We start from the raw sequence: 57671 nt of genomic DNA on the forward strand, positions 1-57671 counted from the left end.
CCGCTGATCCAGGACAAGCTCGGCGTTCGCGTCAGCGGCTATTATCGCCGCGACGGCGGCTGGATCGACCGGGTCCGCTTCGAAGACAAGGGCGTGGTCACCGACGACGCCAACTATCAGAACAGCTATGTCGGCCGCATCGCCTTCGTCTGGGAGCCGACGCCCGAGCTGAAGATCACGCCGTCGATCGCCTATCAGAAGGTCTATAACAACGACAGCACCGATAGCTGGGACAATGTCCGCACCTCGCTGGCCACGCCGGATGCGCAGTTCTCCAACTATGACAAGGGCGAGTTCCTCAACGGCAACCGAGTGCCGGAATCGGGCCGCGACCGCTTCTACCTGCCGACGCTCAACATCCAATATGCGTTCGGCCCGGTCGACCTGACCGCGATCGCCTCCTATTTCGACCGCAAGCAGAACTTCCAGTCGGACTACACCACGTTCGACCAGAGCCTGTTCACCGGCATCACCCTGCCGCTCTTCGCCAACCAGCGGGCGTTCAGCGCGTTCGAGAACACCCAGAAGGTGACGACGGGCGAACTTCGCCTCGCCTCCACGGACCGCGACGCGATGCTCACCTGGCAGGTCGGCGGCTTCTACCAGAAGGCCAAGCAGACCTCGATCCAGCAGGTCGACGATCCGTTCATCTTCCAATATGCGCCCGCGCTGCAGGCGGTATTCCCGCCGCTGGTCAACGGCCGGCTGATCTACGACCAGTCGACCAGTTCGAAGGACGAGCAGATCGCGGCTTTCGGCCAGGTCAACTTCAAGCCGGTCGACCGGCTGACGCTGACCGTCGGCCTGCGCTACGGCCAGACCAAGTTCACCATCAACTCCTTCGCGCAGGGCCCCGTCGTCGGCCCGTCGGTGACCGACGTCGGCCGCCAGAAGGAGAAGCCGTTCACGCCGAAGTTCGGCGCCGAGTTCCAGGTGACGCCGAGCACGCTGGTCTACGCCTCGGCCTCGAAGGGCTTCCGTCCGGGCGGCTACAACCCGCAGGTCGGCGTCCCCTGTCAGGCGAGCAACCTCAACGCGCTCGGCTATCCGAACGGCCGTCCGCAGACCTATAATTCGGACTCGGTGTGGAGCTACGAGCTCGGCCTGAAGACCCGCACCAGCCGCTTCAGCGCGCAGGGCAGCGTCTACCAGATCGACTGGAAGAACATCCAGCAGGTCGTCGGCCTCGGCGCTTGCGGCTTCCAGTTCACCTCCAACCTGGGTTCGGCGCGCAGCCGCGGCCTCGACCTTCAGCTCGACTATCGCCTGACCGACGATTTCACCCTGCAGGCGGAGATCGGCTACACCGACGCCAAGTTCCTCGACACCGTGTTCGGCGGCCCGCTCGCCACGGTGCCGCTGGTGACCAAGGGCAACCATGTGGTGTCGCCGCCGTGGACGGTGTCGCTACACGGCCAGTATGAGCTGTCGCTGCGCGACCATCATGACTCGTACATCCGCGCCGACTTCGACTATCGCTCGCACCAGTCGGACCTGATCCCGGGGATCGATCCGCGCAACGGCGGCTCGGACCCGACGCTGAGCACCGCGCCGGCGCTCAAGGCGCTGTCGATGCGCATCGGCCACCGGATCGACGGCATCGACATGTCGCTGTTCGTCAACAACCTGCTCGATCAGGCTGTCTGGCAGGGCTACCGCGCCCGCGACAACAACCGGGGCGCGGTCTATCGCTCCTATGTGGTGCGGCCGCGCACCTTCGGCGCGACGATCGGCTACCGCTTCTGATCGAAAGCGGCAGGGGAAGGACGCCGCCACGGCATCCTTCCCTCAACCCATGATCCGATCCGGAGGAGGACGGCGATGAACAAGGCACGATATAAGGCGACCCTGATCATGGCCGCCCTCCTCTCAGCATCGGCGCTTCAGGCAGCGGATCGCACCGCAGACCTGATCCTGACCAATGGCGAGGTCTATACGCCGCAGGGCTGGGCTGCCGGCGTCGCCGTCAAGGACGGCGCAATCCTGGCGGTCGGCGATGCGGCCGCACTCGGCGCCTATCGCGCGCCCTCCACGAAGATGATCGACCTCGGCGGCAAGACCGTGCTGCCCGGCCTTTACGACATGCATGTTCATCCGCTCGGGGCGGGGCTGGCGATGTTCGAATGCCGCTTCGAATATGGCGCGGCGCCCCAACATATCCTCGACGCCGTCGCGGCCTGCGTGAAGGCGGCGAAGCCCGGCGAATGGATCACCGGCGGCCGCTGGCAAGCCGTCTCCTTCGGCGACACCCCGCCGACCCGCGAGATGCTGGACCGGATCGCCCCGAACAATCCGGTGGCGCTGACCGACATCAGCGGACACAGCATGTGGACCAACAGCCTGGCGCTCAAGCTCGCCGGCATCACCCGCGACACGCCCGATCCGGAAGGCGGCATCATCGAGCGCGACGCACGCGGCGAGGCCACCGGCCTGCTCCGCGAGAGCGGACGCGACCGGGTAAGGCGAGCGATCCCCGCTCCTTCGCTCGAAAAGAACGTCAAGGCGCTCGACGCCGCGCTCGACACCATGTTGTCGCACGGCATAACCGGACTGGTCGATGCCCGTGTGCCGCGCGCCGGCCTGGAAACCTATGCCGCCCTCGCCGACCGGGGTCTGCTGAAGCAGCGCGTGGTCGGGTGCATCCACTATAGCGGCGACAAGGAGTTCGAGGACCTGCTCCTCAACCGTCGCAGCTATGAGCGCGCGCGCTTCCGCACCGACTGCGTCAAGATGTACGAGGACGGCGTCCCGACCGAGAGCCACACGGCGGCGATGATCGATCCCTACGAGCCCGGCGCGGACGGCCATCTCCACGAGCCGGCGCGCGGGATGCTGCTCGTCGGGCCGGCGACGCTCGATCCGCTGCTGACCCGCCTCGACAAGATGGGGATCACGGTCAAGTTCCACGCGGCCGGCGACCAGGCCTCGCGCACCGCGCTCGACGCCATCGCGGCGGCGCGCAAGGCCAATGGCCCGGACGGCCCGATGCATGAGGTCGGCCACCTGACCTTCGTCAACCCGGCCGACCTGGCGCGCGCCAAGGCCATTCGGGCGACGCTCGAATTCTCGCCCTATCTCTGGTTCCCGTCACCGATCAACGACGACATCATCAAGGCCATCGGGGAAGAACGCATCAAGCGCGTCTGGCCGGTGCGCGAAGGCATCGATTCAGGCGCCTTGGTGATCGCCGGATCCGACTGGTCGGTGGTTCCCTCGGCCAATCCCTGGATCGGCATCGAGACGCTGGTGACGCGCCGCGCGCCCGACAATCAGCGCCCGGGCGAGGTATACGGCCCGGCCGAGGCGATCACGCTCAAGGAGGCGATCGACCTCTTCACGATCAACGCCGCGAGGCAGCTCGGCATGGCCGACAAGCTGGGGACGATCGAACCGGGCAAGATCGCCGATCTGATCGTGCTCGATCGCAATCCCTTCAAGATCCCGGCGACCGATGTCCACAACGTCGTCGTCACCGACGTGATCATCGACGGCAAGACCGCCTACCAGCGTCCGTGACGCAGCCCGGTTCGGCGGCCGGACGTGACCGGCCGCCGAACCGGAACAAATTGCTTTTCATTGAAAAGTCACACAATCTGCGGCCGGTCCGAGCGTGAGGAGCGATCGCGTCATGTCGGCAAAGGCGGGCTTCGACTGGTATGGGGACCTGCCCGCGGGGGTTGAATGCCTGCGGCGCTGCTATAGCGAGTCGCGGCGGTCGGTCAGCTATTTCATCCACCGGCTCGACCGCGAGACCGCGACGATCAAGGATCAGTCGAACGATCCGGTGATCAGCCTTTCGATCAACCCGAACGGAGTCGTCGACCGCGCGGTCGAAGGACAATGGGAACGGGCGGAGCTGTTGCAGGCGTCGCTCACCCTCACCCCCGCCTTCCTGCGTTGCGATTGGCGCTGGACCGGCGAGCCTCTCGACATCTTCGACGTCTATCTGCCCTATGAGCTGATGCAGGCGGCCTGGGCCGAGCATTTCAAGGGCGATCCCGCGCGCGTCAACCTGCAGGCGAAGCTGGTCTTCGACGACCCGAGCATATTGCTGCTGATGCAGTCGATATTGTCGACGATCCTGTCGCCGCGCCCGATCTCCGCCTTCCTGATGGAGACGATCACCAGCCATCTGATCTCGAGCCTGCTCTGCTCGGAAAACGGCGCGATCGTGGTCCGGCCGGCGGCACGATCGGTGTTGTCGAGCCCGGTGCTGCAACGGGTGAAGGACTATGTCGAGGCGCATATCGCCGAGGACATCTCGCTCGACATGCTGGCGCGCGAGGCAGGCGTCAGCCGCTTCCACTTCATCCGCCTGTTCAAGGACAGTGTCGGCATGACCCCGCACGCCTATCTGATCGAGCGGCGCATGGTCCGCGCATGCAACCTGCTGATGCATACCAAGCAATCGATAGGTGAGATTTCCGTCAATTGCGGATTCGAGGACCCATCCTATTTCGCCGCCCGTTTTCGGCGACTCTACCGCATGTGCCCACGCGAATTCCGCAAACGGCTATAGTTTTTTTCTTCAATTCCCAAGCGATCGCCCTGTAACAGCCCCCGAATGGCGGTATCAGGGAGCATTCTGTGGCCATTATGGACTGCTCATTACCATAAATGGCTTGCCGACGGCGTCCCCGGACGGGCTAAGTGCCGGCAACGCAGGCAAGGAACGGTGCGAGGGGATTGATCGATGGCGACCGGACATGATTTCGATCGACGGGGCGTCGACGCCATCATGACGCGGCTCGACGCGATGGGCCTCCCCCGGATGATCGAGGAGAGCGAGGCGATGACCCTCGCCGTGCACGGGCCGATCGTCACCTATTCGCGCAAGGTGTTCATCCCGCTCACCCGACTGTGCCGCGACGTCTGCCATTATTGCACCTTCGCCACGACGCCGCGCCAGGCCGGCCCCGCCTATCTGAGCCGCGACGAAGTGCTGGCGATCGCCCGCGCCGGTGAGGCCGCCGGGTGCCGCGAGGCGCTGTTCACCCTCGGCGACCGGCCCGAGGACCGCTATGCCGCGGCGCGCGAGGCGCTGGCGGCGAGTGGCCATGCCAGCACCCTCGCCTATCTGCGCGACATGGCGCGGGCGGTGCTCGACGAGACGGGCCTGCTGCCGCACCTCAATCCCGGGCTGATGGACGCCGACGACTATGCCGCACTGCGCCCGGTGTCGGCCTCGATGGGGATCATGCTCGAAAGCGCGTCGGATCGGCTATGCGAGCCGGGCGGACCGCATTTCGGATCGCCCGACAAGCGCCCCGCCGCGCGCATCGCGACGATCGAGGCGGCCGGGCGCGCCGGCGTGCCCTTCACCACCGGCCTGCTGATCGGCATCGGCGAGACCCGCGCCGAGCGGATCGAGGCGCTTGTCGCCATCCGCGACCTGCACGCGCGATACGGCCATATCCAGGAAGTCATCGTCCAGAACTTCCGCGCCAAGCCCGACACGCGCATGGCCGATCATGCCGAGCCCTCGCTCGACGAGCATCTCTGGACGATCGCGGCCGCCCGGCTGGTGCTCGGCCCCGACATGACGATCCAGGCGCCACCCAACCTCCATGACCGCGCCGAGCTGACCGCGTTGCTGCGCGCCGGGGTCAACGACTGGGGCGGCGTGTCACCGGTCACCCCCGACCATGTGAACCCCGAGGCCCCCTGGCCGCATTTGGAAGTGCTCGCGGAGGCGACCGCCGAAGCGGGGCGTACCCTGCTCCAGCGGCTCGCCATCGGTCCGGCTCATGCCCGCGCGGTCGATCGCTGGGTCGATCCGGCGCTCGCTCCCCGTATCCGCCGCCTCGTCGACGGACGCGGCCTGCCCAAGACCGACGACTGGGCAGCGGGCGAAGGCGGGGCGGTGCCTGCGATCGGGCTCGACGCCGGAAAGGCGACCGCCGGGATCGCCGCGATCCTCGCTAAGGCGGGATCGGGCGCAACGCTGGACGAAAGCGATGTGGTCACGCTGTTCCGGGCCGAGGGCGGCGATCTCGCCGCGATCGCGCGCACCGCCGACGAACTGCGGCGACAGGTCAATGGCGACCGCGTCAGCTATGTCGTCAACCGCAACATCAACTACACCAACATATGTCTATACAAATGCGGCTTCTGCGCCTTTTCCAAGGGATCGACCAAGGCCGAGCGCGGCCCCGCCTATCGGCTGGACCTCGATGAGGTCGGCCGCCGCGCCGCCGAGGCGGCCGAGCGCGGCGCGACCGAAGTGTGCCTGCAGGGCGGCATCCATCCGAGCTTCGACGGCAATACCTATCTCGATATCGTCGCCGCCGTCCGCGGCGCCGCGCCGTCGATCCACATCCATGCCTTCTCGCCGCTCGAGATCAGCCACGGTGCGCAGACGCTGGGGCTTCCGCTCGAGGATTATCTGGCGCGGCTGAAGGCGGCGGGCCTCTCGACCCTTCCCGGCACCGCCGCCGAGATCCTCGACCCCGAGGTCCGCGCGATCCTCTGCCCCGACAAGCTGAGCGCCGACGAATGGATCGAGGTGATGCGGGTCGCGCACGGCGTCGGGCTGCGCAGCACCGCGACGATCATGTTCGGCCATGTCGACGGCTATGAGCATTGGGCCCGCCACCTGCTCAGGGTCCGCGCGCTGCAGACCGAGACCGGCGGCTTCACCGAGTTCGTCCCCCTGCCCTTCGTCCATATGGAAGCGCCGCTGTGGCGCAAGGGCCAGGCGCGCTCGGGCCCCAGCTATCGCGAGGCCGTGCTGATGCACGCGGTCGCGCGGATCGTGCTTCACCCGGTGATCGCCAACATCCAGACGAGCTGGGTGAAGATGGGCCCCGACGGCGCGCGCGCCATCCTCAACGCGGGCGCCAACGACCTGGGCGGCGTGCTGATGGACGAATCGATCACCCGATCGGCGGGCGGGCGGAACGGCCAATGCTTCGATCGCGCGCAGATGATCGCGCTCGCCGCCAGTGCCGGCCGCGCCGCCTATCAGCGCACGACGCTTTACCAGCCGGTCGATCCGCGGCCGGCCCCCCTCCTGGAGCCTCTCGCATGACCATCACCCAGAAAATCGCCGTGATCGGCGGCACCGGCAAGCTCGGCGCGGCGCTCGCCCGGCGCCTGGCGCGCGCCGGGGCCGCGGTGACGCTCGGCTCACGCGATCCCGATCGCGCCCGCGCGGCCGCCGAAGAGCTCGGCCACGGCATCGCGGCGGCGGGCTATGGCGAGGCGGCGGCGGGCGCGGACCTGGTGATCGTCGCGGTCCCCTTCGCCGCGCAGGAGGGCGCGCTCGCCGAGATCGCGCCGCATGTCGCGGGCAAGATCGTCGTCGACACGACGGTGCCGCTCGTCCCGCCCAAGGTGATGCGCGTGTCGCTTCCCGCCGAAGGCAGCGCCGCCGTGCGCGCGGCGCAGCTGCTCGGCGAGGGCGTCACCGTCGTCTCGGGCTTCCACAACGTCGCCGCGCACAAGCTGGCGACCGACGAGGATATCGGCTGCGACGTGTTGGTGTTCGGCGACGACAAGGCCGCGCGCGAGCAGGTGGTGGCGCTGGCCGACGCGATCGGCCTGCGCGGCATCCATGGCGGCGCGCTCGCCAATTCGGCGGCGGCCGAGGCGCTGACCTCGATCCTGATCTTCCTCAACAAGACCTACCAGGTCGACGGCGCCGGCATCCGCATCACCGGCACCCTGATCGATCCGGCCAGCGGCAAGGCGCTATAAAATAGCATGAAATAGCCCCATCCGCTCATCCTGAGGAGGCACTGAGCTTGGCGAAGTGGCATCTCGAAGGATCCTTCGAGATGGGCCTTCACCTTCGTTCAGTCCCTCCTCAGGATGAGCGGATCATGATCCGACCTATTCACCTCAGTCGACCATCGCCCGCCCGGCCGACTGGTAATGGCTGGGCGCGACCCCGGCGAGCCGCTTGAACATCGTCGTGAAGGCGGCCGGGCTCTCATAGCCGAGGTCGAGCGCGATCGTCGTCACCGCTTCCCCGGCCGCAAGCCGGGGCAGCGCGATCAGCAGGCAGGCCTGCTGCCGCCAGGCGCCGAAGCTGAGACCCGTCTGCTGCCGAAAGAGGCGCGTGAAGGCGCGCCGCCCCATGCCGAGGTCGGCGCTCCACATGTCGATCGTGTCGTGCGGGCTCGGCGCGTCGAGGAACATCTGGCACTTGCGCGCGATCTCGGCCTTCTTCGGGAAGGGTACGGCGAGCGACACGCTGGGCGCGCGGGCGAGTTCGGCGAGCAGCAGCGCCATCACCATCCCGTCGCGCCCGGCGACGTCATATTCGGGCTCGATCTCGCAAGCCGCCGCGAGCAGGCTGCGCAGCAGCGGGGAAACCTGGATCACCTTGTTGGCATCGCCCAGCGATCCATGGACGCCGGGCTCGATCAGCACGCCCCGGGTGCTGACCGCGCCGACCATCCGCACCGCATGGCTGACACCACCGGGCGTCCACACCGCGCGCTCGGGCGGTGCCACCCAGACGCCCTGCGCGGTGCTGACCACCACCACCCCGCGTGCGGCATAAATGAGCTGGCCGCGCCGGTGGCGATGCCAGTCCAGCTCGAAAGCCGGCGGATATTCGTTGCCGACCGCCACGATCGGACGGTCGACATCCTCGACAAGGGCTGGATCGGACCACGGCACCGGATTGTCCCACTCGCGAAAGTGAAAGACCCATATAGGAATGCGGGCCAGGAAGGGAGACCTTATGGCGACCGGAACCCTTCGGCCGACGAGTCAGGACCATGAACGCCACCAAAGCCGCCCCGCCCCGTGTCGAGACCGACGGCACCGTGTTCGGCATCATCGCCGCGATCAGCCTGTGCCATCTGCTCAACGACATGATGCAGTCGCTGCTGCCGTCGATCTATCCCAATCTGAAGGCGGAGCTCGGCCTGTCGTTCAGCCAGGTCGGGCTGGTGACGCTGGTCTATCAGATGACGGCGTCGATCCTGCAGCCGATGATCGGGCTCTATGCCGACAAGCGGCCGACACCGCTCGCCCTGCCCGGCGGCACGCTGTTCTCGCTGGCCGGCCTGCTGCTGCTGTCGGTCGCGCACAGCTACTGGCTGCTGCTGGTCGGCGCAGCACTGCTGGGGATGGGGTCGTCGGTGTTCCACCCCGAATCCTCACGCGTCGCGCGGATGGCGGCGGGCCCCCGCCCCGGCCTCGCCCAGTCGATGTTCCAGGTCGGCGGCAATGCCGGATCGGCGCTCGGCCCGCTCGCGGCGGCGATCGTGGTGGTGCGCTGGGGCCAGTCGAGCCTCGCCTTCTTCGCGATGCTGGCGCTGCTGTCCTGCGCGATCCTGTGGAACGTCAGCCAATGGTATCGCCATCACGGCCTCGCCCGCCTGTCGCGCGGCCATGCCGGCCGGCAGTCCGCCGCGCCGCTGCCGCGCGGCAAGGCGCTGACCGGCATCGCCATCCTGCTCGCGCTGATCTTCTCGAAATATTTCTACCTGGCGAGCATCACCAGCTATTTCACCTTCTACCTGATCCACCGCTTCGGCGTCAGCGTCGAGGTCGCGCAGATTCACCTGTTCGTCTTCCTCGGCGCGGTCGCGGTGGGGACCATCGCCGGCGGTCCGCTCGGCGACCGGTTCGGGCGCAAATATGTGATCTGGTTCTCGATCCTCGGCGCGCTGCCCTTCACGCTGCTGCTACCGCATGCCAGCCTGTTCTGGACCGGGCCGCTGACCGTGATCATCGGCCTGATCCTCGCCTCGGCCTTCCCGGCGATCGTGGTCTTCGCGCAGGAACTGGTGCCGGGCAAGCCGGGGATGATCTCCGGCCTGTTCTTCGGCTTCTCCTTCGGCATGGCCGGCCTGGGCGCGGCGATACTCGGCGAGGTCGCCGACCTGTCGGGGATCGACATGGTCTATGCGATCTGCGCCTTCCTGCCGGTGATCGGCCTGCTCGCCATATTCCTCCCCGATCCCGAACGCGACCGGGGCTGAGCCCCGGTCGCCTGCCACTCTCACGGCATCTTGGGATCGGCTTTCAGGTCGTTGGCGCGCTTGATGACATAGGCGCGGATCGCCTCGACCTCGTCGGGCTTCAGGTCCTTCGAGAAACTGGGCATGCCAAGCGGCTCGGCCGCCCCTTCGAGGACGAAGCCGCGGAAGGCCGCGGCGTCCGCGATCACCATCGAGCGGCGCAGGTCCGGAACCCCGCCATGGTTCACGACGGTGTCGCCATGACACATCCAGCAACGGACATGGTAGAGCACCCGCCCCTGCTCTATCGTCGCGGCGGACGCGGTCGAGGGCGGCGGGGCGAGCGGCGCCTCGGCCTCCCTGGGCGGTAGCGGCAGCGGCGCCTTGCCGCCAAGACGGAAGGTCACCACGCGGTTGACCTTGGGCTTCACCGAGGCCTGGAGCGCCTCACCCATGTTGAGCGGCAGGATGCCGCCCCAGCCGACCGCGACCGAGACATATTGGACGCCCGCGACCGAATAGGTGATCGGCGGCGCGACGATCCCCGATCCCATCGGCATCGCCCAGAGCTTCTTGCCGCTGGTCGCGTCATAGGCGGCGAAATCGCCGGTGCCATTGCCCTGGAAGACCAGGCCCGACGCGGTCGACAGCACGCCGCCGTTCCACGGCATCGGCATCGGCACCGACCAGACCCGCTTGCGCGCCTTCGGATCCCAGGCAACCAGCGCACCGCCCATCATCCCGCGAATCTGCCGCCGGATCGCCGGATCCTCGGGCATCGCGGTCTTGCCCGGGTCCTGCCCGGTGTTCCAGCCGCGCGGATCGAAGCGGAAGTCCTCCGTCTTGCCGGAGATATAGCCGTAGGGAATCTCCGCCGTCGGCAGATAGACGAGACCGGTCTTGGGGTTGTAGCTCATCGGCTGCCAACCATGACCGCCCGCCGGCGACGGCATGCCGAGGAAGGGCTTGCCGGTGCCGCTGTAACGCGCCTCGGGCACGATGTCCGGACGGCCGGTCTTGGGATCGAGGCCCTTCGCCCAGGTGACCGGAACATAGGGTGTGCCCGAGATGAAGGCGCCGTTGGTGCGGTCGAGCACGTAGAAGAAGCCGTTCTTCGGCGCCTGCATCAGCACCTTGCGCGGCTTGCCGTCGATCTCGAGGTCGGCGAGGATCATGTGCTGGGTGGCGGTATAGTCCCATTCGTCGCCGGGCACCTCCTGGAAGTGCCAGACATATTCGCCGGTCGAGGGGCGCACCGCGACGATCGACGACAGGAACAGGTTGTCGCCCTTGCCGGCGCTACGCACGGCGCGATCCCAGGGGCCCCCATTGCCGACGCCTATGTAGAGCAGGTCGAGCTCGGGATCATAGACCATCGAATCCCAGGCGGTCCCGCCGCCGCCATATTTCCACCACTCCCCGCTCCAGCTTTTCGCCGCCATCGCCATGGCGTCGTTCTCGAAGCCCTTCCTGGGATCGCCGGGGATGGTGTAGAAGCGCCACGCCTGCTTGCCGGTCGCGACGTCATAGGCGGTGACATAGCCGCGCACGCCATATTCGGCGCCTCCATTGCCGATCACCACCTTGTCCTTGACGATGCGCGGCGCGCCGGTGACCGTGTAGGACTTGGTCGTGTCGGTGGTCTGCACCGTCCAGACCGGCTTGCCGGTCTTCGCATCGAGCGCGACCAACCGGCCGTCCAGGACACCTACGAACACCTTGCCGTCGGCATAGGCGACGCCGCGATTGACCACGTCGCAGCAGGCGCGCCGCGCGATCGCGCCGTCGAACTGCGGATCATATTCCCACAGCTTCTTGCCGCTCTGCGCGTCGAGCGCGATCACCTTGCTCCAGGGCCCCGAGGCGTACATCACCCCGTCGACGACCAGCGGTGTCCCCTCGACCCCACGCAGCGAGCGTGCGTCGAAATCGGCATACCAGGCGACACCCAGCTGGCCGACATTGGCCGGCGTGATCTCGCCGAGCTCGCTGAACCGCTTTTCGCCCGCGTCGTGGCCATGGAGCGCCCAATCGACATTGGCCGCTTTCCGCGGGGCGCACGACGCCAGCGCGACCACCAGCATGGCCGCTGAAACCGCCTTGAATTTCACGCTTCTCGCTCCTGATAGCCTGGATCGGACAAAGGACATCCCGCCCTTATCGATCGCGAGGCGAATGCCGACTAGGTCATCGGCGTCGTCATTGTACGCGTTGCGCAACCTTGGCCCCGACCATCGCGCGCAACGCCGTCGCCCGCGCGCGGCCGAGCGTCGCCGAAGGCGGCTCGCCATAGATTTCGCGATACATGTTGGCGAAGCGGCCGCCATGGCCGATCCAATATTGGTTGGCGAGCGCAGTCACCGAGATCTCGCCGTCGCTGGCGATGATGTCTGCGCGCGCGCTTTCCAGCCGCCGCAGCCGCAACCAGCGCATCGGGCTGTGCCCCATGAAGCGTTCGAACCCATGATAAAGGGTCCGCGCCGGGACGCCCGCCGCCTCGACGATGTCGCTGAGCCGGATGTCGTCCTTGAGGTGCTGGGCGATGAACTGCTCGGCGCGCCGGACGAAGACCGGCAGCACCGCCGCCTGGCGCACCGGCGCCTCGCGATCGAACAGGGCAGCCCGCATCATCGCCAGGAAGCTGTTCTCGTTGGCGGCGACAACCTCCTGCAATCCGAAGATCGGCGATCCGCGATGCAGTTCGGTGCAGAGATATTCGATGAAGCCCAGCAGGCTGGCGGCGCCGCCATTGGGGGCATCCGCCGCTCGTTCCACCACATTGTGGACCGCTTCATAGGGACGGCCGCTGCCGATCAGACGGTTGCACGGGATGCCGATCGCCAGGTGGGTATGATCCTGCCCCATCTGAAAGCTGTAGCGGACGTTGGGCGACAGGAGCACGCAGTCGCCGCTCCTGAACGACCAGCTTTGCTGGTTGAACTCGACCACCGCCTCGCCGCTCAACGCCACCACAAAGACGAAATGGGTCCGTTGCAATTCGGTGATCAGCACGTCGACATCGGCACCATAGGCGATCTGGTTCAGGCTGATGTCGCCGAACGAGGCCGAGCAATGGTTGAAGTCGAGATGCTTGTCGCTGCTGCGGACGACGACCTCGTGTGGAAAGAATACGCGGGTGACGCTGTCCAGCGCGTCGGCCGGGCGCAAGCTGGCGAAGCTGTGCCGGTGGACGCTCTCAAACGCCGGAGCGGCCCCGTTCGCCAGGAAGCGCTGGTCGACGGCCATTTCCCGCAAGACCGGTCCAAATCCAAGCATGGCGTGCTCCCGTCGCGCTGACCGCCCCCGTTGGGGCCTGCAAGGTGCCTTCGGCGTCCTCCGTCGTTCGAAGATCATCCCAATCGTCATGCGAGTCCAGCCGGAACGCGCAATATTCTACTTGGCGGTCGGCAGCGCGGCCAAATCGAGCGGCAGCACCCCGAACGCCTTGATCATCGCCACATAGTCCCAGCAGTCGATATTGTGGGCGATGCGGCCGTCGCGGAAGACATAGGAGGACAGGCCATGAAACTCGATCGGATGCCCGGTCCGGTCGATACCTTCGAACGGGCCGTTCCAATGCGCGCTGATCGTCCAATGGCTCGATCCGCGTTCGGGAGTCACCAGCCGCACCGGGAAGCGCAGGGTGAAATCGGGCATCGTCGCGAACACGCCCTCGGCGAACTCGCGCACCCCGGCATGGCCCTCGTGGCGGGCGCCCAGCGCCAGGTCCTCATAGAGGCAGTCGGGCGTGAACAGCGACACCAGCCGGTCGATGTCCTTGTCGCTCCAGGCCTGTTCCAGATCGTCGAAAATGGCTTCGGTCAGCATGCGTCTACTCCCGATGGCGCGTCAGCGGCCTTGCCGCTTGCGGAAATGCGGCAGGATCTTCTCGCCGATCAGGCGCAGCGATGCGGCCGGATCGGGACCGAGCGGCGGTCCGAAGGCGATATGGTCGGCCCCGCCCGCGATCATCGCCTCGATCTGGCCGATCACGTCGCCGGGCGTGCCGGTCAGGCTGAACGCCTTGACCGCCTTGTCGGTGACGAGCGCCTTCGCCTTCTCGACCTCGCCCGCGGTGAAGGCGTTGTAGGAGGCATCGATCTCCTCCTGGCTGATTCCCGCCGCGAAGGTCATGGGCGCGAGGAAGGGCTGGAGCAGCGCGAGCATGCCGCGGATATTGTCCTCGGCCGCCGCGCGATCCTCGTCGATAGAGGCAAGCGGGCCGGCGATGATCTCGATATTCCCCGTGTCGCGCCCGGCCGCCTCGGCACCGGCGATGAACTGGCGACGCAGCTCGGCGATATGATCGGGGCTGGCGGTGCAGTCGATCTTGATGCCGGGCGCGATCGAGCCCGCCATCTTCGCCATCTGCGGCCCCCAGGTGCCGATGAACAGCGGGATCGGCCGGGCGACGTCGAACTGGAAGTAGAGATCGGCGGTCGCCTTGAAGAACTCGCCGTCGAACGGTTCCCGGTCGCCCTGGAGCATCCGGGTCATCAGCAGCCACGCCTCCTTGAGCATCTTCACCGGCTTGACCGGGTTAGTGATGCCGAGCAGCGGGTTGAAGCCCCCCCGCCCCACGCCGCACACCATCCGCCCGCCGCTCAGCTCGTCGAGCGCGGCGAGGTTGGCGGCGTGGTAGACCGGATTGGCGACCTGCGGCGTCACGATGAACGGGCCGAGCTGGAGACGGCCGGTGTTCATCGCGATCATCGTCAGGATCGGCCAGGCCGGACGGAAGACGAGGTCGTCGGCGATGTGCATCTGGTCGAAGCCATAGGCCTCCACCTGCTGCGCGAGCGGGACATAGTCCTTCATCGGCAGCGCCCCGGTGACCATGATGCTGAAACGTGTCGACATGACCATCCTGTGTCTGGTGTTGGTGAAGCTGCGGGCCGCGCCCGTCAGAGCCGGTAGCGAGCGCGGACGAACCACTCGCGCGGCCGCGAGACGGTCGCCTGGGTATAGCCGATGCCGGTGTTGGAGACGCCGCTGACGATATAGGTCTTGTCGGTGATGTTGGTGGCGCCGGCCGACAGCTCGATATGGTCGCCGGGCAGCTTGTAGGTCAGGCTGGCGTTGAGCAGCCCGAAGCCCTTCTGGAACAGCGTCGGATCGTTGCTGAACTCCTTGAACTGGCTGCTGCGGTACGCATAGTCGACGCGGATCAGCGCGCTGCCCTTGTCGTCGCTGTCGAACAGCGTCGCGGTGCCGCCGATGTTCGCCGTCCATTTGGGCGTGTTCGGCACCCGGAAACTGCCCGCCGTCGGATAGTTGGCCAGCGCCTGGGGCGAGAAGCCCTTATAGTCGGCATCGGTATAGCCGAGGCTGCCGTCGAGCCGCAGCCAGTCGGCGAGCCGGGCCGACGCCTCGACCTCGACACCCTTGATCTTCGCCGAGGCGGCGTTGGCGAGCACCGGCACGAAATTGCCGATCGGGCCGGGGCCGTCCGGGTCGATATTGTAGGTGACCTGGATGTCCTTATAGTCGGTGTAGAAGGCCGCGACGTTGAAGCGCAGGCGGCGGTCGAACAGCTCGGTCTTCAGACCCACCTCATAGGAGGTCGCCTTTTCCGGGCCGGCATAGGAGACGATGTCGTTCGGGTCGGTGCCCGGCGCCGGGATGACCGGCGGGAAGTAGCGCATCGTGAAACCGCCGCCCTTGAAGCCCTTCGAGAAGCTCGCATAGGCCATGACGTCGCGGTTGAACTTGTAGTTGGCCGAGATCATCGGCGTCGTCGACTTCGACCCGCGTGAATACCAGCCGGCCGGGAACAGCCGCGTGCCGGCCGGGCCGACCGCACCCGCGAACAGGTTGACGAAGCCCGGCACGTCGGTCTGCGCGGCATAGCCCTGGAGGACCTGCACACCCGGGTTGAAGCGCCGCGTCTCGTCCGAATAGCGCAGGCCGCCGGTGATCGAGAACTGGTCGGTCAGGTCGTAGGTGACCTGGCCGAAGCCGGCATAGCTGTCGTTCTTGATCTTGCCGCCCGACAGGAACTGGACGAGCGTGAGCTGCACCGGGAAGAGCTGGGTGCCGCTCTCGTGCAGGTAATAGAGGCCGAGCACATAGTGCAGCTTATCGTCGGCGAGATCACCCAGGAGCTGGAACTCCTGGCTGAACTGCTCGGTCTTGATATGCTGCTCGATGAAGTTGAGATAGTGCGGCGAGGCGGTGATGTCCTGCGCGATGTCGACCTTCACCTTGCGCCAGGCGGTGATCGACTTGAGCGTCGCGCCGCCGACCTTCCATTCGAGGTTCAGCCCCGCGCCATAGACGTCGGTGTCGGCATAGTTGGGGCCGCTGTTGGTGGTCTCCAGCGACTTGAGCGGGCGGACCCACTGGCTGTTGTAGCAATAGGGATTGGCGAAGCGCGCCGCCCCCGCGCCCGGCAGGCAGACACCGCCCGGCACGCCGGCATTATAGGCGCCCGAGAAGGCCGCGCCCTCGTCAGCCTTGACCAGTATCTGGCCCGGCGACTGCTCGCGGATGCGGGTGCCGTCGAAGGTCAGCGTCGCGGTCAGGTTGGAGGTCAGGTCGGCCTCGACCGCGAGGCGGCCGCTCAGCCGGTCGACATTGCCCTGGCGGTCGCCGGTGTCCTGGCCGGTCTCGGTGACGCGCCTCACGAAGCCGTGGCGGCTCTGATAGGCGCCCGACAGGCGCGCGCGGACGGTGTCGCTGAGCGGGCCCGAGATCGCGCCCTTCGCATCGAAGCGGCTGTAGCTGCCGCTGGTCAGTTCGCCATAGCCTTCGAGCGTGTCGGTCGGCCGCTTCGAGATGAGCTGGATCGCGCCGCCGATCGTGTTCTTACCGAACAGCGTCCCCTGCGGTCCGCGCAGCACCTCCAGCCGGTCGATGTCGACGGCATCCAGCAGCGAACCCATCGACTTGCCGATATAGACGCCGTCCAGATAGACGCCGACCGCCGGCTCGACCGTCAGCACATAGTCGGTCTGGCCGATGCCGCGGATCGATATCTGGCTCGATGCGCCGCCGCCGGCTTCGCTCGCCGCGCTGTCGAACTGCACGTTCGGCACGAAGCTGGTGATGTCGGACGAGCTCTGGACGTTGCGTTCCTCGAGCGCGGCGCTGCTGAACGCGGAGACCGAGAGCGGCGCCGACTGGATATTCTCCTCGCGCCGGCGGGCGGTGACGGTGATCTCCTCGAGGCCGCTGGCGACCACCGGGCCCGCCGCGTCCTGCGCATGGCCGGCGCCCGGCGTGAAGACGGCCACGGTGGCGGCCGAAGCCATGAGAATCCCAATTCCCCTTTTCATCGTCATACCCCTGACATCTGGATTTCTTATGGGGCCGATGGTGCCGGGGTCCTGTCGATGCACCAAGACGCCCCCTGCAAGGCAGAGCCGCTTTTTGCCACCGAATGCGTGGGGCCCGCCGCTTAGACGCACCTTCTCCTCAAAGGCTGACTCAAAAGTCCCCGCTCGCCCTGAGGAAGCATTGAGCGTAGTCGAAATGCTGTCTCGAAGGGGCGTTCGAGGCTGGAAATATCCTTCGATATGGGCCTTCGCCAAAGCTCAGTCCCTCCTCAGGATGAGCGGTAAGGCACTTTCCGGTCAGACTCTCGGGAGGAGCGGTAAGATAGGACCTAAGGGATGACGATCGCCGTGTCGGCCTTGACCCTGTCGAGCGCGACCAGGGTGCGGAAGCGTTCGACGCAGTCGTTCTCGGAGAAGAGGCGGCGCGTCAGCGCATCATAGGCGCGCATGTCGGGGGTGACGATGATCAGCACGAAGCTCGTGCCCCCGGTCGTATAATAGCATTGCTGGACCTCGGGCTCGGCGCGGAACAGCGCCTTGGCCTCGTCGACGGTCGCGGCCCGCTCGTCGCGGAGGTGGACCTCGACGATCGCGGTGATCGCCAGCCGGACAGCATCGGGATCGACGATCGCGACGTTGCGGGTGATGACCCCGGCCGCCTCCATCGCCGCGATGCGCCGCTGCACCGCCGCGGTCGAGAGGTTGACCGCCTCGGCGATCGTCCGCTGCGGCAGCTTGTTGTCGCGCTGGACGATACGGAGGATCGCCAGGTCGAAGGCGTCGAGCACGCGCGCTGGCGAAATGATCTGCCGGCCATGCAGCGAGTAATTGTTGCATTCGATAGGCCAATCAAGAGCAAATTTATCACCTCTTCGATGATATAACTCGCCCGCCCTTCCCGCCTGCCTGTGGACCGAAATTGCCGTGAACCGGATAGCCCAGACCAACCCGACCCTCGCCGGCGTCGCCTGCGGCATGGCGGCCGGCGCCTTGTGGGGGCTGGTGTTCCTGGCGCCCGAGCTGGCGGGCGCGTTCAGCCCGCTCCAGCTCACCATCGGCCGCTATCTCGCCTATGGCGCGATCTCGGCGGTGCTGATCGCGCCGCGCTGGCGCGCCGCCGTCGCCGGGATCGGCCGCCGCGAATGGCTGGCGCTGGCCTGGCTCGCGCTGGCCGGCAACACGCTCTACTATATCCTGCTGTCGAGCGCGGTGCAGACCGGCGGCATCGCGATGACCTCGCTCGTCATCGGCTTCCTGCCGGTCGCGGTGACGATCATCGGCAGCCGTCACCGCGACGCGGTGCCGCTATCGCGGCTCGCGCCCTCATTGCTGCTGTGCGCGGCGGGCGCGGTCTGCATCGGCTGGCAGGCGGTGGCCATGCCGGCGTCGGGATCGGTCGCGGCGCAGGTGACCGGCCTGCTCTGCGCGGTCGGCGCGCTGGCCTCGTGGACGGCCTACGCGGTCGGCAACAGCCATATGCTCGGCCGCCTCCACACCGTCTCGGTCCACGACTGGAATCTGCTGACCGGGATCGTCACCGGGGCGCAGAGCGTCGTGCTGATCCCGCTCGCGCTGCTGATCGGCTCGGCACGCCACGACGGCCTCGCCTGGGCGCAATTCGCGGGTGTGTCGGTCGGCGTCGCGGTGCTGGCGTCGATCGTCGGCAACGCCTTCTGGAACCGGATGAGCCGGCTGCTGCCGCTGGCGCTGGTCGGCCAGATGATCCTGTTCGAGACGCTGTTCGCGCTGGTCTACGGCTTCCTGTGGGAACGCCGCCTGCCGACCCTGCTCGAAAGCGCCGCCTTCGCGCTGGTGGTGCTGAGCGTGCTGTCGTGCGTCGCCGCGCATCGCAGGCCGGCGGCCGGGGCGGTCCCGGCCGCCGCCTGAGCGATCAGAGCCGGCCCGCCCGTATCTCGCCGTCGATATGCTCGGCCTGGCGCAGGGCGAGCGCGACGATCGTCAGCGTCGGGTTGCAGCCCGCCGCGGTCGGGAACAGGCTGCCGTCCGAGACGAACAGATTCGCGACGTCGTGGGTGCGGCCATAGGGGGTGCAGACGCTGGCCTTGGCATCGGTGCCCATCCGTGCCGTGCCCATATTGTGGGTGGCGGGGATGAAGTCGCCCATCTCGACGATCTTCTCGGCGCCCAGCGCCTCGTAGATCCTGCGGCCGACCTTCCACGCATAGGTCTTCATCGCGATCGTGTTGGGGTGGTCCTCATAATGGACCACCGGCACCGGCAGGCCGTAGCCGTCGCGCTCGGTCGGATGGAGGGTGATGCCGTTCGAGAGCTGCGGCGGGTCCTCGCCGGTCAGCAGCAGGCCGGCGAGATGGTCATATTTGTCGAGCACCGAGGTCAGGTCCTCGCCCCAGCCGCCGATCATCATGTTCTTCGCCAGTATCTCCGGCGTGAAGGGAACGGTGCTGATCAGGAAGCCGCCCACGAAACCCCGCTCGGGCTTGTGGATCCGTTCGTCGCGGACGACGCCGGCGAGGTGGGTCTGGCGGTGGAAGTTCACCTTGCCCGGCATCACCCCCATCACCTGGATGGTGAAGTGGCGCATATAGTTGCGGCCGACGAGGCCGCTGCTGTTGGCGAGGCCGTTGGGGAAGCGCTCGCTGCGGTTGTTGAGCAGCAGGCGGGTCGTCTCGACGACGTTGCCGGCGACCGAGACGGCGCGGCACTTCTGGGTGACGCTCCGGCCCTTGCTCAGATAGGTGACGCTCTCGACCCGGCCGTCGGCGCCGAGGTTGACCCCGGTGACCATAGATTCCGGGCGCAGCTCGAACCGGCCGGTCGCCTCGGCCTTCGGGATCTCGGTATAGAGGGTCGACCATTTGGCGCCGACCGCGCAGCCCGAGGTGCAGAAGCCGAGCTGCTGGCACGGCGGCCGGTCGTCGCGCGGGACCGAGTTGATCGCCATGTTGTGCGTGTCGATGTCGGTATAGCCGCACATCCGCGCGCCCGCCTCGAGCACCTTGGTGTTGTTGCCCGCCGGCAGGAAGGGCAGCCCGTGCTTGCCGGTCACGCCCATGCGGACCTCGGCCTTGTCGTACCAGGGCGCGATCTCTTCCGGCGTCACCGGCCAGTCGACCAGCGTCGTGTCCGGCAGCGGGCCGTAGGTCGACAGCGCCCGCATTTCATAAGGCTCGATGCGCGGGCAGGCGCCGGTCCAGTGCATGGTGGTGCCGCCCACCGTCTTGCAGTTCCAGACCGGGAAATTGGGATCGGGCTTGCCGGTCGCCATGCGGCGGTCGAGCCAGGTGAGCTTCTCGAACATCACAGCCTCGTCGTTGACCACGTCGGTCAGCGACAGGCGCGGGCCCGCCTCCAGGCAGACGACCTTGTGGCCCTTCTGCGCCAGCTCGTTCGACAGCGTGCCGCCGCCGGCGCCCGATCCGATGACGACGAAGACCGAGGAGTCGTTCAGGTTGAAGCGCGCGGTCATGCCCGCGCCCCCGCCCTGGGCAGCCAATCGATGTCGTCGAAGCCGCGATCGTGATAGCCGCCATATTCGAGCGACGAGCCCTCATAGCCGACCATCTTCCAGACCGATCGGTCGCGGTAGATCAGCTCCGCGCCGCGCCAGAGGATCGCCTTGAAGAAGGGTTCCTGGTCGATCTTCTCGACCAGGCCCTTCTGGATCACCGCCGGCAGGTCGGCGAAGGGGGCGATGTGGCTGCCGTCGAGCAGCGCCAGGCCCCGGTCGTGCTCGGCGATCGCGGCGGGCTTCGCCGCGACCTCCTTGAGATAGGTTTCCGCGACGCCCCGGTAGAAGTCCGGCGTCAGCCGGCCATGCGGAAAGGCGACCCGCAGCAGCGCGGCGGTGGCAGCCGCGCCCCTGTCGACCGCCGCCACGGTGGCCCCGATCGCCCTGCCGCAGGCGAACGGGATGGTGGCCGCAAGGGCGATGCTGCGCACCGCCCCCCGCCGCGTCATGGAAACGCTGGTCATCGTCAGTTCCCGGTCGATCAGAGGGAGAAGCCGGCCTTCACATAATATTGCCGGCCGCGATCATAGGCCTGCATGAAGAAGCCGAAGGACGGCTGGTAATCGCCGAACGTGCGGAACTTCTTGTCGGCGATGTTGTCGACGCCGAAGGTCAGCGAGAAGGTCTTGCTGTCGCTCTGCCAGCGGACGTTGCCGTTGAAGACGCTGTAGCCCGGCTGGTAGAGTTCGGGGTTGTTGATGCCGTTGGCGTTGGTGAAGAAGCCCGACCGGTACGACCAGTCGACATGCGGCGTGAGCGAGCCGTTGTCGCCCAGGCCGATCTCCTTCTCGCCCGACGCGCTGACCGTCCATTTCGAGACGTAGACGAACTTGGAGTCGAGGGTCAGCCCCTGGACGCCGGCGTCGAGCTGCTTGAACTTGGCGTCGGTCAGGCCGACCGCCGCGTTCAGCCGCCAGCCGTCGCCCGGCGCGAAGTTGGTCTCCAGCTCGAAGCCCTGGATGCGCGCCTTGCCGGCATTGGTGATGAACGGCCCGACCCGCGTCGCGTCCGCCACCAGAAGCTGCATGTCCTTGTAATCGGTGTAGAAGGCGGCACCATTCAGGCGCAGGCGATTGTCGAGCGCCATCAGCTTGAAGCCGGCTTCGTAGGAGTCGACCGTCTCGGGCTTGAAGCTCGGCAGGCTCGGCTCGGGCGGGAAGATGCGCTGGGTGTAGCCGCCGCTCTTGAAGCCCTGCGAATAGGTCGCATAGAGCATGAAGTCGCGGGTCGCCTGGTAGGACAGGTTGACCATCGGCGTCCATTTGTTGACGTCGGCCTTGACCGTCTGGAGCGGCACGATGCGGGTGCCCGGCGGGATCACCAGGAACGGCGCCAGCGTCGACTTCACGAACTGGTCGGGCAGATAGTCCTTGCGGTCCTGCGTGTAGCGCAGGCCGCCGGTCAGGGTCAGCTTGTCGGTGAGCTTGTAGCCGAGCTGCGCGAAGGCCGCCCAGTTCTTGTAGTCGTAGTAGCCGCCCGATTCCGCCGACACGACGAGGAAGTCGATCGAGTTGAGGTCCTTGCCCTTCTCCTTGAAGAAGTAGAGGCCGGTGACCCAGTTGAGCCGGTCGTCGAGCGCCTTGCCGGTGAACTGGAATTCCTGGCTGAACTGCTTCTGGGTGAAGTCGTCATAGACATGGTTGATCGGCAGGTTCGATCCGTCGCGGTCCTGCGCGAAGGTGCCGTTGATGCGGCGGATCGCGGTGATCGACTTGATCTGCATCTCGTCGGTCAGGTCGTAGGACGCGGTGAGCGACGCCGACCACAGCTCGAGGTCCGAGAAGGTCCGCCCCGTCGAATAGTTGCTGTCCTTCGAATAGAGGCGCTGGTTGTAGCATTGCGTGTTCCCGACCGCCGCCGCGGTCAGGCAGTCGGCCGGATTGCCGAAACCGCTCGCGATGAAGTTCTGCAGCGTCACGAAGCTGCCGGTCGCGGTCGGATCGATGCCCGAGATGGTGACCGGGGCGCCGTTGCTCTTGTCGCGGGTATAGTCGCCGGCGATCGTCGCCTCGAACCGGCTGTCGATCGGCGCGATGCGCAGCGCGCCGCGGATCATCTTGGTATCCTGGTTGCCCAGCTTCTTGCCGAGCCCCGGCGCGTTGACATAGCCGTCCTGCGAGAAGAGGCCGCCGCTGACCTTCGCGTAGATGCCCTCCGCGATCGGGCCGCTGACCATGCCGCGGACGTTGATCCGGTCGTCGGTGCCATATTTGATGTCGGCCTTCAGCTTGAACTCGTCGCTCGGCTGGACCGTGGTCAGGTTGATCGCACCGCCGATCGTGTTGCGGCCGAACAGCGTGCCCTGCGGGCCGCGCAACACCTCGACCGAGTTGACGTCGATCAGGTCGAACACGCCGCCGGCGGTGCGGCCGAGATAGACGCCGTCGATATAGATGCCGACGCCCGGTTCGACGGTCGGCGCGAAGTCGTTCTGGCCGATGCCGCGGATGTAGACGGCCGCGTTCGACGCGATGCCGCTGTTCGACGGGATGTTGGCGAAGGTCAGGTTCGGGGTGAAGTCCTGGATGCGGTTGACCTGGGTGATGCCCTGGGCCTCGAGCCGGTCGCCCGAGAAGGCGGTGATCGAGATCGGCGTGCTCTGCAGGTTCTCGGTCTGGCGGCGGGCGGTGACGGTGATCACCTCCAGCTCATTCTCGCCCTCGGTCGAGGCACCCTGCGCGAGCGCCTCCTGGCTGACGCCGCACAGCGCGGCGGCGATCATCGCCGAGGACAGGAGGCGGCGCTTGATCCAAGCTGTAGAAATCATGACATTCCCCTTTCGCAATTGACGGGCCCTGCGAACTCGCGCCGGTCTATGCCGGGCTACGATGGGGAAGGTCTCAATTCGGGCGGCCGCCGACTATCCAGTATCCGCAGCCGATGTGCGTCATTGGTACGAAACGGTTGGCGAGAAATGGATGACCGGAGGGTGTGACATTTCCGCCGATGACGGTTTCATCCGACGTCATGCCGGCGAGGCCGGCATCCCGGGCGTCTCCTGCCTCGACCTGACCTCCCTATCTCCCAAGATCCCGGCCTCCGCCGGGATGACCTGTCTGGGGGACGGGAATCAGCCCACCAACAACGACCGGGCGAAGGCGAGCAGTGCCGCATCGGCGTGGCGCGCGCCGGTCAGCATCATGCCGATCGGCATCCCCTGCCCGTCCGTGCCCGACGGCAGGCTGATCGACGGCAGGCCGGCCATGCTGTCGGGCCGGGTGAAGCGGGTGATGGTCGGGAAGGTCGGCGCCGGCCGGCCGTTGAGCGACAGCTCGGGCCCGGTATCGATCGCCGGCGCGACCAGCGGCGCGGTCGGCAGCAGGATATGATCGACGCCGCCGGCGAAGATCGCGGCATAGGCGGCGCGCAGTGCCGGCCAGTCATGGCCGATCGCCTGCGCATAATGCGCGGCAGTGACGGTCGCGCCGTCCGACGCGAGCCCGAGCAGATGCGCGACGTCGGGGCTGGCGACCGCCGCGACCAGCTCCTCGAACGAGCGACCGGCGAGATCGGGCGCGATCGCGCGCAGCGTCTCGTGCGTCTGGTAGAGCGCGATCGGGAAGCCGCAAGCCTCGTCGAGCGCGTTGACCTGCGCGAGGTCGACGGTGACGACGCGATGCCCGGCCGCCTCGATCCGCGCCATCATCGCGCCATAGGCATCGGCGACAGCCGGCTCCAGCTCGCCCAGGTCGTCGTCCGAGGCGATGCCGATGGTGCGCCGGCCGACCGCCGCATCGGCGGGGATTCCGCCCGCGAGCATCGCGTCGGCCCATACTATCCAGCGCAGCTCGCGCGCCATCAGGCCGATCGTGTCGCGGCTTGGCGACAGGCCGATCAGCCCGTCCGAGGGATAGCGGCCCATCGAAGGGCGGAAGCCGATCACGCCGCAGAAGCTTGCCGGAATCCGCGCCGAGCCGCCGGTGTCGGTGACCAGCGAGAGATCGCCGAGGCCGACCGCCAGCGCCGCGGCCGACCCGCCGCTCGATCCGCCCGCCGCGCGCGCCGGATCGTGCGGATTGGCGATCGCACCGGTCCAGCCATTGGCGCCGGTGACGCCGAAGGCGAGCTCGTGGAGCGTCGTCTTGATCGGCAGGACCGCCCCCCTCTCGCGCAGCAGCCGCACGGCGGTCGCGTCGCGATCCGCGCGGACGTCGGCGAAACCCGGCGAACCGGCCGTCCATTGCAGACCGGCGACGGCGATATTGTCCTTCACGAGCACCAGGGGCGCGCTCCCTTCCGGAAGCGCGCCCCTGGCCGCGATGGCGTCGCGATCGACCGCGGCGAGGGCGTTGAGCGCCGTCGCCCGGTCGATCAGACGTTCGAGTGTCGCTTGGTCGACGATGGCTCTTACCCCAGTGCGATGGTGACCGACTTGCTCTCGGTGTAGAGGTCGCGCGCGACATGGCCAAGCTCGCGGCCATAGCCCGACATCTTGTAGCCGCCGAACGGCACCGCCGGATCGAGAAGGTTGTGGCAGTTCACCCAGACGGTTCCGGCCTTGAGCTTGCGGACCATGCGGTTGGCGAGCGAGAGGTTGTTGGTCCAGACGCTGGCGCCGAGGCCGTAGCTGCTATCGTTCGCCATCGCGGTCGCGGCCTCGAGGTCGTCGAACGGCGTCGCGGCGAGCACCGGGCCGAAAATCTCCTCGCGGTAGATCGTCATGTCGGGGCGGACGTCGGCGAACACCGCCGGACGGAAGAAGAAGCCCGCGCCGTCGACCGCCTTGCCGCCCGCGATCAGACGACCGCCCTGTTCCTGGCCGAGGTCGAGGAAGCCCTGGACCCGCTCACGCTGCTTGGCCGAGACCAGCGGACCCATCTGCGACGACGGATCGAAACCCGATCCGAGGGTGAAGCCTTCGGCGACCTGCGCGAGGCCCTCCATCACCGCATCGTAGATCGGGCGCTCGACGAACAGGCGCGAACCGGCAGTGCAGACCTGGCCATGGTTGAAGAACACCGCCTGCGCGGCGCCCTGGACGGCCATGCCGATATCGGCGTCCTTGAGGATCACGACCGGCGACTTGCCGCCCAGTTCGAGCGAGATGCGCTTCATCGAGTCGGCCGCGCGGCGCTGGATGATCTGGCCGACCTCGGTCGATCCGGTGAAGGCGATCTTGTCGACATCGGGATGATCGACGAGCGCCGCGCCCGGCTCGGCATCGCCGGTGACGATGTTCACGACGCCATCGGGGAAGCCCGCCTCGCAGATCAGCTGGCCGAGGCGCAGCGCGGTCAGCGGGGTGTCCTCGGCCGGCTTGAGCACGACGGTGCAGCCCGCCGCGATCGCCGGGGCGATCTTCCACACCGCCATCACCAGCGGGAAGTTCCACGGGATGATCTGTCCGACCACGCCGACCGGCTCGCGCAGCGTCTGCGACGTGAACTGCATGTCGGGGATATAGGCGAAGGACGGGTTGATCGTGGTACCCTCGATCTTCGTCGCCCAGCCCGCCATGTAGCGCAGCGAGTCGATCGCGATGTTGAGGTCGCCATGGCGCGCCATCATCAGCAGCTTGCCGTTGTCGATCGTCTCCAGCTCGGCGAACTCGTCGGCATGCTGTTCCAGCAGATCGGCGAGCTTGAGCAGCAGCCGCTCGCGCTGGACCGGGCGGAACGCCGCCCAGCTGCCCTCGAACGCCCGGCGCGCGGCCTTGACGGCGCGATCGACGTCACCCGCGGTGCCGGCGGGGACAGTGGTGACGGGAAGGCCGGTCGCAGGATCGGTGACGGTGATCGTACGGCCCGACTCGGACCCGACCCACTGGCCGTCGATCAGCATCTGTCCCGGCGCCGAAACGAAGGCGCGGGCGCCCGCCCCGAGCTTGCCCTTCTGGTCGATGACGTCCGACATTTCCACTCCTCAAGCCTTGCAAAAAGATGCCGCAGCTAAGCGTCGAGGCGGACGAGCCGCTATCCGCAATGCGAAGCAGCCATCCGCATCTCGCACCCTAACAAAAGGGGGCCGGGGCCACCGCTTGACATTTCAACTAATTTGGATTGTCCTTTCCGTCCCGGCCGGCCTAGCCTCAGAACCGGCCTGAGCCGGCCACTGCCCGTACGGTGGGAGGAGGTGCGATATGCTGACCCTGGCACGAGACGACCCTCATACGGCGACGCGTGATTTCCAGTCGAACGATCCGGGCGAGATCATCGACTATGTCGGCAAGACGCTGGCCCCGCACCGGATGGACATGGGCGATCCGTCGCGCATGTCGGCGAAGCTGAGCTGCATCGGAGTTGCGCCGACCCAGATCGTCGACATCCAGTACGGCACCGACGTCTGGATCGACCCCGGCGAACTCGACGCGCATTTCCTGGTCCATGCATCGATCGAGGGGACGAGCGAGGTCTGGGCCGGCGGATCGGAAGGGTCGATCCGCCCCGACAACCTGCATATCAGCTCGCCCGGCGCGCCGATCCGCATTCACATGACGCCGGCCTGCCGGCACCTGACCGTGCGGATCGCCCGGTCGGCCTTCGAGGAGTATCTGACGCGGGTCATGAACATCCCGGCGAACCGGCCGCTGGTATTCTATCCGGGCCGCGAATGCGGACGCGAGCTGCCGGTCGTATGGCGAAACCTGCTCAACCATCTGATCGACCAGACGACGCACGGTCCGATGCTGATGTCGAACAACCGGACGCAGCGTCAATATTCCATGCTGATGATCGAACTGCTGCTGAGCAACTATTGCAACAGCTATTCGGACCAGATCGCGCTTTACGGCAACGATATCTCTCCCTGGCACGTCCGCCGCGCCCGCGACATCATCCACGCCTCGTTCGACGACAGCATCTCGGTCACCGATCTCGCCAACCAGGTGGGAGTGAGCGTCCGCAGCCTGCAGAACGGCTTTCGCCAGTTCCTGGGGCTGACGCCGGTCGAATATGTCCGCCGGCACCGGCTGGAGAAGCTCCACAGCGCGCTGATGGACGCCAGTCCCGAGGCGAGCGTGACCGAGCTGATGCTCGAATGCGGCATCGTCAATTTCGGCCGCTACGCGCAATATTACCGGCACCAATATGGCTCCCGCCCGTCGGAGACGCTGCGCAGCAGAAGGCCGTGCTGATCTAATTCCTCCCTATGCGCAGCATGGGGAGGGGGACCATGCGTAGCATGGTGGAGGGGGTTGGCGCGCAGCGCCAGCTTCGCTGTCGCACCCCTCCACCGCCTACGGCGGTCCCCCTCCCCATCTGCGATGGGGAGGATTTGCCGGTTAGAACACCCGCCCCCGGTTCAATATCCCCTTGGGGTCGAGCGCCGCTCTGATCGTCCGCATCATCGCGATCTCCGCGACGCTGCGGCTGTGGCCGAGCCAGGCGCGCTTCAGGATGCCGATGCCGTGTTCGGCCGACACCGACCCACCGGCCGCGCGCACCGCGTCGTAGACGATCGCCTCCGCCACCGGCCGCTGCGCCTCCTCGGCCAGTTCGAGCGCGAGGTGAAGGTTGCCGTCGGCGATATGGCCGAAGCAGATCGGCCGGCTGCCCGGCACCTCCCTGGCCAGCCGCGCGCGCAGCTCGGTGACGAGGCCGCCAATCGCGCCGATCGGTGCGCTGACGTCGAAGGGCTCGACGATCGCCATCGCCCCGACCAGTTCGCCGACCGCGTCGCGGAAGCGCCAGAAGCGCTGATGGTCGCGCTCCGACCGGGCGACCAGCGCGTCGCGCACCGTACCGTCGGCGAAGCTCTCCTCCAGTGCCACCGGCAGCGCCTCGTCGTCGCCGCTCTCGGTCTCGACGAGGACGACCAGTTCGTGCGCCGCGTCGAACGGATAACCCTGGCCGCTGGCGACGCAGGCGGCGCCGAAGAAATCGCTCCACATCAGCTCATAGGCCGAGAGTTGCCCCGGCATCGCCCGTTCGAGCCGCGCCAGCAGCCGTACGGCCGCCGCATAATCGGCAACGGCGCACAGCGCGGTCTGCCGCCCGATCGCGGGCGGGCGCAGCCGCAGCACCGCGCGGGTGACGATCCCCAGCGTCCCTTCCGATCCGATGAAGAATTGCTTCAGGTCATAGCCGGTGTTGTTCTTCAGCATCGCGCCGAGCGACGAGATGATCGTGCCGTCGGCGAGCACCGCCTCCAGCCCCAGCACCTGCTCGCGCATCATGCCGTAGCGCAGCACCTGCGTGCCGCCGGCATTGGTCGCGATCATCCCGCCGACCGTGCAGCTTCCGCGCGCGCCGATGTCGACCGCCAGCCGCCACCCCGCATCGGCCGCCGCCTGCTGCGCGACCTCCAGCACGCAACCCGCGCCGACCGTCATCAACCCGGCATCGGTGTCGATCGCCTCGATCGCGGCCATGCGTTCGAGCGACAGGATCAGCTCGCCGTCGCGCGGCAGGCCGCCGCGCGTCATGCCGGTGCGGCCGCCCTGGACGACGACCGGCTGGCCAGCGGCATGGCAGTAGCGCAGCACCGCCGCGACCTGATCGACATTGCCGGGGCGGACCAGCCCGACGGGCCGCCCCGCCTCGCCGCCGGTCTCGTCGTCGAGATAGCGCGGCTCGACCGCATCGGGCCCGAAGGCGTTGCCGGCGCCGACGATGGCGGCGAGCGCGTCGACGATCATCGCTCCCCGCTATCGGCGAATTTCGGCATCAGGTCGCGCTGGCGCAGCAGCGCGACGAAATCGGCGAGCCTCCCGCTGCGATAGGCGCCGACGTCGACGCCATCATAGTCGTAGAAACCCGCCCCGTCGCGCAAGCCCCGCCGCGCCTGCGCCATGTTCTCGCCGATGATCGCGGGAGCAGCGAAGCGCCCAGCGTCGACTGCCTCCGACAGGAAGGCGCTGGCGTGGTGGAGGATATCGCCCCCGCCCCAGTCGATGAATTCGAGCAGACCGAGCACCGCGAAGCGCAGCCCGAAGCCGACCCGGATCGCGGTGTCGATGTCCTCGGGCGAGGCGACGCCCTCCTCCGCCATCCGCGCGGCCTCGTTCATCGCCAGCGCCTGGATGCGCGGCACGATATAGCCTGGCGAGGTGCGGCAGGTGACCGGTACCTTGCCGATCGCGGTCAGGATCTCCCGGAGCCGCGCCAGCACCTCAGGCGCGGTGTCGGCCGAGGGCGACACCTCGACGAGCGGCATCAGATAGGCGGGGTTGAGCCAGTGCGCGTTGAGGAAGCGCTGCGGCCCCTTCACCAGCGGCGCGAGCGTGTCGGCGTCGATCGTCGAGGTGGTCGAGGCGATGATCGCGTCGTCGCGGGCATGCTCGCCGACGAAGGCGAAGCATAGGCGCTTGGCGTCGACCGTCTCGGGAACCCCTTCGAACAGCAGGTCGCACGCCGCGATCGCCGCCGGCGCGGCTTCGCGGCCGGCGAAGCTCACACGGTCGAGCGCGGCGGCGACCGCCCGATCGTCCATCGCGCCGACCGACTTCAGGAAAGCGAAATCCTGTCCGATTTCGTGCATCGCCTCCGCCGCGAGCCGTCCGGCGGCTTCGGCGTCACGTGGCTTGACGTCGATCAGGACGACCGCGTGGCCGGCCAGGGCGAAGGCGACGGCGATGCCGCGCCCCATCCGCCCGGCGCCGACCGCGCCGATCCGGAGCGCCTCAGATGCCATCATGCAGGAAGTCCTTCATCGCGTTGCGATCGAGCGTGTCGAGCCCGAGGCTTTCGAGCGTGCGGCCGGCGGCATAGAGATCCTCGCCGGTGATCGCCGACGCCATGGCGAGCAGGCCGGACGCGACCGGGGTCTCGACGCCCAGCCAGCGGCCGATCGACACCAGCATCGACAGGCCGAGCGCGGTGTCCTCGCGCATGTAGCGATGGGTCTTGAGATCGATCTTCTCGCGCCAGTCGCCACTGTCGGTGAGCTTCTCGTGCGCGGCGTTGCCGTACATCCACTCGTCGCCATCGAGCGTGTAATGATCGGCAAGCGGGAAGTGCGGCGCGCGATAGCCGAGCGCCTCGCGCAGCGCGATCCGTTCATTGTCGAGCGCGGTGGTGACCGCGCGGATCGACGGCTGGGTGCCTTCGTTGTGGATGTCCCAGGCCGGGAAATATTCGAGCGGCCCGGCGTTCATCAGGATCAGCGGCGGATGGATGATCGGTCCGGCGTTCATCAGCCCGCCCGACAGTCCGTCCTCGATCCGCTCGATCGCCGGATAGACCTGTTCGAGCAGCCCGAAGGCATGGCCGGCGTTGCGCGCCGGGAATACGCCGGTCGGCAGCCGGGTGGCATAGGCGCTGACGACGATCTCGGCCGGGCCATGCTTGCGCACCAGATAGGGCAAGGTGCCTGTCTCCGCAAAACTGACGTCGGCGCTGTTACCGGCGGCGCGCGCCGCCTGCGCGAACAGGATCGAGCCGAGCGTGCCCGGCGGCAGAAACGCGACTTGTCCGTCGCGCCAATGGGGGGCGCAGGCAGCAGCCAGGTCCTCATGGGTGTCGGCCGGCAGCGGGATCACGACGACCTCGGCCGAGCCGATCGCCTCCTCCAGCGACAGCGTCGGGTGCGCGATCGCGACCTCGCGGTCGCCCCTGGAGTCCCGGATGCGGATGCTGCGCCTCTCCAGCACCGGCGCGAACGCCTCGGCGCCGCGGCGCCAGAACCAGACTTCGTGCCCCTTCTCGCTCAGCTCAACCGCCGCCGCGTAGCAGCCATGTCCCCCGCCCAATACCGCGACACGCATTCCCGAATTCTCCCATTGGATCGAAATCTGCCAGCATTGTGCCGGACGCGGCCGGCACCACTATACGCTATCGGCAGGGATGATCCGCAATCTGCAGCAATGTCGCGGCGCCCTTTCCGGCGAGGATTGACAGGCGATGGCGGGAGGGGCCCTCATCACCGCACGGATGGCCTATCTTTATTGCCATTTCACGTGACATATAATCCACCCACCCGCGGAGTCGAACGGCGGGCAGCGAGGAGCCAGGGATGCAACCAGACGAACGACGGGGATGGTATGTCGTCATCCTGTGCATGACGGCCTATATCTTCTCGTTCATCGACCGGCAGATCCTCGCCCTGCTGATCGCCCCGATCCAGGCAGACCTCGGCATCACCGATACCCAGTTCGGCCTGCTCCACGGCCTCGCCTTCTCGCTGTTCTACGCGACGATGGGCATTCCGGTCGCCAGCCTGTCGGACCGCGCCTCGCGCCCGCTCATCATCGCCATCGGCGTCGCCTTCTGGAGCGCGGCGACGATGGCCTGCGGGCTGGCGCGCAGCTTCCTGTCGCTGTTCCTCGCGCGGATCTGCGTCGGCGCCGGCGAAGCGGCGCTCTCCCCCGCCACCTATTCGCTGATCAGCAACCTCTTCCCGCGCGAGAAGCTGGGCCGCGCTGTCGCCGTCTATTCGCTGGGTTCCTTCCTCGGTTCGGGCATCGCCTTCCTCGCAGGCAGTGCGGTGATCGCGATGGTCAGTGGAACCGACAGCATCACTTTCGCCGGGGTCGCCTTCCGGCCGTGGCAACTGGTCTTCCTGATCGTCGGCGCGCCGGGCCTGCTGCTCGCCGCCATCATCTTCCTGACGGTGCGCGAACCGCTGCCGCCCGCCGCCCGCACCGGCACAACCGACCACCCCTCGTTCACTGCGGTGATCGCCTTCCTTGCACGCGAGCGAGCGATCTTCGTGCCGCACATTCTGGGCTACACCTTCGCGGCGATGGCGCTCTTCTCGCTGCTCGGCTGGTCACCGGCCTATCTGATGCGTGTCCATGGGCTCGATCCCGCCACCGCGGGGCTTTGGCTCGGCATCGTCAGTATCGTCGCCGGCGGTGGCGGCGTCCTCGCCAGCGGCTGGATCATGGATCGGCTCGGAAGTGGCGGTGTCGCCGACTCGCCGTTCCGTACGGGTATCATCGGCGCGCTGGGCACCATGCTGCCTGCCGCCGCCCTGCCCTTCGCGCCGAATTTCGGAACGGGCATGGCATTGCTCGCGGTCGCGCTGTTCTTCGCCTCCTTCCCGATGCCGCCCTCGACCGCCGTCATGCAGATCGTCGCGCCGGCCGCGATGCGGTCGCGCGTCGCGGCGATCTTCCTGTGCAGCAATTCGCTGATCGGCCTGACGCTCGGATCGCTGTTCGTCGGCCTGCTCAACGACCATGTGTTCAGCGGCCCGGCGGCGGTCGGCAGTTCGCTGGGCATCGTCGTCGCCGGCGCCTCGATCGCCGCGGCGGGGCTGCTGGCGCGGGGATGCCGGCCCTATGCGCGCACGCTCGCGGATCGGCCCGCCCATGCCGCGGCCTGAGCGGGAAGCGGCATTTTCCCCTTCCGGGGGACGCCATAAATTAGTTGCCTTTTCAAGTGATATGTTTAGCATTGGCGGGAAGGACAATCCCACCAGCCAGGAGCACGCGGCATGGACGCCAAGGAGCAAGTGAAGCCCGAACCGAGCGACCGGACGGCCGCGCTGGAAACGCTGCTGTCGGCGGCGCGCGCGCGGCGCGACGAGTTCAACGCCAACCAGCAGATCAGCGCCGACGTCGTCGAGATGATGAAGGCGGCCGGGGTCTATCGTGCGATGGTCGCCAAGCGCTTTGGCGGCGACGAAAAGTCCCCTGCCGAATTCCTGCGCCTGATCGAGACGATCTCGCAGGCCGACGGCTCGACCGGCTGGGTCGCCAGCTTCGGCTTCTCGGCGGTCTATCTGTCGGCGCTGCCGATCGAAACGCTCGAGGCGATGTATGCCAACGGTCCCGACGTGGTCTTCGCCGGCGGCATCTTCCCGCCGCAGAAGGCGGTGCCGGTCGAAGGCGGGCTCGAAGTGTCGGGCCGCTGGAGCTGGGGCAGCGGCTGCACCGGTGCGGAGGTCATCGGCGTCGGCATCAAGGTCGAGGGCGGCGGCCCCACCGGCGGCCTGCCGCTGATCGCGGTGACCCCGGCCAAGAACGTCCAGATCGTCCCCAACTGGGACGTCATCGGCATGCGCGGCACCGGCAGTCACGACATGGTGCTCGACAAGGTCGTCGTGCCCGAGGCGTGGACCTTCGTGCGCGGCGGCAAGTCGAGCCTCGACACCCCGCTCTACCGCTATCCGTCGATGCCGCTCGCGGCGCAGGTGCTGGCGGTGGTCGGGCTCGGCATCGCACGCAGCGCACTGGACCAGATGACCGCCCTCGCCGGCGGGCGGACCTCGATCACCGGCCAGCCCACCCTGGCCGACCGCCCCTATGTGCAGACCGATATCGCCAAGGCGGAGGCGGCGCTGCGCTCGGCTCGCGCCTTCTTCTACGAGATCACCGAGGAAGCCTATGCGACGCTGGTCGCGGGCGACGAGCTGAGTATCGAGACCCGCGCCCTGCTCCGCCTCGCCTCGACCAACGCCGCGCGCGTCGGCGCCGACATCACCCTCGACATCTACCGCATGGCCGGCACGACCGGCGTCTTCGCCAATCACTGGATCGCGCAACTGATGCAGGATGCGCAGGTCATCCCGCAACACGCCTTCCTGGCCGACACCACCTGGCAGAATGCCGGCAAGGTGCTGCTGGGCCTCGAATCCCCTCCCGGATATCCCTGAACTGGAAAGGACGACCCTCATGACCACCGAGAAACAGCGCCTTCGCGTCCTCTTCTGCGGCGCCGTGCTGCAGAATTTCTTCGATCTTCCCGCCGGCGACATCGGCAAGGTGTGGGCGGCGACCGGCGAGATGCTGAAGGGCATCCGCGACCTGCCGGGCGTCGAGATCCTGGGCACTATCGACGACGACCAGACGATGGTCGGTACCTCGCCGACCGGCTGGCCCTGGACCTTCTACATCCTCGCCGAGGTTCCCGATCGCGAGACCGCCGTCGCGGCCTGCAACCTGTTCCGCACCATCGAGGTCGGCGAGTATCGCCTGTGGAAATATATGCGGGTCGAGGCGCGGATCGGCCGTGAGCTGGTGATCCCGGCATGACGCAGGGCAGCGGCGGCGACGTCGTCCTCGTCACCGGCGGCGCGAGCGGCCTGGGCGCGGCGATCGCACGCGGAATGCATGAGCGCGGCTTCCGCGTGGGCATCGGCGATCTCGACGCCGCCGCCGCCGCGGCGCTGGCCGCCGAGCTCGACCCGAGTGGGGCGACCGCCATCGGTATCGCCCTCGACGTGCGCGAGCAGTCCTCGTTCGAGGCTGCGCGCGACACGCTGGTGGCGCGCTGGGGATCGGTCGAAGGGCTGGTCAACAACGCCGCCGCCACCGCCGCCAAGCCGGTACTCGACATCACCCCCGACGAGTTCGACGCGGTGATGGCGGTCAACGCGCGCGGCACCTTCGTCGGGTCGCAGGTGTTCGGCCGTGTGTTCAAGGCGCAGGGCTATGGCCGCATCGTCAACCTCGCCTCGCTCGCGGGGCAGAATGGCGGGACGGCGACAGGCGCGCATTATGCCGCGTCCAAAGGCGCGATCCTGACGCTCACCAAGGTGTTCGCGCGCGATCTGGCCGCCTTCGGCGTCACCGCCAACGCGATCGCGCCGGGGCCGCTCGATTCGCCGATGGTTCACCGCACCATCTCCGAAGAGGCAATGCCTCGCTTCCTGGAGAATATCCCGGTTCGCCAGCTCGGCACGCCGGCGTTCATCGCCGACATCGTCGCGCGCCTGTGCGCCCGCGACGCCGGTTTCGTGACCGGTGCCACCTGGGACATCAACGGCGGCCTCTTCATGCGCTGATCCGGGAGGCCGGCGACGATGAAAACGGGCTTGCGCCGTCGGCAAAAGGGGGAGAGAGCGACGAGCATGATGGACAACGCCCTGCGTGACAGCCCTCCCCCCGACGCGACGGGGTTCGACCCGCATGACTGGCCGTTCTTCTGGATGACGCAGGCGGTCGGCCGCTACCTTCAGCGGCTCGAGACGGCGCTCAAGCGGGTCGAGCTCGACGTGTCGCGCTGGCGGGTGCTGATGTGCCTCAAGGATGGTCAGGCGACGAGCGTGAGCGAGATCGCCGAGCTGGCGATCGTCAAGCTGCCGACCATGACCAAGATCGTGCAGCGGATGCAGGCCGACGGCCTCGTCACCTGCGAAGCGCGAGCGTCGGACGGTCGGGTGACCGAAGTGTCGCTGACCGAACGCGGCCTCGCCGCGCGGCAGGAGGCCTGGACGATCGCCAACAAGCTCTACGTCCAGGCGTTCCGCACCATCGCGGCCGACGACAAGCAACGCCTCAACCGGCTGATGGAATCGATCTTCAACAATCTCAGCGAGTGGTGATCACGGCCTGATCGTCATCCCGGACCTGATCCGGGATTCAGAAACGCAGCGTTGGAACAGGAAGCGCGGCGTTGCGTCTCTAAGCATCGAGCGTTGTATCCGATGCAACCACTTCCGCTCACCCTGAGGAGGCATTGAGCGCAGTCGAAATGCCATCTCGAAGGGCTATGCGAGGCTCAAAAATCCTTCGACTGGGCCTTCGCCAAGCTCAGGCCCTGCTCAGGACGAGCGGATCAGATATAATGCTCGATGCTCCGGATGCTAAATCACGTTCAGCATGACGGGTTGGGCGTCAGCCCTGGTGAGCCGCCTTGACCACGGTGCAGGCGATCGCGCCGAAGTCGCCGAAGTCGGCGGTGCAGCGCTGGCCGATCCGGACGGCGTGGACGCCGGTGATCGCGCCGGTCGAGATCAGGTCGCCCTTGCGGATCGGCCGGCCCATGCGTGCCGTGCGGGCGAGCGCGAAGGCGAACGCCGCGATCGGGGTGCCGGGGATCGCACTGGCCGGCGCCTGTCCCGCCACCGTGCCATCGATCGTGGTGATACAGCGGATCGCATCGAACGACAGCGCGCGCCAGTTGGCGATCTCAGCCCCGAGGACCAGGCCGTTATTGCCGCCGAAGCTGGCGATCGTGGTGAGCGGGCCAAGGTCGTTGGCCGCCGCGAACGGGCCGCCAGCCACTTCGACCGCGATGTGCATCGCGCCCGCCAGATCGGCCGCCTCATCGGCGGTCCAGTCGGTCTTGCCGGCCGGCGCATCGCCCGAGGCGACGATCACCAGCTCGGCCTCGAACGCCGAGAAGCCGTTCTCGATCGCGGCGAAGTCGTTGGTCGCACCGGCGCTCAGGATGGTGGCGGCGAACATCGGGCCGACGAAGCGGTCCTCGCCAAGCGTCTCGACCAGCGGCGGGGCGATCCGGCCGACCTTCCAGCCGGCGATCCGATCGGGCCATTGCCCGATCTCCGCGAGCTGAACGGCATAGGCCTGGTCGAGATCGGCCGGCAGCGCGCCGGGATAATCGGAAAAACCGCTGGCGGCCCTGCGGGCCTCGACGAAACGCGCCGCTTGTCGTTCGATGCTCATCGACCTCGCCTGAATGGTGAGACGCTTCGGACCGGCCGGCCCGAAGCGTTCAAGGGTTACAGAAGATAGCCGATACCATGCTGGTAATCGTCGCAATTTACCAGCGTGACGATCTTCCGGTCGAGCTTCAGCCCGTCGGCGGTCGAGACGATGCGATAGACGACGTCGGCCGCCATGGTGCGCATCCGCTCATATTTATACTCGACCATGATCATCGCCGCGCGCAGCGTGATCGCGCCGTCCTCGACCGCGACCGGCACGAAGCGCGAGACGGTGCGGACCGTGCGCGCCGGCGGTGCCGACGACATCGAGAAACCCGACAGCAGCCGCTTGACGCGCGCCTGACGCATCTCGGCATCGTCGTTGACGATGTTGAGCCGGTCATCATAGTCGCTGACGTCGCGCTCGGTCGGAACGATGTAGCGGCCATTCTCGGTCCAGAGCGGCAGCCATGCCTTGTAGTCGAGCCGGTCGAGCATGTCGGCCTCGGCCCAGACGAACTGGATCGCGTCCTGCAGCGACGGCGCGGCCGCCGCCTCGGAACGGTTCAGGGGTTCAGCGATCGTGCTCACGCGGTCATCATCCTTTTCCACATCTGATAGGCGGCGCGCATGCCGGTCTCGGCGCTGACGTCACCGGCATTATGCCCCGGCGCGGCGACGCCCTCCGGCGCGTCGACACCGCGATTGACCATGATCCACAGGTCCTGGCCCGCGCGCGCGCCGCGCTGGACACGCTCCCAGCCCTCGGCATCGTCGGGGGTGCCGAAGCCCATCGGGCCCTGGAAATGCTCGTGCAGGCGCAGCCGCATGCGGTTCGCCGCATCCGGACCGCCGTCCATGCCGATCGCAACGTGCATGATCTCGGTCTCGTTGACCTCGATCGGGCGCAGCACGCGGAAGAAGGCCATCGAGCAGGCGACGTTGGGGAACAGGTTCAGGTTGAAGCCCGAACCGCCGACGGCGCGGACGACGCGGCGCACCTGCTCGTCGGGCATACCCTCGGCCGCCAGCTCCTTCGCCAGCTCCTCGAAGCGCTGCGGGATCGGCGCGTCGAGATTCTCCTCGAGGTCGATCAGGTCGGGGATCATGACCATCACGCTGTGGCCGTTGCCCAGGTCCTCGACCCAGCCGCCATGCGCCAGCACCTGGAAGACGTTCTCCGCCTCCGGGTCGAGCGAGTCGAGGAAGGTCTTGTGGACGATCGGGAAGTGATAGGCGTCGGTGGTGTTCTCGAGCTGGATCTTCCAGTTGCCCGGGAAGCGGAAGCGATGCTCGCCCAGCGTCTTCACGCCGTAGCCGCCGCCCTGTTTCATGAACAGGTCGATCCACTTCTTCGCCGGGCCGAGGAAGTCGACCAGCGGCTGGATGTCGTCCTTGAAGGTGGCGAAGATCATCCCGTTATATTCTTCGGTGCGCAGCGACACGAGGCTATAGTCGGCGGTGTCGAGACCCTCGCCATAGCCGTTGATGTGCGGCACCTTGCGGAGCGTGCCGTCGACGTCGTAGCTCCAGCCATGATAGGGGCAGACGAAGACGCTGGCCTTGCCCTTGCGCTTCTCGCACACGCTGGCGGCGCGGTGGCGGCAGCGGTTGAGCAGGGTGTGGATCTTGCCCTGCTTGTCGCGGGTCACGATCACCGGCTCGCGGCCGACCCAGGAGGTCTTGAAGGTGTTGCCGGCGGGCACGTCGCTGGCGTGCGCGACCCAGACCCAGGTGCTCTTGAAGATCCGGTCCATCTCCTCCTCGAAGATGGCCTCGTCGGTATACATCGGCGTCAGGACACGATCGTCCCGCACCAGGGTGGCGAAGTCTGTGCTCATGATGGCTCCTTTGACGCAACGTCAGGGACGGAGATGGGTGCGGCGTCGGACCAATGGTCGACATCGCGGGCGAAAAGATTCTCGGTGACGAAATGGGATATCCGCCAGGCGCCGTCCTCGACCGCGCAGCGGATCGTCAGCGCGGCCGAGCGGAGGTCCGACCGGCCGTCGCGATAGGTCGAGGTCTGCAGCATCGACCATTGGCCGACCGCCGCTGCGGGCCCCTCGATCGTGATCGTCTCGGTCGACAGGAAATGCGCGTTCATCGCGAAATGCGCGACCGGCACGGCATAGCTGCCGAGCATTGCGACGATCGCGTCGCGGCCCTCGTGACGGCCGAACGCCTTGCGGTAGCGGCCCCGCCCTTCCCACAGCGCGTCGCGGGTGAAGCACAGGCCGAGCTCGTCGAGCGGCGTGTCGGGACCCAGCGTGTCGCAGAGCCGGAAATAGCGCATCACGACGGCGCGCACCTCGCGCTCGGCGCGCAGGTCGGCCAGCTCGGCGCGGAGCGCGGCGATCTCCTGTTCGATCGTCATGCCGCGAGGCCTTGCTCGACGCGCGCGCCGACTGCGCAGAGCGTCTCGTCGTCGTTGCGGCGGCCGACGAGCTGGATCGCGACCGGTCGCCCGGCGAGCGGGATCGCCAGCGCCGGATGGCCCGAGACGTTGAACGGCCGGATCAGCGAGGTCAGGCGCAGCATCCGCGCAGCATCGCCGAGGTCGTCGAGCGCGGGCGGCAGCGCCGGCAGGGCCGGCAACGCCAGCGCGTCGACCCCAGCCAGTGCCTGATCAACCGCCGCGATGAAGCGGGTGCGCATCTTCTCGGCCTCGGCCAGTTGGGCGGCCGAGACCTTGCTTGCACCGAGCAGCCGGGCACGGACGTCGGCGCCGATTCGGGGATCCTCGACGAGGTCGCCGAAGGTCGACCAGGCCTCGGCCGCCATGATCGTGATGCCCGCCTCGAACGCCTGGTCGAGGCCCGGCAGGTCGACAGGAACGATCTCCGCCCCGCTGCGCCGCAGCTCGGCGAGGACGGCCTCGGCGATCTCGGCGTCGGCCGAGCTTTCCACCCAGCCGATCCGCACCGACGCCGGACGGCCGGCGGGGACGAAGGTCGGGTCGATCAGCGCCATCGCCGTCTCGATCCCCGCCACGTCACGCGCGAAGGGGCCGACGCAGTCCAGGCTCGAATCGGCCGGAATGCAGCCCTCGCGGCTGACCCGGCCGAAGCTGGGCTTCAGCCCGAACACGCCGCAGCAGGTGGCGGGCATGCGGATCGAGCCGCCGGTGTCGGTGCCGATCGCGATCTCGGCGAGCCCCGCCGCGACCGCCGCCGCCGATCCGCTCGACGAGCCGCCGGGGATCAGCTTGGGAAAATTGGGATTGATCGGGGTGCCGAGCCAGCGGTTCACGCCGGTCACGCCATAGGCGAACTCGTGCATGTTGGTCTTGCCGACGATGCGCGCGCCGCCCGCGATCAGCGCGGCGACCACCGCTGCGTGCGCGGCCGCCGGCGGCGCTTCGGACAGCGCCTCGCTGCCGACGCTGGTGCGCTTGCCGGCGATGTCGATGCAATCCTTGACCGCCACCGTCGGACCGGTGCCGCCAAGCTCGAATCGTTCGACGAAGATGTTGTCCGACGTCACCCTCAGCCCCTCAACTTGAATATTCAACCTATCCATAGCATGCCGCGTTGAATATTCAACCAGATTGTCGCCGCCGCGCCGGCCGGGTAGAGAGGAACGGCGAACGGAGAAGCGAATGACCGCGAAGCATGACAAGAAGGCCCCAGCCCGCAACGAGCGGTTCAACTATCGGAGCTGGCCCTTCTACTGGATCGCCCGGGCGAGCGGGCGCTATCGCGGCCGGATGGAGGAGATGCTGCGCGACACCGCGCTCGACATGCCGCGCTGGCGGGTGCTGATGACGCTCCACCAGGACCGGGTCGCGAGCGTCAGCGAGATCGCCGCGCATTCGAGCGAGAAGCTGCCGACGATGACGCGGATCATCCAACGGATGGAAGCCGACGGTCTCGTCCGCCGTCGCCCCCGTCCGGGCCGCGAGCATGTGATGGAGGTGGTGCTGACCGACGCGGGCGAGCTCGCCGGCAACGAGGCCTGGGCGCGCGCCGATTCGATCTACGGCCAGGCCTTCGCCGGGATGACCGACGCCGAGCTGGAGCAGCTCACTGGCCTGCTCCAGCGGGTCGCGGAGAATCTGAAGGCGTCGGGGGAGTGATGCCCGCTACGCAAACGAAACGGTCATGCTGAAACATGCTCAGCATGACGGCATTTGGAGCTGCGAGCTAATTATCTGACCCGCTCATCCTGAGGAGCCATTTCGACTACGCTCAATGCTTCCTCAGGGCGAGCGGGGACCTTTGAGCCAGACTCTCAGGATGTGCGGAAATAGGTGCACCAAACTAAACGTCCGATGCCTTAAAGCCTCAGATCGCGTTCATCGTCAGCAGGTCGTAGGTCGCGACCAGCTCATCGGCGGAGTCGGTGACCGAGACCGCCCAGCGGACCTCGCCATATTCCTCGTTGCGCTGGGTCTTGCTCTTGACGGTCAGCGCGACCTTGATCGCCTCGCCAGGCGACACCGGCTTGACGAAGCGCAGCCCTTCCAGGCCGTAATTGGCGAGCACGGGGCCCGGCGCCGGATCGACGAACAGGCCGGCCGCGAACGACAGGATCAGATAGCCGTGCGCCACCCGGCCCGGGAAGAAAGGATTGGCCGCGGCCGCCTCCTCATCCATGTGGGCGTAGAAGGTGTCGCCGGTGAAATGAGCGAAGTGCTCGATATCGTCGAGCGTGATGGTGCGCGGCGCGGTGCGCAGCGTATAGCCGATCTGCAGCTCGCCGAAGCGCTGGCGGAACGGGTGGACCTCGCCCTCCGGCTGCGGCGCGCCGGCCAGCCAGCGGCCCGCGACGATGCTCAGGCTGCGCGGATGACCCTGGAGCGCGCTGCGCTGCATATAATGCTTCACGCCACGGACGCCGCCCATCTCCTCGCCGCCGCCGGCGCGGCCGGGGCCGCCATGGATCAGCATCGGCAGCGGCGAACCGTGGCCGGTCGATTCCTTGGCGCTGTCGCGGTCCAGGATGACGATGCGGCCATGATAGGCGGCGGCGCCGATCACGAACTGGCGCGCGACCTGCGGATCATAGGTGAACAGCGACACCGCGAGCGAGCCGAGGCCGCGATTGGCCAGCGCGATCGCGTCGTCGAAATCCTTGTACGGCATCAGCGTCGAGACCGGGCCGAACGCCTCGACGTCGTGGACCAGCTTCGCCGTCCAGGGATCGTCGCGGCGGAACAGCAGCGGCGAGACGAAGGCGCCCTTGCCCGCCTCGGCGCCCTGGACTTCGACCGTGTCGATATCGCCGAAGACGAGCTTCGCCTCGGTGGCCAGCTCCCTTGCCTTCGCACGAACGTCGTTGAGCTGGGTGATGCCGGCGAGCGGGCCCATGGTGACCCCCTCCTGCGCCGGATCGCCGACCACGACCTTGCCGAGCCGGGCCTTCAATGCTTCCTCGGCGGCGTCGAGCCACTGGGCGGGGACGAAGGCGCGGCGGATCGCGGTGCACTTCTGCCCCGCCTTCACCGTCATCTCGCGTGCGACCTCCTTGACGAACAGGTCGAACTCGGGGGTTCCCGGCGCGGCGTCGGGGCCCAGGATCGAGGCGTTGAGCGAATCCCGCTCGGCCACGAAGCGCACCGATTCCCGCGCGATGACGGGGTGCGACTGCAGCTTCATCGCGGTCGCCGCCGATCCGGTGAAGGAGACGACGTCCTGGCAGGTCAGATGGTCGAGCAGGTCGCCGACGCCGCCGACGATGAGCTGCAGCGCGCCGGCCGGCAGCACGTCCGCCTCGATCATGATGCGGACGGCATGCTCAGTGACGTGGCAGGTCGCGGTGCCCGGCTTGACGATCGCCGGCACGCCCGCGAGCAGCGTCGGCCCGAGCTTCTCGAGCATGCCCCAGACCGGGAAGTTGAAGGCGTTGATGTGGACCGCGACGCCCTGCAGCGAGGTGTAGACGTGCTGGCCGACGAAGGTGCCGTTCTTGCCGATCGGCTCGAGGTCGCCGTCGGTCAGGACGACGTCGTCGGGCAGCTCGCGGCGGCCGCGCGAGGACATGGTGAACAGCGTGCCGGCGCCGCCCTCGATGTCGATCCAGCTGTCGACGCGGGTCGCGCCGGTCGAGGCGGAAAGCGCGTAGAGCTCCTCCTTGCGGGCCATGATCGCCTGCGCCAGCGCCTTGAGCATGCGGGCGCGTGCGTGGAAGGTCATCTGCCGCAGCGCCGGACCGCCGACATCACGCGCATGGCGCAGCATGCCCGCGAAATCGAGCCCCGCACTACCCGCCTGGGCGACCGGCGAACCGTCGATCGCCGACAGCACCGGCAGCTTCTCGGTGGTGCTCGCCACCCACTGGTCGGCGGCATAGTTGTTGAGCGTCTTGGTCATGGCTTCCTCGATCTGGGAACGGGCGTCAGCGCCCGGTGAATTTGGGGGCCCGCTTCTCGGTGAAGGCACTCACGCCCTCGCGATAATCGTCGCTATAGCCCAGCTCGCGCATCCACCGGCCCTCGATGGCGAGCTCCTCTTCGAGGGTCTTGATCATCGAGCCGCGGATCAGATGCTTGGTCGCGGCGAGGCCGCGCGTCGGGCCGCTGGCGAATTTGCGGGCGAGCTTCATGCTCTCCTCGGCCAGCACCGCGTCGTCGACGCACTTCCAGATCAGTCCCCATTGCTCGGCCGTCTCGGCCGGCAGCGGATCGCCGGTCATGGCGAGGCCCAGCGCGCGCGCCTGGCCGACCAGGCGCGGCAGCACCCAGGTGCCACCCGAGTCGGGGATCAGGCCGATATTGGCGAAGGACTGAATGAACTTGGCGCTGCGCGCAGCGAACACGATGTCGCAGGCGAAGGCGATGTTGGCGCCCGCGCCCGCCGCGACGCCGTTGACCGCGCAGATCACCGGCTTGTCCATCGTCGCGAGGCGAGTGACCAGCGGCGCATAATATTTCTCGACCGAGGCGCCGAGGTCGACCGCCTCACCGCCCGGCGCCACCGCGCGGTCACCGAGGTCCTGCCCGGCACAGAAGCCGCGGCCCGCCCCGGTGAGCAGCATCGCGCGAATCGCCGCGTCGCCTTCGATCGTGTCGAGCGCCGAGGCGACCTCCTCGTGCATCTTCACGGTGAAGCTGTTCAGCCGATCGGGGCGATTCAGCGTCAGGCGGGCGACGCCGTCCTCGACGGCGAGCTCAATCGTTTCATAGGCCATAGGCGATCCTCGACTTCCTTTTAATAGACTGCCCGGTCAGACAATTATTGGCAAGCGCTATTTTGCGGGCTAGATATACATGATCTGACGGTTAGAGAGAGACCATGAGGATCGGAACGGACGGCATCATCGCAGTGGTAGGCGCGGGCACGATGGGCGCGGGGATCGCGCTGGTCGCGGCGCAGGCCGGCCATGCGGTGCGGGTGATCGACACCCAGGACGCGGCGCTCGACCGCGGGCGGCAGAGCGTCGCGAAGTCGCTCGCCTCGCTGGTCAAGCGCGGCACCGTCGACGAGGCCGGCGCCGCCGCGATCGCCGGGCGGATCGGCTGGAGCACCGACGTCGGCGACGCCGCCCCCGCCGCGCTCGCGATCGAGGCGATTGTCGAGCGGATGGACGTCAAGATCGGCCTGTTCGAGGCGCTCGCCCGCCATGTCGCGCCCGGCGCGATCCTCGCCAGCAACACATCCTCGCTGTCGATCGAGGCGATGGCAGCTGCGGTGCCGGGGGCCGAGCGTTTCGCGGGCCTCCATTTCTTCAATCCGGTTCCGGCGATGAAGCTGGTCGAGCTGATCCCCTCGTCCCGCACCGCGCCGGCGGTGATCGACGACCTCGAAGCGCTGATGCGCGCGTGGAGGAAACTGCCCGTCCGCGTCCGCGACGTGCCCGGCTTCATCGTCAATCGGGTTGCCCGGCCTTATTATGCCGAGGGCTTCGCCGCGCTCGGCGAGGGCATCGATCCGGCGACGATCGACCAGGCGCTGGAAAGCGCGGGCGGCTTTCGCATGGGGCCGCTGACCCTCGCCGACCTGATCGGCCACGACGTCAACTACACCGTCGCCTGCCAGGTGTTCGACGGCTATGCCGGCAAGACCCGCTTCCGCCCGCAGCCGAGCCAGCAGGCGCTCCACGACGCCGGGCAGCTCGGCCGCAAGACCGGGCGCGGCGTCTACGATTACGGCGCCGAGCTCCCCGCCCCGCCCTTCGCCGCCCCCGCCGCCGCACCGCGCCGCATCGAGGCCGGCACGGACGCGGGCGATCTCGAAGCGCTCGTCGCGCTGGCCGAGGCGGCCGGCGCCGCCGTCGCGCGCAGCGCCGACCTCGCCCCCGGCCTGCTGCGGATCGACGGGCGGCTGCTGGCGACGGGCGACGGCCGCCGCCTCGCCGACCGCGCCGATGTCGACATGCTGCTCGATGCGGCGCGCGACTATGCCGCTACGCCGACCCTGATCGTCACCGCGCGCGACGCGGCGGCGCTGACGCTGGCCGCCGGCTTCGCCGGACTGATCGACAAGCGGGTGCTGGCGCTGCCCGACCGGCCCGGCCAGATCGTGCTGCGGACGCTCGCCCAGCTCGCCAATGCGGGCTTCGACGCGCTCGACGACGACGTCGCCGATGCGGCGGGGATCGACACAGCGATGCGCTACGGCGCCAACCATCCACAGGGCCCGATCGAATGGGCCGAGCGCTTCGGCACCGCCAGGCTCGCCGCCGTGCTTGCCACCATCGCCGCCGCCACTGGCGATCCGATCTATGCCCCCTCCCCCTCGATCGCCGTCCCGGAGCCCGCATGACCGACGATATCCTCGCCCGCCGCGTCGCCGAGCGCCTGCTGGAGCTGGAGGGCACCGCCCCGGTCTGGGGCATCGTGCTGGAAGAGGCGCGGGTCGGCTATGCGCGCCTCGCGATGACGATCCGGCCGGACATGACCAACGGCCATGGATCGATCCATGGCGGCATGATCTTCGCGCTGGCCGACACCGCCTTCGCCTATGCCTGCAACAGCCGCAACGTCTCGACCGTCGCGCAGGGCGCGTCGATCCTTTTCCTGGCCCCCGCCCATCCGGGCGAGGAGCTGATCGCCGAGGCGACCGAACAGGCCGTAGCCGGCCGCAGCGGCGCCTACAGCGTCGCGATCCGCACCCGCGACGGCCGTGCCATCGCGCAATTCCAGGGCCATAGCCGAGCGATCGGCGGCCAGGTCATCGATGACGAACACCAAGGAGACTCCCATGGCTGACGCCTATATCTGCGACGCGGCACGTACCCCGATCGGCCGTTATGGCGGCAGCCTCGCGGCGGTTCGCGCCGACGACCTCGCCGCGATCCCGATGCGGGTGCTGCGCGAGCGCAACCCGGGGATCGTCGGTCATATCGACGACATATTGTTCGGCTGCGCGAACCAGGCGGGCGAGGACAACCGCAACGTCGCGCGCATGGCGGCGCTGCTGTCCGGCCTGGGCGAGGACGCGCCAGGCACGACGATCAACCGCCTGTGCGGATCGGGCATGGACGCGGTCGCCTATGCGGCCCGCGCGATCAAGGCCGGCGAGGCCGACCTGATCGTCGCCGGTGGCGTCGAGAGCATGTCGCGCGCGCCGTTCGTCATGCCGAAGGCGGATAGCGCCTTCTCGCGCAGCAACGCGGTCTACGACACCACGATCGGCTGGCGCTTCGTCAACAAGCTGATGAAGGAGCAGTTCGGCATCGATTCGATGCCCGAAACCGCCGAGAACGTTGCGCAGGACTTCCAGGTCAGCCGTGAGGACCAGGACCGCTTCGCGGTCGAGAGCCAGCGCCGCGCCGCCGCGGCGCAGGCCAATGGCCGCCTCGCCGCCGAGATCGTCCCCGTGACCATCCCGCAGCGCAAGGGCGATCCCGTCGTCGTCGACCGCGACGAGCATCCGCGCGAGACCTCGATGGAAGCGCTCGGCAAGCTCAAGCCGATCGTCCGCGCCGACGGCACGATCACCGCCGGCAACGCCAGCGGCGTCAACGACGGTGCCGCCGCGATCATCGTCGCCAGCAAGGCGGCGGTCGAGGCCTATGGCCTGACCCCGCGCGCGAAGGTGCTGGGCGGTGCGGTGGCCGGCGTGCCGCCGCGCATCATGGGCATCGGTCCGGCCCCGGCCAGCAAGAAGCTGCTCGAACGGCTCGGCATCGGCATCGGCGCGATCGACGTGGTCGAGCTCAACGAGGCGTTCGCGAGCCAGGGCCTCGCCGTGCTCCGCCAGCTCGGCCTGCCGGACGACGCGGCGCATGTGAACCCGAATGGCGGCGCGATCGCGCTCGGCCACCCGCTCGGCATGTCGGGCGCGCGGCTGGTGCTGACCGCGACCGAGGAGCTGGTTCGCAGCGGCGCCAGCAAGGCACTCTGCACCATGTGCATTGGCGTCGGCCAGGGCATCGCGCTGGCGATCGAACGGGTGTGAGGCCCTGACGGAGCCCGGTTTGGTGGCCGGGCTCCCGCCTCTCGCTAATTGATTGACCGATCGTTCGGTTAATTATATAGTGCAGGTCATAAGGAGATTCGCGCATGTACACGACGGAACTCGACAAGACGGCCACCGCCCCCACGCCGATCGGCGGCGAGGACCCTGCGCTGATCGCGGCCTTCGAGGCCCGCGTCGCGGCGGATGAGTTCATCGAGCCGAAGGACTGGATGCCCGAGGCCTACCGCCGCACCCTCACCCGCCAGATCTCCCAGCACGCGCACAGCGAGATCGTTGGCATGCTGCCCGAAGGCAATTGGCTGACCCGCGCGCCGAGCCTGAAGCGCAAGGCGATCCTGCTCGCCAAGATCCAGGACGAGGGCGGCCACGGCCTCTACCTCTATTGCGCGGCGGAGACGCTGGGCACGAGCCGCGAGCAGATGATCGACGCGCTGCACAGCGGCCGCGCCAAATATTCGACCATCTTCAACTATCCGACGCTCAACTGGGCGGATATCGGCGCGATCGGCTGGCTGGTCGACGGCGCCGCGATCATGAACCAGGTGCCGCTGCAGCGCACCAGCTACGGCCCCTATGCCCGCGCGATGGTCCGCGTCTGCAAGGAGGAGAGCTTCCACCAGCGGCAGGGCTTCGACATCATGCTGGCAATGGCCAACGGCTCGCCCGCACAGAAGGCGATGGCGCAGGACGCGCTCAACCGCTGGTGGTGGCCGTCGCTGATGATGTTCGGCCCGTCGGACGACAATTCGCCGAACACGGCGCAGTCGATCCGCTGGCGGATCAAGCGCGAGACCAACGACGAGCTGCGCCAGAAGTTCGTCGACGCGACCGTGCCGCAGGCCGAACTGCTCGGCCTCACCATCCCCGATCCCGCCCTGAAGTGGAACGAGGAGCGCGGCCATTATGATTTCGGCGAGATCGAATGGGACGAGTTCTACGCCGTGGTGCGCGGCGAGGGCCCGACCGCCAAGGAGCGCATGAAGGCACGCCGCGCCGCCTGGAACGACGGTGCCTGGGTCCGCGCCGCCGCCGATGCCCATGAGGCGAAGCGCGCCGCCCGTTCGGCCGCCGCGGCCGCCTGAGAGAAGGAAAGAAAGAGATGAGCAAGGATTGGCCGCTCTGGGAAGTGTTCGTCCGCGCCCGCGGCGGGCTCGACCATCGTCATGTCGGTTCGGTGCATGCGCCGGATGCGGAGATGGCGCTGCGCCACGCGCGCGACACCTATACCCGCCGCATGGAAGGCGTGAGCCTGTGGGTCGTCAAGTCGACCGACATCGCCGCGTCGGACCCGGACCAGTCGGGCGAGTTGTTCGAGCCGGCACAGAGCAAGATCTACCGGCATCCGACCTTCTACGAGTTGCCCGACGCCGTGAAGCACATGTGAGGGCGCGATGAGCGACATTCTCTTCCGCAGCCTGCTCGAACTGGGCGACGACAGCCTGATCCTGGCGCAGCGCCTCTGTGAGTGGTGCGGCCAGGCGCCGAGCGTCGAGGTCGACCTGAGCCTGTCAAACCTGGGCCTCGACCTGATGGGCCAGGCGACGCTGTTCCTCGGCTATGCCGGGGAGGTCGAGGGCAAGGGCCGCGACGCCGACCGCCTCGCCTTCCACCGCGACGCCGAGCAGTTCCGCAACTGCCTGCTGGTCGAGCAGCCGAACGGCGACTTCGGCCAGACCATGGCCCGCCAGTTCCTGTTCTCGACCTATCAGCTCGCGCTGTTCGAGGGCCTGGTCGGATCGACCGACCCGCGCATCGCCGAGATCGCCGCCAAGGCGGTCAAGGAAGTGCGCTACCATGCCGACATCTCGGCCGACTGGGTGATCCGCCTGGGCGACGGGACCGAGGAGAGCCACCAGCGCATGGTCGATGGCTTCGACTGGTTCTGGCGCTTCATCGACGACATGTTCGCGGTGGACGCGAACCAGCGCGCGCTGATCGACCAGGGCGTACTGGTCGACCGGGCGGCGCTCCGCCCGGCGTTCGACGCCCGCGTCGCTGAGGTCCTGGCCGAGGCCACGCTGCCCGCCGCACAGCCCGTCTGGCAGGTCGGCGCGGGCCGCGAAGGCCGGCACACCGAGCATCTGTCTCACCTGCTGGGCGTGATGCAGCAGCTCCCGCGCGCCCATCCGGAAGCCGCCTGGTAAGCAGCATGGCCGCCGGAGCCGCCCTGTCGGAAAAAGCGCTGCGGGACCGGATCGAGACGGTTCTCGCCGAGGTGCCCGATCCCGAGATTCCGGCCGTATCGGTCGTCGAGCTCGGCATCGTGCGCGGCGTCGACCCGGAGGGACCGAGCGTGATCATCACGCCGACCTATACCGGCTGCCCGGCGACGATCGCGATCGAGATGGCGATCCGCGTCGCGCTCGACGAAGCAGGGCTGGAGGACGTCGCGATCCGCACGGTGCTGTCGCCGCCGTGGAGCACCGACATGATCAGCGACGCGGGGCGCGAAAAGCTGCGCGCCTATGGCATCGCCCCGCCGCCCAAGGGGGCCGAGGCGAGGTCGCTGCGCGGCGCCGACATCGTCGAATGCCCGCGCTGCGGATCGACCCACACGCAGGAGGTCAGCCGCTTCGGCTCGACGCCCTGCAAGGCGCTCTGGAAATGCGCCGACTGCCACGAGCCGTTCGACCGGTTCAAATGCCATTGATGATCATGGGACGAGGCCGGCACGGGATGCGCGGCCCGGCCCGGGGGAAAAGGAAGTAGATCATGTCCAGCGGCTTTCACGACCTCCAGATCGCCGAGGTGCGGCGCGAGATCGACGACGCGGTGTCGCTGCGCTTCACCGTGCCCGACGAGCTGCGCGATGCGTTCCGGTTCACCCCCGGCCAGCACCTGACCCTGCGCACCGAGATCGAGGGCGAGGACGTCCGCCGCAACTATTCGATCTGCGCCGCGCCGCATGAGGGCGAGCTGCGGGTCGCGATCAAGCAGATCAACGGCGGCCTCTTCTCGACCTGGGCCAACCGGACGCTGTCCGCCGGCCAGACGATCGAGGTGATGCCCCCGCACGGCAGCTTCACCTGGACCTTCGATCCCGATCGTTCCGCCGTCTATGCCGGTTTCGCGGGCGGATCGGGGATCACGCCGATCCTGTCGCTGCTCAAGACCGCGCTGCGCGAGGAACCGAAGAGCCGCTTCGTCCTGTTCTACGGCAACCGGGCGAGCAGCAGCATCATGTTCCTCGAGGAGATCGCGGCGATGAAGAACCGCTTTCTCGACCGCCTAGAGGTCTATCATTTCCTCGAGGACGAAGAAGACGACATCACCCTGTTCAACGGCCGGCTCGACACCGCCAAGACCGCCGAGATCTTCGGCCCGCTGATCGATCCGGCGGGCATCGACGCGGCGTTCATCTGCGGCCCGGGGCCGATGATGGACGCGGTCGAGGCCGGGCTGAAGACCGCCGGCGTGCCCGGCGAGCGCATCCTGATCGAGCGTTTCACCGTCGGCGAGATGACCGGCGCGCAGCTCGCCGCCGCGCGCGAGTTGGAACGCAAGGCGGAAGGCCTGAAGGTCAAGCTGACCCTCGACGGCCGCCGCCGCACCGTCACCTTCGACGCCGAGAAGGGCTCGATCCTGGAGAATGCCCGCGCCGCCGGCATGCCCGCCCCCTTCGCCTGCAAGGCCGGCGTCTGCGCCACCTGCCGCGCCAAGGTGGTGTCGGGCGAGGTGACGATGAAGCAGAATTACGGCCTCGCGCCCGAGGAGGTCGCCGCCGGCTATGTGCTGACCTGCCAGGCGGTGCCGCTGACCGACGACGTCGAACTCAACTTCGATGCCTGATCCGCAGGACCTGCTCGTCGAGCGCCCCGCCGAGGGCGTCCTGCTGCTTCGTCTCAACCGCCCCGAGCGGCGCAACGCGCTGGCGACGCCGCTGCTGCGCGCGGTCGCCGACGCGATCGAGACGGCCGAAGGCGACGATGGCGTGCGTGTCGTGGTGATCACCGGCAGCGACACGCTGTTCGCGGCCGGCGCCGACATCGGCGAGCTCGCAGCGAGCGGCGCCGACGATCCGATCGAGACGCCGCGCTATCTCGCCTGGGCGGCGATCCGCGCCTTCTCCAAGCCATTGATCGCTGCGGTCGAGGGCTGGTGCCTCGGCGCGGGGGCCGAGCTGATGATGTGTGCCGATATCGTCATCGCGGCGAAGGGCGCGAAGATCGGCCAGCCCGAGACCAATCTGGGCATCATTCCGGGTGCGGGCGGCACCGCCACCCTGCCCCGCCGCATCGGCCACGCGCGGGCGATGCACATGGTGCTGACCGGCGAGCCGATCGGCGCGGAGGAGGCGCATGCGATCGGCCTGATCGCCCGCCTCACCGAACAGGGACAGGCGCTCGACGACGCGCTGGCGCTGGCGGCCAAGCTGGCGATGCGCGCGCCGCTCGCGCTGCGCGCCGCTAAGGCGAGCATCCGCGACGCCGAGCATCTCGACGAGGCCGCGCATCTGCGCAGCGAGCGGGTCCGCTTCATCGAGCTGCTCGGCACCGCCGACAAGGCCGAGGGCATCGCCGCCTTCCGCGAGAAGCGCGCGCCGAACTGGCAGGGCAGATAGCCGCCCTTCAGGGGCCCGCGGGAACCGGCACGCCACGGACGTAGCGCCGCTCGCGGAACCAGGCGAGGATCGGCCGTTCGATCAGCAGATAGCCGGCCAGGCCGGCGGCGATCCCGCCAGCGATGCCGAGCGCGATCGTCGGCGCCTGCGGAAGGTCGAGCCGCCAGCCGATCCGGACCGCCACGGAGATGGCGAGCGTGTGCCATATATAGATCGAGTAGCTGGCGTCGCCGATGAACAGCGGCAGCCGCCACTCGCCGATCGCCGCGCGCCGTTCGAGCGCCAATATGCTCGCCAGCAACAGTGCGGCGGGGATGCCGAAGCCGATCGCGCGCGGGAGTTGCGGCGCGTGGAACGCCACCCAGCCGACCGCCGCCAGCGCCACCAGCGCGCTGCCCCAGCCCAGCCAGCGCGGCCAGTCGCCGGGCCGTTTCCACAGGATGCCGAGCCAGCAGCCGCCGGCGAACTCGAGCAGGATTGGATCGGTATAGAAGGTGGCGAGCACATTGGTCGGATCGAGCAGCGGCCGCAGCGTCACCAGCCCGGCGAACAGCAGCGTCAGCGCGGCGACCTGCCGTACCTGCCGGCCGAGCGGCAGCAACGCCGCGAACAGCAGGTAGAAGGCCATTTCGAAGTTGAGCGTCCAGCCCGGCACGAGCAGCGGCCAGACATTGCCGTTGCTGGGCGAGGTCCAGGGCACGAACAGATAGGAGGCGAGGACATGGTCCGCCTCCAGCCGGACCTTGGGGAAGGCCCCGACCAGCGCCGCGGCGAGCATGACGCTGGTCGCGATCCAGTAGATGGGGACGATCCGGCGGACCCGGTCGGCGAGGAAGGCGAGCGGCCGCGTGTCAGGCCCGCTGATCGCGACCATCAGGAAACCGCTGAGCAGGAAGAACAGGTCGACCCCAGCCTCCCCGGCATGGAAGTTCAGCCCGGAGCGTCCCGCGGCGTGGAACAGCACCACCGCCACCGCCGCGAGGCCACGCAGATATTGGAGACCCAGCAGCTTCCGCATGGCGGAAAACTGATCGTTCCGGGATCGAAAGCCAATAGGGACGGGCGCCTGGCGGCCGGCGATCCGTCCGGGAGAAAGACCGGCGTACCGCTTTCGGCGATCAGCCCGCGATCAGGTCGAACGCACGATCGGCGATCGCCTCGGGCTTGAGCGGGCCGGCGGGGTCGTACCAGTTGCCGGTCCAGTTGATCATGCCGAACAGCAGCATGGTCCGCGCCCGCGCCTCGCCCTTGTCCTTGGCGAGCGCGGGATCGATCTCGACCAGCAGCGCCTGCACCGTGTCGACGATGCGGCGTTGCTTGGCGATGATCGCCGCGCGCCGGTCCTGCGGCAGGTTGTCGAGCTCGTTGAGCAGCACCTTCTGCCGCGAGGCCGCCCCGACATAGTCGGCCATGAACAGCCGCAGCAGCCGGCGCAGCCGGTCTCGCGCCGCGCCAGGCTCGGCCATCGCGGTCTCGACGCTATCGACCAGCCCGTCGATATGCGAGGCCATGACCGCGTAGAGCACGTCCTCCTTCGACGGATAATAATGATAGAGCAATGACTTGGAGGTCTTGCAGGCCTTGGCGATGTCCGACACCGACGCGCCCAGGAAGCCGCGCTCGGCGAACAGCTCGGCCGCCTTCTCGACGATCGCCTCGCGTCGTTCCTCATAATCGGCCGCCTGCGTCCGCGCCATTATCGCCCCGTTGCCATTTCCAATGCGAAAGAACGGACTAACGGGTGTTGGCGGCACGTCAACCGCGCTGATCCAGCGGGGGCGGCGATCGCTATCGGCCCTTCCTCACAGCGGCCAGTTTTCAAGCGTCTCGACGAAGGTCGAGAGCCAGCCGTTGGTCTGATGCCCGTCGACCACGCGATGGTCGATCGTCAGCGAGACATAGGCGAGCGGACGGATCTGGATCGTGTCGACGCCGTCGACCTCGCGCACCACCACCCGCTTCTCGGTCTTGCCGATGCCGAGGATCGCCGATTGCGGCTGGTTGATGATGATCGGCGAGGCGAACAGCGATCCCGACACGCCATGGTTGGAGATGGTGAAGGTGCCGCCGCGCATGTCGGCCGGGGTCAGCTTGTTGGCGCGGGCGCGCTCGACCATCTCGGTCAGCCGCTTGGCGATGCCGAGCAGCGACAGCTCCTGGCACCGGGAAACGACCGGTACGACCAGCCCCTTGTCGCCCAGCGCCGTGCCGATGCCGATGTTGACGTCGTCGAAGATGTCGAGCCTGTCGTCGTACCAGCGGCTGTTGATCGCCGGCGCCGTCTTCATCGCCGCGACGCAGGCCGCGATGAAATAGGCGGTGAAGGTCAGGTTCGCGCCTTCCGCCGCGAAGGCGGCCTTGTGCTTGCGGCGATGTGCCATGATCGCGGTGAAGTCGCATTCGAACATCGCGGTCACATGTGGCGCAACCGTCACGCTGTTGAGCATGTTCTGGGCGATCGCCAGGCGCATCCGGTCGTGCGGGATCGATCGCACGCCGCCCGCCGATGCGGGAGCCTCCTCGCGCGCTGCAACCGGAGCCGAAGCCGGCGCGGGCTTGGGAGCCGGGGCGGCGGCGCGGTCGGCGACCGCCTTGTCGACGTCGGCGCGGGTAATCCGCCCCGCCTTGCCCGTGCCGGTGATCGTCGCCGGATCGATGTCGTGAGCGCGCACCGCGCGGCGCACCGCCGGGGACAGCGCCAGCGCCATGCTCCTGTCGCCCGAGGCGGCCGGAGCCGGGGAAGATGCCGGAGCCGGGGCGAACCCCGCCTCCCCAGGCTCGGCTCCGGCATCCCCGGAAGCGGCCGGGGGCGTCGCGCCCGATGCCGCCTCGTCACCGACCTTCAGGCGACCGAGCAAAGCGCCAGGCTCGGCCTCCGCGTCGGATGCCAACAGGATCTCGGCGATCACTCCCGCGGCCGGCGCGGGCACTTCCTGGGTGACCTTGTCGGTCTCCAGCTCGACCAGCGGATCATTCTCCTCGACCCGGTCGCCGACATTGCGGAGCCAGCTCCGCACGATCGCCTTGGTGCCCTCCTGCTCGGCGGGCACGAAAATATCGATATATCCCATCTCTGCCCCCGGATCAGAACGCGATCAGTTCGTCGATCTTCGCGCGGATGCGCTCGACCGACGGCACCGCCCAATCGAGCAGCAACGGATTATGCGGGCTGGGGATATCGGGCATCGTCACCCGCGCCACCGGCGCATCGAGGTCCATGAACGCCTGGTCGGCGACCACCGCCGCGATCTCCGCACCGAAGCCGGCGGTCTGGAGGTCCTCGTGCACGATCAGGCAGCGGCGGGTGCGGCGCACCGATTCCAGCACCGCCTCGCGATCCCATGGCATCAGCGTGCGCAGGTCGATGACGTCGGCCGAGACATGCGCGGCCGCATCCTCGCAACGCGGCACCATCGCCCCCCAGGTGACGATGGTGATGTCGCTGCCACTCCTGGTGAATTTCGCCTTGCCGAACGGCAGCACGAAATCGTCGCCCGGATAGGGCCGCCGTGCCCAGGCGAGGTCGAGCAGGTTGCGATGCTCGAAGAAGATCACCGGATCGTTGCCGCGCAGCGACGCGCGCAGCAGGCCGACCGCGTCCTCGGCGTTGGACGGCACCGCGACCTTCCAGCCCGGATTGTGGACGAAGGCGACCTCGTTGGTCTGGCTGTGCCAGGGATCGCCGCACTTGAAGAAACCGCCCGGGATGCGGACCACCATCGGCGCCGCGAAGCGGTTGTTGGTACGCCAGCGCATCGTGCCGCAGTCGTTGATCTGCTCGGTCGCGGGCTCGGCATATTTGCGGAACTGGATTTCCGGTACCGGCACCAGCCCCGCGAGCGCCATGCCGACGGCACGGCCGATGATGCCCTCCTCCGACAGCGAGGTGTCGAACACCCGCGCGGTGCCGTATTTCTCCTGGAGGCCGAGCGTCACCGCGTGGACGCCGCCCTTCGGTCCGATATCCTCGCCGAACAGAACGACCTTGTCGTTGATCGACAGCTCATGGTCGAGAGTGCGGCGGATCGCGGTCACCATGTTGATCCGCTGCCCTTCGGGCTTCGGCTCCTCGGTCGCGGCGGGCGCGACATAGCCGTGGACCGCCATGCCGCCCTCGGCCTGCATCTCGCCTTCGAAGAAGACGTTCTTCATCACGCTTTCGGGCTGCGAAACCGGGCGCGCCCGCGCCTCCTCGCAGGCGGCCTCGGCGGCGGCCTGCGCCTCGCCCTGCAGCTTGTCCCATTCGGCCTCGCCCAGCACGGCGGGGACGAGGTAGGACTTGAGCTTGGGCAGCGGATCGCGCGCCCACTCAGCCTCGACGACGTTGGATGACTTGTAGGTCTGGGTGTCCTGGAAGCTGTGGCCCTGGAGGCGCGGCACGGTCAGCCGCAGCAGCGCGGGCGCGCGCTGGTCGCGAACATAGGACGTGGCCGCGTCGACGAGGCGCGCGGCCTCGGCCGGATCGGTGCCGTCGCCCGAGAATATCTCCAGCCCCTGCCAGCTTCCCAGATTGGCGGCGATGTTGCCGCCCGGCGTCTGGAAGGTCGAGGGTACCGAGATGCCGAAGCCGTTATCCTCGATGTAGAAGAGCATCGGCAGCCTCTGCGTCGTCGCGATCGTCAGCGCCGCCCAGAAGCCGTTCGACGCGACCGACCCGTCGCCGCCGAGCACGACTGCCAGCGCCTTGTCATAGGCGGGGTCCTTCACCACGGTACGATAATATTCGATCGCCTGCGCCCAGCCGGCGGTCGGCGTATACTGCGCGCCGACGCCGCCGCACATCGGCAGGGCCGAGGCGCCGTCGGGGTTGGGGAAGTTGAACACGACGCCGATGTCGCGGCCGTCCGAATAGCCGCCCGCGCGACCCATCGCCGAGCCGAGCGCGTCGGCCACGTCGACGCCGAGCGCAAGCAGCAGCGGCCGCGAGCGATAATAGCCGCAGCTCGCATCCTGCGGATTGTCGAGCCGGCAGCCGAGCAGGATCTGCCCCATGTCGTGGCCGCGCGCCGAGAATTGGTAGAGCACCTCCTTCTCGGGGACGAGGCGGGTCTCCTCCATCTTGTCGAGCGCGCGCGACAGGTGGACGAGATAGGCGACACGCTTCCAGTCGACGGTGTCGTCGGGGGCGTTGCGGAGCGGCTGCTTGAGCGCGGCGGTGGCCATGGGGAAACTCCGTCTTCGGTCAGCGGACCGCCGCGAAGGCGGCGGCGAGCGGGGCGAGCTTGGCGGGGGTGAGGCCCGCGATGTTGATGCGGCCGGACCCGGCCATGTAGATGGCGTGCTGCTCGCGCATCGCCTTCACCTGGTCGGGCGAGAGCGGCAGGGTCGAGAACATCCCCTTCTGCCGCCCGATGAAGGCCAGTGCCGGATCGAGCGCGGCGAGCCCGGTGCGCATCGCGGCGATGCGGGTACGGACCTCGTCCAGCTCGGCCAGCCACTGCGCGCGCAACTCGACGCTTTCGAGAATCAAACGCACGACCGCCGCGCCATGATCCGGTGGCATCGACCAGTTGGCGCGGGCGAGGCTCAGCAGGTTCGACTGGACGACGGCGGCAGCCTCCGGCTCGGCGGCGAGCACGAACAGCGCGCCGACCCGCTCGCGATAGAGGCCGAAATTCTTGTCGCAGCTATAGGCGACCAGCAGCTCCGGGCAGTGGCGCGCGACGATGCGGACGCCGGCGGCATCCTCGTCCATCGAGGCGCCCAGCCCCTGATAGGCAAGGTCGATGAAGGGCAGCAGGCCGCGCTTCGCCATCAGCGCGCCGAGCGCCTCCCACTGGTCGATCGTGAAATCGGCGCCGGTCGGGTTGTGGCAGCAGCCGTGGAGCAGCACGGCGTCGCCCGGCA

Annotated in this window: 50 protein-coding genes (1 of these 50 running past the window's edge); 23 read left to right on the forward strand and 27 right to left on the reverse strand. The window is 67.9% G+C overall.

Annotated elements, in window-relative coordinates; genetic code table 11:
* The 5 genes from B5X82_RS22870 to npdG all read left to right on the forward strand — a co-directional run.
* Positions 1-1746 (forward strand): TonB-dependent receptor (locus B5X82_RS22870; RefSeq protein ID WP_079650657.1); only part of this gene is annotated, 1746 nt, incomplete at its 5' end.
* A gap of 75 nt (positions 1747-1821) precedes the next feature.
* Positions 1822-3516 carry an amidohydrolase gene (locus B5X82_RS22875; protein WP_079650660.1) on the forward strand — a complete coding sequence of 565 codons (1695 nt, stop codon included), beginning with the start codon at positions 1822-1824 and terminating at the stop codon, positions 3514-3516.
* 112 nt (positions 3517-3628) lie between these two features.
* The gene (locus B5X82_RS22880) at positions 3629-4519 is read left to right on the forward strand and encodes a helix-turn-helix domain-containing protein (protein WP_079650662.1); all 891 of its coding nucleotides are present in this window, start codon (positions 3629-3631) and stop codon (positions 4517-4519) included.
* 174 nt (positions 4520-4693) lie between these two features.
* Positions 4694-7030: a 5-amino-6-(D-ribitylamino)uracil--L-tyrosine 4-hydroxyphenyl transferase CofH gene (cofH, locus tag B5X82_RS22885; protein ID WP_079650663.1), complete on the forward strand. Its 2337-nt coding sequence runs from the start codon at positions 4694-4696 to the stop codon at positions 7028-7030.
* Positions 7027-7698 (forward strand): NADPH-dependent F420 reductase, encoded by a 672-nt coding sequence (gene npdG, locus B5X82_RS22890; protein ID WP_079650665.1) that lies wholly within the window; start codon positions 7027-7029, stop codon positions 7696-7698. Before cofH ends, npdG begins: the two co-directional genes overlap by 4 nt.
* A gap of 144 nt (positions 7699-7842) precedes the next feature.
* Here npdG and B5X82_RS22895 read toward each other — a convergent pair whose 3' ends face one another.
* On the reverse strand, positions 7843-8628 hold the full coding sequence (locus tag B5X82_RS22895) for an AraC family transcriptional regulator (RefSeq protein ID WP_079650666.1): 786 nt from the start codon (positions 8626-8628) through the stop codon (positions 7843-7845).
* A 101-nt stretch (positions 8629-8729) separates the two neighbouring features.
* Here B5X82_RS22895 and B5X82_RS22900 point away from each other — a divergent pair, with 101 nt between their 5' ends.
* On the forward strand, positions 8730-9941 hold the full coding sequence (locus B5X82_RS22900) for an MFS transporter (protein WP_079650668.1): 1212 nt from the start codon (positions 8730-8732) through the stop codon (positions 9939-9941).
* 20 nt (positions 9942-9961) lie between these two features.
* On the opposite strand, the gene B5X82_RS22905 is transcribed toward B5X82_RS22900, so the two are convergent.
* The 6 genes from B5X82_RS22905 to B5X82_RS22930 all read right to left on the reverse strand — a co-directional run bounded on the left by B5X82_RS22905 (position 9962) and on the right by B5X82_RS22930 (position 17985).
* A complete protein-coding gene (locus B5X82_RS22905) occupies positions 9962-12070 on the reverse strand; it encodes a PQQ-dependent dehydrogenase, methanol/ethanol family (protein WP_079650762.1) in 2109 nt (702 codons plus the stop codon).
* 49 nt (positions 12071-12119) lie between these two features.
* The gene (locus tag B5X82_RS22910) at positions 12120-13166 is read right to left on the reverse strand and encodes an AraC family transcriptional regulator (RefSeq protein ID WP_176152682.1); all 1047 of its coding nucleotides are present in this window, start codon (positions 13164-13166) and stop codon (positions 12120-12122) included.
* A gap of 147 nt (positions 13167-13313) precedes the next feature.
* A complete protein-coding gene (locus B5X82_RS22915) occupies positions 13314-13748 on the reverse strand; it encodes an ester cyclase (protein WP_079650672.1) in 435 nt (144 codons plus the stop codon).
* Positions 13749-13769: 21 nt separating this feature from the next.
* Positions 13770-14780: an LLM class flavin-dependent oxidoreductase gene (locus tag B5X82_RS22920; protein WP_235862775.1), complete on the reverse strand. Its 1011-nt coding sequence runs from the start codon at positions 14778-14780 to the stop codon at positions 13770-13772.
* Positions 14781-14824: 44 nt separating this feature from the next.
* Complete coding sequence (locus B5X82_RS22925) at positions 14825-17173, reverse strand: TonB-dependent receptor (RefSeq protein ID WP_235862776.1); 2349 nt, start codon at positions 17171-17173, stop codon at positions 14825-14827.
* Positions 17174-17526: 353 nt separating this feature from the next.
* Positions 17527-17985 (reverse strand): Lrp/AsnC family transcriptional regulator, encoded by a 459-nt coding sequence (locus tag B5X82_RS22930; protein WP_235862777.1) that lies wholly within the window; start codon positions 17983-17985, stop codon positions 17527-17529.
* Positions 17986-18121: 136 nt separating this feature from the next.
* Between B5X82_RS22930 and B5X82_RS22935 the strand changes: the two genes are divergently transcribed.
* The gene (locus B5X82_RS22935; protein ID WP_268878261.1) at positions 18122-19084 is read left to right on the forward strand and encodes a DMT family transporter; all 963 of its coding nucleotides are present in this window, start codon (positions 18122-18124) and stop codon (positions 19082-19084) included.
* A gap of 4 nt (positions 19085-19088) precedes the next feature.
* Here B5X82_RS22935 and B5X82_RS22940 read toward each other — a convergent pair whose 3' ends face one another.
* The 5 genes from B5X82_RS22940 to B5X82_RS22960 form a co-directional block, all read right to left on the reverse strand.
* Positions 19089-20645, reverse strand: a complete 1557-nt coding sequence (locus B5X82_RS22940; protein ID WP_079650769.1) for a GMC family oxidoreductase — start codon at positions 20643-20645, stop codon at positions 19089-19091.
* Positions 20642-21151 (reverse strand): hypothetical protein, encoded by a 510-nt coding sequence (locus tag B5X82_RS22945; protein WP_079650675.1) that lies wholly within the window; start codon positions 21149-21151, stop codon positions 20642-20644. Before B5X82_RS22945 ends, B5X82_RS22940 begins: the two co-directional genes overlap by 4 nt.
* A gap of 17 nt (positions 21152-21168) precedes the next feature.
* Positions 21169-23454 carry a TonB-dependent receptor gene (locus B5X82_RS22950; protein ID WP_079650676.1) on the reverse strand — a complete coding sequence of 762 codons (2286 nt, stop codon included), beginning with the start codon at positions 23452-23454 and terminating at the stop codon, positions 21169-21171.
* A gap of 303 nt (positions 23455-23757) precedes the next feature.
* Positions 23758-25029: an amidase family protein gene (locus B5X82_RS22955; RefSeq protein WP_377266540.1), complete on the reverse strand. Its 1272-nt coding sequence runs from the start codon at positions 25027-25029 to the stop codon at positions 23758-23760.
* Positions 25030-25034: 5 nt separating this feature from the next.
* Entirely contained in the window at positions 25035-26540 is a 1506-nt protein-coding gene (locus B5X82_RS22960) for an aldehyde dehydrogenase family protein (RefSeq protein WP_079650678.1), read from the reverse strand.
* Positions 26541-26766: 226 nt separating this feature from the next.
* Between B5X82_RS22960 and B5X82_RS22965 the strand changes: the two genes are divergently transcribed.
* A complete protein-coding gene (locus B5X82_RS22965) occupies positions 26767-27759 on the forward strand; it encodes an AraC family transcriptional regulator (protein WP_079650679.1) in 993 nt (330 codons plus the stop codon).
* Between the two features lie 147 nt (positions 27760-27906).
* On the opposite strand, the gene B5X82_RS22975 is transcribed toward B5X82_RS22965, so the two are convergent.
* From B5X82_RS22975 to B5X82_RS22985, 3 genes are read right to left on the reverse strand one after another with little or no spacing between them, the layout of a single operon-like run.
* Positions 27907-29262: an FAD-binding oxidoreductase gene (locus tag B5X82_RS22975; RefSeq protein ID WP_079650681.1), complete on the reverse strand. Its 1356-nt coding sequence runs from the start codon at positions 29260-29262 to the stop codon at positions 27907-27909.
* Positions 29259-30260 carry a 3-hydroxybutyryl-CoA dehydrogenase gene (locus B5X82_RS22980; RefSeq protein ID WP_139385158.1) on the reverse strand — a complete coding sequence of 334 codons (1002 nt, stop codon included), beginning with the start codon at positions 30258-30260 and terminating at the stop codon, positions 29259-29261. Before B5X82_RS22980 ends, B5X82_RS22975 begins: the two co-directional genes overlap by 4 nt.
* A complete protein-coding gene (locus tag B5X82_RS22985) occupies positions 30247-31329 on the reverse strand; it encodes an NAD/NADP octopine/nopaline dehydrogenase family protein (protein WP_079650682.1) in 1083 nt (360 codons plus the stop codon). The genes B5X82_RS22980 and B5X82_RS22985 overlap by 14 nt, the downstream gene beginning before the upstream one ends.
* 248 nt (positions 31330-31577) lie before the next feature.
* Between B5X82_RS22985 and B5X82_RS22990 the strand changes: the two genes are divergently transcribed.
* From B5X82_RS22990 to B5X82_RS23010, 5 genes are all read left to right on the forward strand, one after another.
* Positions 31578-32891 carry a spinster family MFS transporter gene (locus B5X82_RS22990; RefSeq protein WP_079650683.1) on the forward strand — a complete coding sequence of 438 codons (1314 nt, stop codon included), beginning with the start codon at positions 31578-31580 and terminating at the stop codon, positions 32889-32891.
* 111 nt (positions 32892-33002) lie between these two features.
* A complete protein-coding gene (locus B5X82_RS22995) occupies positions 33003-34163 on the forward strand; it encodes an acyl-CoA dehydrogenase family protein (RefSeq protein ID WP_079650684.1) in 1161 nt (386 codons plus the stop codon).
* Between the two features lie 19 nt (positions 34164-34182).
* On the forward strand, positions 34183-34542 hold the full coding sequence (locus B5X82_RS23000) for a hypothetical protein (RefSeq protein ID WP_079650686.1): 360 nt from the start codon (positions 34183-34185) through the stop codon (positions 34540-34542).
* The gene (locus B5X82_RS23005) at positions 34539-35294 is read left to right on the forward strand and encodes an SDR family NAD(P)-dependent oxidoreductase (RefSeq protein WP_079650687.1); all 756 of its coding nucleotides are present in this window, start codon (positions 34539-34541) and stop codon (positions 35292-35294) included. The genes B5X82_RS23000 and B5X82_RS23005 overlap by 4 nt, the downstream gene beginning before the upstream one ends.
* Positions 35295-35360: 66 nt before the next feature.
* Positions 35361-35834, forward strand: coding sequence for a MarR family winged helix-turn-helix transcriptional regulator (locus B5X82_RS23010; protein WP_079650689.1), 474 nt, complete (start codon positions 35361-35363; stop codon positions 35832-35834).
* 292 nt (positions 35835-36126) lie between these two features.
* Here the strand turns inward: B5X82_RS23010 and B5X82_RS23015 are convergent, their stop codons facing one another.
* The 5 genes from B5X82_RS23015 to B5X82_RS23035 are packed head-to-tail and all read right to left on the reverse strand — an operon-like array spanning position 36127 to position 40385.
* Complete coding sequence (locus tag B5X82_RS23015) at positions 36127-36918, reverse strand: 2-keto-4-pentenoate hydratase (RefSeq protein WP_079650691.1); 792 nt, start codon at positions 36916-36918, stop codon at positions 36127-36129.
* Between the two features lie 56 nt (positions 36919-36974).
* Complete coding sequence (locus tag B5X82_RS23020) at positions 36975-37490, reverse strand: aromatic-ring-hydroxylating dioxygenase subunit beta (RefSeq protein WP_079650693.1); 516 nt, start codon at positions 37488-37490, stop codon at positions 36975-36977.
* Entirely contained in the window at positions 37487-38740 is a 1254-nt protein-coding gene (locus B5X82_RS23025; protein WP_176152683.1) for an aromatic ring-hydroxylating oxygenase subunit alpha, read from the reverse strand. The genes B5X82_RS23020 and B5X82_RS23025 overlap by 4 nt, the downstream gene beginning before the upstream one ends.
* A complete protein-coding gene (locus tag B5X82_RS23030; RefSeq protein ID WP_079650698.1) occupies positions 38737-39276 on the reverse strand; it encodes a nuclear transport factor 2 family protein in 540 nt (179 codons plus the stop codon). Before B5X82_RS23030 ends, B5X82_RS23025 begins: the two co-directional genes overlap by 4 nt.
* Positions 39273-40385 (reverse strand): amidase, encoded by a 1113-nt coding sequence (locus B5X82_RS23035; RefSeq protein WP_235862778.1) that lies wholly within the window; start codon positions 40383-40385, stop codon positions 39273-39275. The genes B5X82_RS23030 and B5X82_RS23035 overlap by 4 nt, the downstream gene beginning before the upstream one ends.
* A gap of 115 nt (positions 40386-40500) precedes the next feature.
* Here B5X82_RS23035 and B5X82_RS23040 point away from each other — a divergent pair, with 115 nt between their 5' ends.
* Entirely contained in the window at positions 40501-40977 is a 477-nt protein-coding gene (locus B5X82_RS23040) for a MarR family winged helix-turn-helix transcriptional regulator (protein ID WP_079650702.1), read from the forward strand.
* A gap of 208 nt (positions 40978-41185) precedes the next feature.
* Here B5X82_RS23040 and paaZ read toward each other — a convergent pair whose 3' ends face one another.
* Complete coding sequence (paaZ, locus tag B5X82_RS23045) at positions 41186-43213, reverse strand: phenylacetic acid degradation bifunctional protein PaaZ (protein ID WP_079650704.1); 2028 nt, start codon at positions 43211-43213, stop codon at positions 41186-41188.
* 25 nt (positions 43214-43238) lie between these two features.
* Positions 43239-44030: a 2-(1,2-epoxy-1,2-dihydrophenyl)acetyl-CoA isomerase PaaG gene (paaG, locus tag B5X82_RS23050; protein ID WP_079650705.1), complete on the reverse strand. Its 792-nt coding sequence runs from the start codon at positions 44028-44030 to the stop codon at positions 43239-43241.
* A gap of 104 nt (positions 44031-44134) precedes the next feature.
* On the opposite strand from paaG, the gene B5X82_RS23055 reads away from it, so the two are divergent.
* The 9 genes from B5X82_RS23055 (at position 44135) to B5X82_RS23095 (ending at position 51824) form a co-directional block, all read left to right on the forward strand.
* Positions 44135-45604, forward strand: a complete 1470-nt coding sequence (locus tag B5X82_RS23055; RefSeq protein ID WP_079650707.1) for a 3-hydroxyacyl-CoA dehydrogenase NAD-binding domain-containing protein — start codon at positions 44135-44137, stop codon at positions 45602-45604.
* Positions 45601-46050 (forward strand): hydroxyphenylacetyl-CoA thioesterase PaaI, encoded by a 450-nt coding sequence (gene paaI / locus B5X82_RS23060; RefSeq protein ID WP_079650709.1) that lies wholly within the window; start codon positions 45601-45603, stop codon positions 46048-46050. The genes B5X82_RS23055 and paaI overlap by 4 nt, the downstream gene beginning before the upstream one ends.
* Positions 46043-47242 carry a 3-oxoadipyl-CoA thiolase gene (pcaF, locus tag B5X82_RS23065; RefSeq protein WP_079650711.1) on the forward strand — a complete coding sequence of 400 codons (1200 nt, stop codon included), beginning with the start codon at positions 46043-46045 and terminating at the stop codon, positions 47240-47242. Before paaI ends, pcaF begins: the two co-directional genes overlap by 8 nt.
* Before the next feature lie 104 nt (positions 47243-47346).
* Positions 47347-48345 (forward strand): 1,2-phenylacetyl-CoA epoxidase subunit PaaA, encoded by a 999-nt coding sequence (gene paaA / locus B5X82_RS23070; protein ID WP_079650713.1) that lies wholly within the window; start codon positions 47347-47349, stop codon positions 48343-48345.
* 17 nt (positions 48346-48362) lie between these two features.
* Entirely contained in the window at positions 48363-48647 is a 285-nt protein-coding gene (paaB, locus tag B5X82_RS23075) for a 1,2-phenylacetyl-CoA epoxidase subunit PaaB (protein WP_079650714.1), read from the forward strand.
* Positions 48648-48654: 7 nt separating this feature from the next.
* Positions 48655-49407 (forward strand): 1,2-phenylacetyl-CoA epoxidase subunit PaaC, encoded by a 753-nt coding sequence (gene paaC, locus B5X82_RS23080; protein ID WP_079650716.1) that lies wholly within the window; start codon positions 48655-48657, stop codon positions 49405-49407.
* Positions 49408-49412: 5 nt separating this feature from the next.
* Positions 49413-49913: a 1,2-phenylacetyl-CoA epoxidase subunit PaaD gene (paaD, locus tag B5X82_RS23085; protein ID WP_079650717.1), complete on the forward strand. Its 501-nt coding sequence runs from the start codon at positions 49413-49415 to the stop codon at positions 49911-49913.
* A gap of 62 nt (positions 49914-49975) precedes the next feature.
* Positions 49976-51052 carry a 1,2-phenylacetyl-CoA epoxidase subunit PaaE gene (paaE, locus tag B5X82_RS23090; RefSeq protein ID WP_079650719.1) on the forward strand — a complete coding sequence of 359 codons (1077 nt, stop codon included), beginning with the start codon at positions 49976-49978 and terminating at the stop codon, positions 51050-51052.
* On the forward strand, positions 51045-51824 hold the full coding sequence (locus B5X82_RS23095; RefSeq protein ID WP_079650721.1) for an enoyl-CoA hydratase-related protein: 780 nt from the start codon (positions 51045-51047) through the stop codon (positions 51822-51824). The genes paaE and B5X82_RS23095 overlap by 8 nt, the downstream gene beginning before the upstream one ends.
* Before the next feature lie 7 nt (positions 51825-51831).
* Here the strand turns inward: B5X82_RS23095 and B5X82_RS23100 are convergent, their stop codons facing one another.
* From B5X82_RS23100 to B5X82_RS23120, 5 genes are all read right to left on the reverse strand, one after another.
* Positions 51832-52842, reverse strand: coding sequence for an acyltransferase family protein (locus B5X82_RS23100; protein WP_079650723.1), 1011 nt, complete (start codon positions 52840-52842; stop codon positions 51832-51834).
* A 100-nt stretch (positions 52843-52942) separates the two neighbouring features.
* On the reverse strand, positions 52943-53521 hold the full coding sequence (locus tag B5X82_RS23105) for a TetR/AcrR family transcriptional regulator (protein WP_079650725.1): 579 nt from the start codon (positions 53519-53521) through the stop codon (positions 52943-52945).
* Positions 53522-53626: 105 nt separating this feature from the next.
* Positions 53627-54895: a dihydrolipoamide acetyltransferase family protein gene (locus tag B5X82_RS23110; protein WP_079650727.1), complete on the reverse strand. Its 1269-nt coding sequence runs from the start codon at positions 54893-54895 to the stop codon at positions 53627-53629.
* A gap of 13 nt (positions 54896-54908) precedes the next feature.
* A complete protein-coding gene (locus B5X82_RS23115; protein WP_079650729.1) occupies positions 54909-56987 on the reverse strand; it encodes a transketolase C-terminal domain-containing protein in 2079 nt (692 codons plus the stop codon).
* 19 nt (positions 56988-57006) lie between these two features.
* On the reverse strand, positions 57007-57671 hold the 3' portion of the coding sequence (locus B5X82_RS23120) for an amino acid aminotransferase (protein ID WP_079650731.1). It continues 541 nt past the right edge of the window; only the last 665 of its 1206 coding nucleotides appear in the window; the start codon falls outside the window, past its right edge; it ends in the stop codon at positions 57007-57009.

This window comes from Rhizorhabdus histidinilytica (assembly GCF_900167915.1).
In the GTDB taxonomy this organism is placed as follows: Bacteria; Pseudomonadota; Alphaproteobacteria; order Sphingomonadales; family Sphingomonadaceae; genus Rhizorhabdus; species Rhizorhabdus histidinilytica.

Excerpts from the sequence above, each read along its gene's own strand:
- B5X82_RS22925 (WP_235862776.1), bottom strand. The coding sequence starts at position 17,173 with ATGGCTTCGGCCGCCACCGTGGCCGTCTTCACGCCGGGCGCCGGCCAT.
- B5X82_RS22945 (WP_079650675.1), bottom strand. The coding sequence starts at position 21,151 with ATGACCAGCGTTTCCATGACGCGGCGGGGGGCGGTGCGCAGCATCGCC.
- B5X82_RS22905 (WP_079650762.1), bottom strand. The coding sequence starts at position 12,070 with ATGTCCTTTGTCCGATCCAGGCTATCAGGAGCGAGAAGCGTGAAATTC.
- pcaF (WP_079650711.1), top strand. The coding sequence starts at position 46,043 with ATGGCTGACGCCTATATCTGCGACGCGGCACGTACCCCGATCGGCCGT.
- B5X82_RS23000 (WP_079650686.1), top strand. The coding sequence starts at position 34,183 with ATGACCACCGAGAAACAGCGCCTTCGCGTCCTCTTCTGCGGCGCCGTG.
- B5X82_RS23010 (WP_079650689.1), top strand. The coding sequence starts at position 35,361 with ATGATGGACAACGCCCTGCGTGACAGCCCTCCCCCCGACGCGACGGGG.
- B5X82_RS22900 (WP_079650668.1), top strand. The coding sequence starts at position 8,730 with ATGAACGCCACCAAAGCCGCCCCGCCCCGTGTCGAGACCGACGGCACC.
- B5X82_RS23100 (WP_079650723.1), bottom strand. The coding sequence starts at position 52,842 with ATGCGGAAGCTGCTGGGTCTCCAATATCTGCGTGGCCTCGCGGCGGTG.
- B5X82_RS23095 (WP_079650721.1), top strand. The coding sequence starts at position 51,045 with ATGCCTGATCCGCAGGACCTGCTCGTCGAGCGCCCCGCCGAGGGCGTC.
- B5X82_RS22980 (WP_139385158.1), bottom strand. The coding sequence starts at position 30,260 with ATGATGGCATCTGAGGCGCTCCGGATCGGCGCGGTCGGCGCCGGGCGG.
- B5X82_RS23105 (WP_079650725.1), bottom strand. The coding sequence starts at position 53,521 with ATGGCGCGGACGCAGGCGGCCGATTATGAGGAACGACGCGAGGCGATC.
- B5X82_RS23015 (WP_079650691.1), bottom strand. The coding sequence starts at position 36,918 with ATGAGCATCGAACGACAAGCGGCGCGTTTCGTCGAGGCCCGCAGGGCC.
- B5X82_RS23005 (WP_079650687.1), top strand. The coding sequence starts at position 34,539 with ATGACGCAGGGCAGCGGCGGCGACGTCGTCCTCGTCACCGGCGGCGCG.
- B5X82_RS23115 (WP_079650729.1), bottom strand. The coding sequence starts at position 56,987 with ATGGCCACCGCCGCGCTCAAGCAGCCGCTCCGCAACGCCCCCGACGAC.
- B5X82_RS23040 (WP_079650702.1), top strand. The coding sequence starts at position 40,501 with ATGACCGCGAAGCATGACAAGAAGGCCCCAGCCCGCAACGAGCGGTTC.
- paaE (WP_079650719.1), top strand. The coding sequence starts at position 49,976 with ATGTCCAGCGGCTTTCACGACCTCCAGATCGCCGAGGTGCGGCGCGAG.
- B5X82_RS22910 (WP_176152682.1), bottom strand. The coding sequence starts at position 13,166 with ATGGCCGTCGACCAGCGCTTCCTGGCGAACGGGGCCGCTCCGGCGTTT.
- paaC (WP_079650716.1), top strand. The coding sequence starts at position 48,655 with ATGAGCGACATTCTCTTCCGCAGCCTGCTCGAACTGGGCGACGACAGC.
- B5X82_RS22965 (WP_079650679.1), top strand. The coding sequence starts at position 26,767 with ATGCTGACCCTGGCACGAGACGACCCTCATACGGCGACGCGTGATTTC.
- cofH (WP_079650663.1), top strand. The coding sequence starts at position 4,694 with ATGGCGACCGGACATGATTTCGATCGACGGGGCGTCGACGCCATCATG.
- B5X82_RS22960 (WP_079650678.1), bottom strand. The coding sequence starts at position 26,540 with ATGTCGGACGTCATCGACCAGAAGGGCAAGCTCGGGGCGGGCGCCCGC.
- B5X82_RS22880 (WP_079650662.1), top strand. The coding sequence starts at position 3,629 with ATGTCGGCAAAGGCGGGCTTCGACTGGTATGGGGACCTGCCCGCGGGG.
- B5X82_RS22915 (WP_079650672.1), bottom strand. The coding sequence starts at position 13,748 with ATGCTGACCGAAGCCATTTTCGACGATCTGGAACAGGCCTGGAGCGAC.
- B5X82_RS22950 (WP_079650676.1), bottom strand. The coding sequence starts at position 23,454 with ATGATTTCTACAGCTTGGATCAAGCGCCGCCTCCTGTCCTCGGCGATG.
- B5X82_RS23110 (WP_079650727.1), bottom strand. The coding sequence starts at position 54,895 with ATGGGATATATCGATATTTTCGTGCCCGCCGAGCAGGAGGGCACCAAG.
- npdG (WP_079650665.1), top strand. The coding sequence starts at position 7,027 with ATGACCATCACCCAGAAAATCGCCGTGATCGGCGGCACCGGCAAGCTC.
- B5X82_RS22975 (WP_079650681.1), bottom strand. The coding sequence starts at position 29,262 with ATGATCGTCGACGCGCTCGCCGCCATCGTCGGCGCCGGCAACGCCTTC.
- paaA (WP_079650713.1), top strand. The coding sequence starts at position 47,347 with ATGTACACGACGGAACTCGACAAGACGGCCACCGCCCCCACGCCGATC.
- B5X82_RS22875 (WP_079650660.1), top strand. The coding sequence starts at position 1,822 with ATGAACAAGGCACGATATAAGGCGACCCTGATCATGGCCGCCCTCCTC.
- paaI (WP_079650709.1), top strand. The coding sequence starts at position 45,601 with ATGACCGACGATATCCTCGCCCGCCGCGTCGCCGAGCGCCTGCTGGAG.
- B5X82_RS22995 (WP_079650684.1), top strand. The coding sequence starts at position 33,003 with ATGGACGCCAAGGAGCAAGTGAAGCCCGAACCGAGCGACCGGACGGCC.
- B5X82_RS22985 (WP_079650682.1), bottom strand. The coding sequence starts at position 31,329 with ATGCGTGTCGCGGTATTGGGCGGGGGACATGGCTGCTACGCGGCGGCG.
- paaZ (WP_079650704.1), bottom strand. The coding sequence starts at position 43,213 with ATGACCAAGACGCTCAACAACTATGCCGCCGACCAGTGGGTGGCGAGC.
- B5X82_RS23025 (WP_176152683.1), bottom strand. The coding sequence starts at position 38,740 with ATGAGCACAGACTTCGCCACCCTGGTGCGGGACGATCGTGTCCTGACG.
- B5X82_RS22920 (WP_235862775.1), bottom strand. The coding sequence starts at position 14,780 with ATGTCGACACGTTTCAGCATCATGGTCACCGGGGCGCTGCCGATGAAG.
- paaG (WP_079650705.1), bottom strand. The coding sequence starts at position 44,030 with ATGGCCTATGAAACGATTGAGCTCGCCGTCGAGGACGGCGTCGCCCGC.
- B5X82_RS22940 (WP_079650769.1), bottom strand. The coding sequence starts at position 20,645 with ATGACCGCGCGCTTCAACCTGAACGACTCCTCGGTCTTCGTCGTCATC.
- B5X82_RS22990 (WP_079650683.1), top strand. The coding sequence starts at position 31,578 with ATGCAACCAGACGAACGACGGGGATGGTATGTCGTCATCCTGTGCATG.
- paaD (WP_079650717.1), top strand. The coding sequence starts at position 49,413 with ATGGCCGCCGGAGCCGCCCTGTCGGAAAAAGCGCTGCGGGACCGGATC.
- B5X82_RS23055 (WP_079650707.1), top strand. The coding sequence starts at position 44,135 with ATGAGGATCGGAACGGACGGCATCATCGCAGTGGTAGGCGCGGGCACG.
- paaB (WP_079650714.1), top strand. The coding sequence starts at position 48,363 with ATGAGCAAGGATTGGCCGCTCTGGGAAGTGTTCGTCCGCGCCCGCGGC.
- B5X82_RS23030 (WP_079650698.1), bottom strand. The coding sequence starts at position 39,276 with ATGACGATCGAACAGGAGATCGCCGCGCTCCGCGCCGAGCTGGCCGAC.